54 protein-coding genes, 2 tRNA genes and 1 pseudogene (2 of these 57 cut by a window edge) are annotated in these 55,501 nt (G+C 66.8%); 35 read left to right on the top strand and 22 right to left on the bottom strand.

The genetic code is table 11. From position 1 onward, the window contains the following. Nucleotides 1–264: the end of an aminoacyl-tRNA hydrolase gene (gene pth, locus ACFFDA_RS13690; RefSeq protein ID WP_404481005.1), read on the top strand. It extends 312 nt beyond the left edge of the window; 264 of the gene's 576 nt are visible here — the last part of the coding sequence; its start codon lies beyond the left edge, outside the window; it ends in the stop codon at nt 262–264. A gap of 231 nt (nt 265–495) precedes the next feature. Beyond that, complete coding sequence (locus tag ACFFDA_RS13685) at nt 496–858, top strand: PEP-CTERM sorting domain-containing protein (protein WP_404481004.1); 363 nt, start codon at nt 496–498, stop codon at nt 856–858. A gap of 102 nt (nt 859–960) precedes the next feature. Here ACFFDA_RS13685 and ACFFDA_RS13680 read toward each other — a convergent pair whose 3' ends face one another. Then, complete coding sequence (locus ACFFDA_RS13680; RefSeq protein WP_404481003.1) at nt 961–2,484, bottom strand: tetratricopeptide repeat protein; 1,524 nt, start codon at nt 2,482–2,484, stop codon at nt 961–963. Between the two features lie 157 nt (nt 2,485–2,641). Here ACFFDA_RS13680 and ychF point away from each other — a divergent pair, with 157 nt between their 5' ends. Further along, nucleotides 2,642–3,742 (top strand): redox-regulated ATPase YchF, encoded by a 1,101-nt coding sequence (gene ychF / locus ACFFDA_RS13675; protein ID WP_404481002.1) that lies wholly within the window; start codon nt 2,642–2,644, stop codon nt 3,740–3,742. A 122-nt stretch (nt 3,743–3,864) separates the two neighbouring features. On the opposite strand, the gene ACFFDA_RS13670 is transcribed toward ychF, so the two are convergent. Continuing rightward, entirely contained in the window at nt 3,865–4,293 is a 429-nt protein-coding gene (locus ACFFDA_RS13670) for a MerR family transcriptional regulator (protein ID WP_404481001.1), read from the bottom strand. Between the two features lie 41 nt (nt 4,294–4,334). Between ACFFDA_RS13670 and ACFFDA_RS13665 the strand changes: the two genes are divergently transcribed. Then, nucleotides 4,335–5,090, top strand: coding sequence for a MauE/DoxX family redox-associated membrane protein (locus ACFFDA_RS13665; RefSeq protein ID WP_404481000.1), 756 nt, complete (start codon nt 4,335–4,337; stop codon nt 5,088–5,090). Between the two features lie 16 nt (nt 5,091–5,106). Here the strand turns inward: ACFFDA_RS13665 and ACFFDA_RS13660 are convergent, their stop codons facing one another. The 3 genes from ACFFDA_RS13660 to mutL all read right to left on the bottom strand — a co-directional run bounded on the left by ACFFDA_RS13660 (nt 5,107) and on the right by mutL (nt 8,703). Next, a complete protein-coding gene (locus ACFFDA_RS13660; protein WP_404480999.1) occupies nt 5,107–6,048 on the bottom strand; it encodes a DUF2167 domain-containing protein in 942 nt (313 codons plus the stop codon). Between the two features lie 65 nt (nt 6,049–6,113). Continuing rightward, nucleotides 6,114–6,608 (bottom strand): hypothetical protein, encoded by a 495-nt coding sequence (locus tag ACFFDA_RS13655; RefSeq protein ID WP_404480998.1) that lies wholly within the window; start codon nt 6,606–6,608, stop codon nt 6,114–6,116. Nucleotides 6,609–6,882: 274 nt separating this feature from the next. Further along, a complete protein-coding gene (gene mutL / locus ACFFDA_RS13650; RefSeq protein WP_404480997.1) occupies nt 6,883–8,703 on the bottom strand; it encodes a DNA mismatch repair endonuclease MutL in 1,821 nt (606 codons plus the stop codon). Between the two features lie 358 nt (nt 8,704–9,061). Between mutL and ACFFDA_RS13645 the strand changes: the two genes are divergently transcribed. The 7 genes from ACFFDA_RS13645 (at nt 9,062) to ACFFDA_RS13615 (ending at nt 15,163) form a co-directional block, all read left to right on the top strand. Continuing rightward, nucleotides 9,062–10,108 carry a rod shape-determining protein gene (locus ACFFDA_RS13645; protein ID WP_404480996.1) on the top strand — a complete coding sequence of 349 codons (1,047 nt, stop codon included), beginning with the start codon at nt 9,062–9,064 and terminating at the stop codon, nt 10,106–10,108. A 113-nt stretch (nt 10,109–10,221) separates the two neighbouring features. Continuing rightward, nucleotides 10,222–11,106 (top strand): rod shape-determining protein MreC, encoded by an 885-nt coding sequence (mreC, locus tag ACFFDA_RS13640; protein ID WP_404480995.1) that lies wholly within the window; start codon nt 10,222–10,224, stop codon nt 11,104–11,106. Then, nucleotides 11,055–11,657 (top strand): rod shape-determining protein MreD, encoded by a 603-nt coding sequence (mreD, locus tag ACFFDA_RS13635; RefSeq protein WP_404480994.1) that lies wholly within the window; start codon nt 11,055–11,057, stop codon nt 11,655–11,657. Before mreC ends, mreD begins: the two co-directional genes overlap by 52 nt. Then, entirely contained in the window at nt 11,654–13,750 is a 2,097-nt protein-coding gene (mrdA, locus tag ACFFDA_RS13630) for a penicillin-binding protein 2 (RefSeq protein WP_404480993.1), read from the top strand. The genes mreD and mrdA overlap by 4 nt, the downstream gene beginning before the upstream one ends. Beyond that, complete coding sequence (gene rodA / locus ACFFDA_RS13625; protein WP_404480992.1) at nt 13,747–14,859, top strand: rod shape-determining protein RodA; 1,113 nt, start codon at nt 13,747–13,749, stop codon at nt 14,857–14,859. Before mrdA ends, rodA begins: the two co-directional genes overlap by 4 nt. 100 nt (nt 14,860–14,959) lie before the next feature. Continuing rightward, a tRNA-Lys gene (locus ACFFDA_RS13620) sits at nt 14,960–15,035 on the top strand. Nucleotides 15,036–15,087: 52 nt separating this feature from the next. Next, a tRNA-Lys gene (locus tag ACFFDA_RS13615) sits at nt 15,088–15,163 on the top strand. A gap of 127 nt (nt 15,164–15,290) precedes the next feature. Here the strand turns inward: ACFFDA_RS13615 and ACFFDA_RS13610 are convergent. The 4 genes from ACFFDA_RS13610 to ACFFDA_RS13595 all read right to left on the bottom strand — a co-directional run bounded on the left by ACFFDA_RS13610 (nt 15,291) and on the right by ACFFDA_RS13595 (nt 22,528). Next, nucleotides 15,291–15,611, bottom strand: coding sequence for a PilZ domain-containing protein (locus tag ACFFDA_RS13610; RefSeq protein ID WP_404480991.1), 321 nt, complete (start codon nt 15,609–15,611; stop codon nt 15,291–15,293). Between the two features lie 61 nt (nt 15,612–15,672). After that, entirely contained in the window at nt 15,673–15,879 is a 207-nt protein-coding gene (locus ACFFDA_RS13605) for a hypothetical protein (RefSeq protein ID WP_404480990.1), read from the bottom strand. After that, on the bottom strand, nt 15,879–20,162 hold the full coding sequence (locus tag ACFFDA_RS13600) for a translocation/assembly module TamB domain-containing protein (protein WP_404480989.1): 4,284 nt from the start codon (nt 20,160–20,162) through the stop codon (nt 15,879–15,881). Before ACFFDA_RS13600 ends, ACFFDA_RS13605 begins: the two co-directional genes overlap by 1 nt. Continuing rightward, nucleotides 20,162–22,528 (bottom strand): autotransporter assembly complex family protein, encoded by a 2,367-nt coding sequence (locus tag ACFFDA_RS13595; protein WP_404480988.1) that lies wholly within the window; start codon nt 22,526–22,528, stop codon nt 20,162–20,164. The genes ACFFDA_RS13600 and ACFFDA_RS13595 overlap by 1 nt, the downstream gene beginning before the upstream one ends. 119 nt (nt 22,529–22,647) lie before the next feature. Between ACFFDA_RS13595 and ACFFDA_RS13590 the strand changes: the two genes are divergently transcribed. Beyond that, nucleotides 22,648–23,763, top strand: a complete 1,116-nt coding sequence (locus tag ACFFDA_RS13590; RefSeq protein ID WP_404480987.1) for a YihY/virulence factor BrkB family protein — start codon at nt 22,648–22,650, stop codon at nt 23,761–23,763. A gap of 11 nt (nt 23,764–23,774) precedes the next feature. Here ACFFDA_RS13590 and ACFFDA_RS13585 read toward each other — a convergent pair. Further along, nucleotides 23,775–24,536, bottom strand: a pseudogene (locus ACFFDA_RS13585) (kinase); the annotation flags it as partial. Nucleotides 24,537–24,879: 343 nt separating this feature from the next. On the opposite strand from ACFFDA_RS13585, the gene ACFFDA_RS13580 reads away from it, so the two are divergent. The 6 genes from ACFFDA_RS13580 (at nt 24,880) to ACFFDA_RS13555 (ending at nt 30,112) form a co-directional block, all read left to right on the top strand. Beyond that, the gene (locus ACFFDA_RS13580; protein ID WP_404480986.1) at nt 24,880–25,728 is read left to right on the top strand and encodes a coniferyl-alcohol dehydrogenase; all 849 of its coding nucleotides are present in this window, start codon (nt 24,880–24,882) and stop codon (nt 25,726–25,728) included. 379 nt (nt 25,729–26,107) lie between these two features. Continuing rightward, entirely contained in the window at nt 26,108–26,911 is an 804-nt protein-coding gene (locus ACFFDA_RS13575; protein WP_404480985.1) for a crotonase/enoyl-CoA hydratase family protein, read from the top strand. Between the two features lie 57 nt (nt 26,912–26,968). Continuing rightward, a complete protein-coding gene (ribB, locus tag ACFFDA_RS13570; RefSeq protein WP_404480984.1) occupies nt 26,969–28,279 on the top strand; it encodes a 3,4-dihydroxy-2-butanone-4-phosphate synthase in 1,311 nt (436 codons plus the stop codon). 1 nt (nt 28,280) lies between these two features. Then, nucleotides 28,281–28,703 (top strand): 6,7-dimethyl-8-ribityllumazine synthase, encoded by a 423-nt coding sequence (ribH, locus tag ACFFDA_RS13565; RefSeq protein ID WP_404480983.1) that lies wholly within the window; start codon nt 28,281–28,283, stop codon nt 28,701–28,703. A gap of 495 nt (nt 28,704–29,198) precedes the next feature. After that, on the top strand, nt 29,199–29,363 hold the full coding sequence (locus ACFFDA_RS13560; protein ID WP_404480982.1) for a hypothetical protein: 165 nt from the start codon (nt 29,199–29,201) through the stop codon (nt 29,361–29,363). 182 nt (nt 29,364–29,545) lie between these two features. Continuing rightward, nucleotides 29,546–30,112: a MarR family transcriptional regulator gene (locus ACFFDA_RS13555; protein WP_404482750.1), complete on the top strand. Its 567-nt coding sequence runs from the start codon at nt 29,546–29,548 to the stop codon at nt 30,110–30,112. Between the two features lie 196 nt (nt 30,113–30,308). On the opposite strand, the gene eno is transcribed toward ACFFDA_RS13555, so the two are convergent. Continuing rightward, nucleotides 30,309–31,595: a phosphopyruvate hydratase gene (gene eno / locus ACFFDA_RS13550; RefSeq protein ID WP_404480981.1), complete on the bottom strand. Its 1,287-nt coding sequence runs from the start codon at nt 31,593–31,595 to the stop codon at nt 30,309–30,311. A 176-nt stretch (nt 31,596–31,771) separates the two neighbouring features. Between eno and ACFFDA_RS13545 the strand changes: the two genes are divergently transcribed. The 5 genes from ACFFDA_RS13545 (at nt 31,772) to ACFFDA_RS13525 (ending at nt 33,959) form a co-directional block, all read left to right on the top strand. Beyond that, a complete protein-coding gene (locus ACFFDA_RS13545) occupies nt 31,772–32,284 on the top strand; it encodes a hypothetical protein (RefSeq protein WP_404480980.1) in 513 nt (170 codons plus the stop codon). Between the two features lie 29 nt (nt 32,285–32,313). Continuing rightward, on the top strand, nt 32,314–32,718 hold the full coding sequence (locus tag ACFFDA_RS13540; protein WP_404480979.1) for a phage holin family protein: 405 nt from the start codon (nt 32,314–32,316) through the stop codon (nt 32,716–32,718). 16 nt (nt 32,719–32,734) lie between these two features. Continuing rightward, nucleotides 32,735–33,028 carry a hypothetical protein gene (locus ACFFDA_RS13535; RefSeq protein ID WP_404480978.1) on the top strand — a complete coding sequence of 98 codons (294 nt, stop codon included), beginning with the start codon at nt 32,735–32,737 and terminating at the stop codon, nt 33,026–33,028. An 11-nt stretch (nt 33,029–33,039) separates the two neighbouring features. Beyond that, entirely contained in the window at nt 33,040–33,609 is a 570-nt protein-coding gene (locus tag ACFFDA_RS13530) for a hypothetical protein (protein ID WP_404480977.1), read from the top strand. Between the two features lie 128 nt (nt 33,610–33,737). Then, a complete protein-coding gene (locus tag ACFFDA_RS13525; protein ID WP_404480976.1) occupies nt 33,738–33,959 on the top strand; it encodes a DUF4170 domain-containing protein in 222 nt (73 codons plus the stop codon). Nucleotides 33,960–34,075: 116 nt separating this feature from the next. Here ACFFDA_RS13525 and greA read toward each other — a convergent pair whose 3' ends face one another. The 4 genes from greA to carA all read right to left on the bottom strand — a co-directional run bounded on the left by greA (nt 34,076) and on the right by carA (nt 39,749). After that, nucleotides 34,076–34,552, bottom strand: coding sequence for a transcription elongation factor GreA (gene greA / locus ACFFDA_RS13520; protein WP_404480975.1), 477 nt, complete (start codon nt 34,550–34,552; stop codon nt 34,076–34,078). Between the two features lie 132 nt (nt 34,553–34,684). Beyond that, nucleotides 34,685–38,008 (bottom strand): carbamoyl-phosphate synthase large subunit, encoded by a 3,324-nt coding sequence (gene carB, locus ACFFDA_RS13515; RefSeq protein WP_404480974.1) that lies wholly within the window; start codon nt 38,006–38,008, stop codon nt 34,685–34,687. Between the two features lie 47 nt (nt 38,009–38,055). Then, nucleotides 38,056–38,433, bottom strand: coding sequence for a hypothetical protein (locus tag ACFFDA_RS13510; RefSeq protein ID WP_404480973.1), 378 nt, complete (start codon nt 38,431–38,433; stop codon nt 38,056–38,058). A gap of 149 nt (nt 38,434–38,582) precedes the next feature. Beyond that, nucleotides 38,583–39,749 (bottom strand): glutamine-hydrolyzing carbamoyl-phosphate synthase small subunit, encoded by a 1,167-nt coding sequence (carA, locus tag ACFFDA_RS13505; RefSeq protein ID WP_404480972.1) that lies wholly within the window; start codon nt 39,747–39,749, stop codon nt 38,583–38,585. Between the two features lie 188 nt (nt 39,750–39,937). On the opposite strand from carA, the gene ACFFDA_RS13500 reads away from it, so the two are divergent. The 4 genes from ACFFDA_RS13500 to rpoD all read left to right on the top strand — a co-directional run bounded on the left by ACFFDA_RS13500 (nt 39,938) and on the right by rpoD (nt 44,680). Then, entirely contained in the window at nt 39,938–40,390 is a 453-nt protein-coding gene (locus ACFFDA_RS13500; protein ID WP_404480971.1) for a GatB/YqeY domain-containing protein, read from the top strand. A gap of 70 nt (nt 40,391–40,460) precedes the next feature. Continuing rightward, nucleotides 40,461–40,718 (top strand): DUF559 domain-containing protein, encoded by a 258-nt coding sequence (locus ACFFDA_RS13495; RefSeq protein ID WP_404480970.1) that lies wholly within the window; start codon nt 40,461–40,463, stop codon nt 40,716–40,718. Beyond that, nucleotides 40,718–42,601: a DNA primase gene (gene dnaG / locus ACFFDA_RS13490; RefSeq protein WP_404482749.1), complete on the top strand. Its 1,884-nt coding sequence runs from the start codon at nt 40,718–40,720 to the stop codon at nt 42,599–42,601. Before ACFFDA_RS13495 ends, dnaG begins: the two co-directional genes overlap by 1 nt. 42 nt (nt 42,602–42,643) lie before the next feature. Next, complete coding sequence (rpoD, locus tag ACFFDA_RS13485; RefSeq protein WP_404480969.1) at nt 42,644–44,680, top strand: RNA polymerase sigma factor RpoD; 2,037 nt, start codon at nt 42,644–42,646, stop codon at nt 44,678–44,680. 131 nt (nt 44,681–44,811) lie between these two features. Here rpoD and ACFFDA_RS13480 read toward each other — a convergent pair whose 3' ends face one another. Beyond that, a complete protein-coding gene (locus tag ACFFDA_RS13480; RefSeq protein WP_404480968.1) occupies nt 44,812–45,072 on the bottom strand; it encodes a hypothetical protein in 261 nt (86 codons plus the stop codon). Between the two features lie 246 nt (nt 45,073–45,318). Here ACFFDA_RS13480 and rpiB point away from each other — a divergent pair, with 246 nt between their 5' ends. The 8 genes from rpiB to ACFFDA_RS13440 all read left to right on the top strand — a co-directional run bounded on the left by rpiB (nt 45,319) and on the right by ACFFDA_RS13440 (nt 50,140). Next, a complete protein-coding gene (gene rpiB / locus ACFFDA_RS13475) occupies nt 45,319–45,756 on the top strand; it encodes a ribose 5-phosphate isomerase B (protein ID WP_404480967.1) in 438 nt (145 codons plus the stop codon). A gap of 14 nt (nt 45,757–45,770) precedes the next feature. Next, nucleotides 45,771–47,069, top strand: a complete 1,299-nt coding sequence (gene glyA, locus ACFFDA_RS13470; RefSeq protein ID WP_404480966.1) for a serine hydroxymethyltransferase — start codon at nt 45,771–45,773, stop codon at nt 47,067–47,069. Between the two features lie 5 nt (nt 47,070–47,074). Continuing rightward, nucleotides 47,075–47,302, top strand: coding sequence for a hypothetical protein (locus tag ACFFDA_RS13465; RefSeq protein WP_404480965.1), 228 nt, complete (start codon nt 47,075–47,077; stop codon nt 47,300–47,302). Between the two features lie 29 nt (nt 47,303–47,331). Next, nucleotides 47,332–47,808: a transcriptional regulator NrdR gene (nrdR, locus tag ACFFDA_RS13460; RefSeq protein WP_404480964.1), complete on the top strand. Its 477-nt coding sequence runs from the start codon at nt 47,332–47,334 to the stop codon at nt 47,806–47,808. After that, nucleotides 47,792–48,571, top strand: coding sequence for an RNA methyltransferase (locus tag ACFFDA_RS13455; RefSeq protein ID WP_404480963.1), 780 nt, complete (start codon nt 47,792–47,794; stop codon nt 48,569–48,571). The genes nrdR and ACFFDA_RS13455 overlap by 17 nt, the downstream gene beginning before the upstream one ends. Nucleotides 48,572–48,681: 110 nt before the next feature. Beyond that, on the top strand, nt 48,682–48,924 hold the full coding sequence (locus ACFFDA_RS13450; protein ID WP_404480962.1) for a hypothetical protein: 243 nt from the start codon (nt 48,682–48,684) through the stop codon (nt 48,922–48,924). A 264-nt stretch (nt 48,925–49,188) separates the two neighbouring features. After that, the gene (gene rpsD, locus ACFFDA_RS13445; protein WP_404480961.1) at nt 49,189–49,803 is read left to right on the top strand and encodes a 30S ribosomal protein S4; all 615 of its coding nucleotides are present in this window, start codon (nt 49,189–49,191) and stop codon (nt 49,801–49,803) included. Nucleotides 49,804–49,945: 142 nt separating this feature from the next. Continuing rightward, entirely contained in the window at nt 49,946–50,140 is a 195-nt protein-coding gene (locus ACFFDA_RS13440; RefSeq protein WP_404480960.1) for a hypothetical protein, read from the top strand. A 187-nt stretch (nt 50,141–50,327) separates the two neighbouring features. On the opposite strand, the gene tgt is transcribed toward ACFFDA_RS13440, so the two are convergent. From tgt to queA, 6 genes are all read right to left on the bottom strand, one after another. Then, nucleotides 50,328–51,458 (bottom strand): tRNA guanosine(34) transglycosylase Tgt, encoded by a 1,131-nt coding sequence (tgt, locus tag ACFFDA_RS13435; protein WP_404480959.1) that lies wholly within the window; start codon nt 51,456–51,458, stop codon nt 50,328–50,330. Between the two features lie 19 nt (nt 51,459–51,477). Further along, complete coding sequence (locus tag ACFFDA_RS13430; protein ID WP_404480958.1) at nt 51,478–52,509, bottom strand: YdiY family protein; 1,032 nt, start codon at nt 52,507–52,509, stop codon at nt 51,478–51,480. 17 nt (nt 52,510–52,526) lie between these two features. Beyond that, entirely contained in the window at nt 52,527–53,300 is a 774-nt protein-coding gene (locus tag ACFFDA_RS13425; protein WP_404480957.1) for an ABC transporter permease, read from the bottom strand. Beyond that, complete coding sequence (locus tag ACFFDA_RS13420; protein WP_404480956.1) at nt 53,297–54,259, bottom strand: ABC transporter ATP-binding protein; 963 nt, start codon at nt 54,257–54,259, stop codon at nt 53,297–53,299. Before ACFFDA_RS13420 ends, ACFFDA_RS13425 begins: the two co-directional genes overlap by 4 nt. Before the next feature lie 85 nt (nt 54,260–54,344). Then, a complete protein-coding gene (locus ACFFDA_RS13415) occupies nt 54,345–55,019 on the bottom strand; it encodes an excalibur calcium-binding domain-containing protein (protein ID WP_404480955.1) in 675 nt (224 codons plus the stop codon). A 96-nt stretch (nt 55,020–55,115) separates the two neighbouring features. Beyond that, on the bottom strand, nt 55,116–55,501 hold the 3' portion of the coding sequence (gene queA / locus ACFFDA_RS13410; protein ID WP_404480954.1) for a tRNA preQ1(34) S-adenosylmethionine ribosyltransferase-isomerase QueA. Its footprint extends 655 nt past the window's final position; only the last 386 of its 1,041 coding nucleotides appear in the window; its start codon lies off the right edge, out of view; it ends in the stop codon at nt 55,116–55,118.

Genomic DNA, 55,501 nt, shown 5'->3' with positions numbered 1-55,501 from the left:
AAGCAGGGCGGAGGCCATGCCGGGCACAACGGGCTGCGCTCGATCGACCAGCACCTCGGCGCCGAATTCCGCCGCGTGCGCCTGGGCATCGGCCATCCCGGCCACAAGGACCGCGTCAGCGGGTACGTGCTGGGCAACTATGCCAAGGCCGAAATGGACCCGCTCGCTGACATGCTGGGCGCCGTGGCCGCCGAAGCGGATCGCCTTGCCAGCGGCGACGACACCCGCTTCATGAACGACGTGGCGTTGCGCCAGCAGGGGTGAGAACCTGCCCGGAAAAATGCCGGAATGGTATTTTCGGCGCGGCACCGGCGCGCTAATCCTGCGATGGCCGGATTTCCAAACGATCTCCGAACGTACCGGCCCGATGTCGAGTTAGTTTACAAACTCCCGCACTATAAACTCGGTTGACCAGAAAAACTCCCTGAAATCCTCGTCTGGCATGGCGATTGCTTATACATCGTCAACCAACACGGGTAACAGGGGAATACTACGATGATCCGCAAGACTCTGCTCGCACTGACGCTCGCGACGACGGCCACCATCGCGGTGAGCGCGCCTGCACAGGCCGGCAGCCACAAGCACTACTGCAACTGCGGCCACTCGTCCGGTTCGAAGCAGTGCGGCGGCACCACCACGACCAGCACCAGCACTTCTGGCGGCACGACCACGACCTCGGGTGGCACGACCTCGGGTGGCACCACCACGTCGACCTCGGGTGGGACCACCACCTCGGGCGGCACGACGACCAGCACCTCTTCCGGCGGCACCGCCGTTCCCGAGCCCGGCATGCTCGGCATGCTCGGCCTCGGCCTCATCGGCCTGGCCTATGCCCGTCGCCGCAAGGCCCACGCCTGATCGCTTCCGCGCTGGCGGCTTGCCTGCCAAGGCACGCAAGCTGCGCAGCATCGACCGGCTATGCAGTCCCCGCGACAGCCGGTCGCAAGGCCGCTGCCGGCATCAGCCGACGGCGGCCTTAGCTTTCCTGAGCGCGCGTGCTATGGCGCGGTTGCGGGGATCGACCGTTGCCGCCGCCTCCAGCAGCCGCCGCGCCTCGGCCAGGTCCCGCCCCGCGTCGAGGCGCGCGAGGCCTGCCATGTAGAGATAGTCGGCATTGTCGCGATCGAGTGCGACCGCGCGATCGGCCAAGGCAATCGCGGTGGCCGCGTCGCCGAGCTGGCTTTTCGCCAGGGCCAGGCGCTTGAGCACTTCGGGGTCCTGGCCCCGACCCAGCAGTTCCTGATAGACCGCCGAAGCCGCTTTCCAGTCCTGACCGGCCAGCGCCGCCTCGCCGCGATCGACCAGCGCCATCGTCGCCTTGATCCTTGCCGGGTCGAGCCGCGCCTGCAGGTCCAGTGCCTCGGGGGCACCGAGCGCCCGCGCCGCCTGTGCCGCGCGCTCCAGCACTTCGGGCCGGGCGAGCGTGCCGGCGGCCAGTGGTGCCAGCGTCGCCCATGCCCCTTGCGCGTCGCCCGTAGCGAGTTGCGCCTCGCCCAGCATCATGCGGGAATAGGGGTTGCCCGGCAGCACCAGCACGGCGCGGCGGAAGATGACCCGGGCCTGCTCGGGATGGTTCAGGCGCAGCAGCGCCTCTCCATAGGTCATGCTGAGCGCGGAACCCGGCTCCAGGCTCGATTCGCGCCCCTGTAGGGCCAGCCTGATCTTTTCCCATTCGCCCTTCTCGGACAGGAACTGGAAGCGCAGCTCGTCGACTTCGGGGTCGTCGGGGGCGATCCGGCCGGCCCGTTCGACCAGTTCGGCCGCTTCGTCGACCTTGCCGGCCGCATCGTACTGGTTGGCGAGGGCGAGCATCGGCGCCACACGGTCGGGGAATGCATCCACCGCCTTGCGGTAGGCGGCCGTGGCGGCATCCTCGCGCCCTTGCGCGTCGGCAAGGTCGCCCGCCATCACCAAGGCTTCGTAAGACCGGGGAGCGAGGGCCTGCAGCCGCGCAAGTACGAAAGCGGCGCGCACGAGGTCGCCGTCCTGCAGCAGGTAACGCCCGTAAGAGGCGGCGATGCGAATCTCCCCTCCGGTCGCCATGCCCTGCTCGAACGCTGCCCGCGCGGCCTCGTCGTCTCCCAGCGCCAACTGACATTCGGCCCGCAGGCGCCAGCCATCGGGCGAGGTGTCGTCGCCCAGCAACGCCAACGCCGCTTTCGGGTCCTGCCGCAGCAGCGCAACTTCCGCCTTCATCCGCGCGATCCCGGCCCCCTTCCCGCCGGCCCGCTCGAGCCGCTCCAGCGCTCCTTCGGCGGCATCCGGATCGCCCAGCCGCAAGTGCGTCTCGGCCAGCAGCGCCAGCATTTCCCGATCCTCGGGCCGGTCCTTGAGCGCAGATGCCAGGTCCAGCCGGGCCTGCTGGTAGTTCTCGGCAGCGAATGCCTCGCGCGCGCTGGCCAGCAATTGCTCCGGGCTCTTCCCGCAGCCGGCCAGCGCAAGGAGGGCCGCAAGCGGCAGGGCGAGGCGGATCGAGGGGTTCATATCCGTCAGCCTACCGAGCAAGGCCTGAAATTTCCGTCAACCTCTCCCATCTTTGCCCACGAACTGGGCCGACGAACTGGTCAAGTCCCGGCAGTGCCGCTATGGGCGCGGCCACGAAGGTCGTTTTCGGCCGCATCTTTTGTTTTCGGAGTGTTCGATGGGTTTTCGTTGCGGGATCGTGGGCCTTCCCAATGTCGGCAAGTCGACCTTGTTCAATGCGCTGACCGAGACGCAGGCGGCGCAGGCGGCGAACTATCCGTTCTGCACCATCGAGCCTAACGTCGGCCAGGTCGGCGTGCCCGACCCGCGCCTCGACAAGCTGGCCGCGATCGCCGGCTCGGCCAAGATCATCCCGACGCAGCTTTCGTTCGTCGACATCGCCGGCCTGGTGCGCGGCGCCTCGAAGGGTGAAGGCCTGGGGAACCAGTTCCTCGGCAACATCCGCGAGGTCGACGCGGTGATCCACGTCCTGCGCTGCTTCGAGAACGACGACATTCAGCACGTCGACAACAAGATCGACCCGATCGCCGATGCCGAGACGGTCGAGACCGAACTGCTGCTCTCCGACCTCGAAAGCCTCGAAAAGCGCGTTCCCGCCGCCCAGAAGAAGGCGACGCAGGGCGACAAGGAAGCCAAGATCATCGCCTCCGTGCTCGGCCAAGCGCTCGAACTGCTGCGCGAGGGCAAGCCCGCCCGCCTCACCAGGCCCAAGGACGAGGACGAGGAGCGCGTCTTCGCACAGGCGCAGCTGCTGACCGCCAAGCCGGTACTCTACGTCTGCAACGTCGAGGAGGAAGCGGCGTCGGAAGGCAATGCCTTCTCCCAGCGCGTCTTCGAGAAGGCCGCCGCCGAAGGCGCCAGTGCCGTCATCGTCTCCGCCGCGATCGAGGCGGAGCTTACCGGCATGGAGATGGAAGACCGTCTCGTCTTCCTCGAGGAGATGGGGCTTCACGAAGCCGGCCTCGCCCGCATCATCCGCGCCGGCTATGCATTGCTCGAATTGCTGACCTTCTTCACCGTCGGCCCCAAGGAAGCGCGCGCCTGGACCGTCCACAAGGGCGCCAAGGCCCCCGACGCCGCCGGCACCATCCACTCCGACATGCAGCGCGGCTTCATCCGCGCCGAGACTATCGCCTACGACGACTTCGTGTCGCTGAACGGCGAGGCCGGTGCCAAGGAAGCGGGCAAGCTGCGCCAGGAAGGCAAGGAATACGTCGTGCACGACGGCGACGTGATGCACTTCAAGTTCAACGTGTGAGCTTTGCAGCGTCCCGGACCTGATCCGGGGCCGCGAGGTACTGCCGAAGCGATAGCTCGCCATGAGGCACTGCGAAGTTACGTCTGTACGCGAACCAGACCGCATCTGTCATGGTCCCGGGGTCAACCCCGGGACGACGCCGTCCTCGCGCAGGCCCGGTCTTCCTCGAATGCCGCGATGATCGGGCATGGCCCTGCCCTACCCCCGGCGCACTCCGCCGCCAGGCGCCTGAGCGCACCGCGTGCCCGTTCCAGTTGCGCGATCTCCCGGTCGAGGTGCTCCAGCCGTGCCTCGGCCATCTGCCGCGCCCGCGCGCGGTCGTCGCTGGCGTCCAGCCCCAGCAGTTCGGCGATTTCGTCGAGGATGAACCCCGCCGCCTTGGCCGAGCGGATGAAGCCGAGCCGCCGCACGTCCTCCTCGCCATAGTGACGGTGACCGCCGCCGGCCCCGCCGGGACGCGGATCGCGCAACAGTCCCTTGCGCTGGTAGAACCGCACTGTCTCGACGCCCACACCGCCCGACCGGGCCAATTCTGAAATCGTCAGGGCCACGCTTGACTCCGTACCATGGTACGGAGGTTATAACCTCCATCATGACCCAGCACCATACGCCCGAAAGAACCGCCGTGCTCCACCGCATGGTCTTCGACAAGCACGTCTGCCCCTGGGGCGTGAAGTCGAAATACCTGCTCGAACGGCAGGGCTACGCGGTCGAGGACCACTGGCTGACCAACCGGGAACAGGTCGATGCCTTCAAGGCCGAGCACGGCGTCGCAACCACGCCGCAGACCTTCATCGGGGGCGAACGCATCGGCGGCTACACCGACTTGCGCGCCCGTTTCGGGCTCAAGATCGCCGATCCCAATGCCAGGACCTACCGCCCGGTCCTCGCGGTGTTCGCCACTGGCGCCGGCCTCGCGCTGGCGGCGAGCTGGGCAGCGTTCGGCACGCCCTTGACGCCCCGCGCGGCGGAGTGGTTCGTGGCGATGTCGATGATGCTGCTCGCCATGCTCAAGCTGCAGGACGTCGAACAGTTCTCGACGATGTTCCTGGGCTACGACCTGCTGGCGAAACGCTGGGTTCCCTACGCCTATGCCTATCCGTTCCTCGAATGGACCACCGGAGCGCTGATGGCGGCGCATGTCCTGCCATGGCTGGCGATCCCGGTGGGCCTGTTGATCGGCACGATCGGCGCGGTCTCGGTGTTCTACGCGGTCTACGTGCAGAAGCGCGAGTTGAAGTGCGCCTGCGTCGGCGGATCGGGCAACGTGCCGCTGGGCTTCGTCTCGCTGACCGAGAACCTGTTCATGGTCGGCATGGCGCTGTGGATGCTCGCCGCGATGGCCTGAGCCATCGCCTGCGCCGTCACTCTCCCGATTCGGACTGCTCCCATTCCGCTTCCGGGGCGGGCTTTCGGCCGAACAGCGCCGCGATCTTTCCGCGCAGCACCGCAAAGCCCGCGACCACCGCGATCAGGATCGGCTTGAGGAACTTGAGCAGGATCGCGAACAGCCCCAGTTTCTTGACCGCCGCCACGCCGACGCCGGCAGCGATCAGCCCGCCGATGCCGAACTCGGCTTCCTTGTCGGTCGAGGCGTCGAAATCGGTGTAGCGCGATCCGGCGTCGAAGGCGGCGTGGGTGGTGAACGCCTGTGCCGCCTGCCGGATCGAGGGAAGCTGGCTCATCGCGGAGATGAAATTGATGCTCAGCACGCCTTTGCGCCCGAGCGTGCGCACGTCGTAGTTGAGCGTATGCACCGGGGTTTCCCTAAACGCGAGGTCCTGCGCCCAGACCACCGAATGCGTCGCCGCATCGTACCTGGGGGTTTCCGCCCAGCCGGCGAGATGGATCTCGGGATAGCCCTGCTTCTTGCGCTGCTCGTTGCGCTCCGCCTCGCCCTCCTGCATCTGCTTGAGCAGAGCGGCGTAGTCGACCTCCGCCGCATCGTCGTCGGACACGAAGCCGGTGTCCTCGTAGGTCACCACCGCGCCCCAACTGTCGGACAGCGGCGAGGCCCCGGCGGGCATGACAAGGCCCAGCACGTTCTTGGCCGCTTCAGGCGGATTGCCCCAGACGTCGACGAGGATCTTGCGCGCATCGTCCTTGTCGTAGAAGTCGTAGGTCTGGCCGAGGTCCAGCGTGGCATGAGCTTCGCCGATGGCGAACTTGCCCTGCTGCGGCTTGAGCGATTTTACCAGTTGCGCGACTTGCGCCGAGGGCTGCGCCCCGGCATCGGCACCCGCTGCGACCGGCATGGCCACGCTCGAAATCAGCGCCGCAACAGCGATCGAAGTCCACTTCTTCATGCAAATTCCCCCGTATGCCCGGCCGCACCTTGAGGAATTTCACAACTGCGTCAATCGCCTGCAGCTCATTCGCGGCAGGTCATCGTGCCGTCGGCCCGGTAAGCCACGCGTTCCTGCGAATCATGGACGATCAGGCGGGCCGGCCAGTTGAGGGCGTCGCTGCCGCTGCCTTCGTCGGGCAGGCGCACGAGGTCGACCCAACTCGACAAGCCGACGTAAGTGGTGCGCGCGCCGCCGGGCAGATCGGCGCTCACGTCCTTGGCGGCGAAGCGCTTGAGGTCGGCGCCCACGCGCATGAACCCTTCGTCCTTGCCGGCGATGAACAGCGGGTCGGTGGCGGCGCCCCGACGGAACGAGCAGCCTTGCTTGTCGAGACCATAGCGCTCGATGTCCATGCCGGTGATGCCGCCTGGCAGGATCGGCTTGAACGGCTCGCGGCTCATTTTCTCGACCATCGCCACGTCGTGCGCAGCCTCGGCCGGCGTGTCCGCCGAATTGCCGTCGCCGCAGCCTGCAAGCAGAGCGATGGTCGCCAGTGCCAGGATTGTCTTTCGCATCATTTTCGCCCGCACAATTTCTTCCATGTCCCGATGGGCAGGATCAACCAAGCTGACGGTTGAGCTTGCAAACGCGGATGCTTGGTTTCCGGTGTCCATCACGAGCACAACGCAGTCCGCAGAAGGAGGCTGCAATGCAGGTGGTGTGAGTGTTTAGACAGCCGGTAGGGGGTGGAACCGGGCGGCTCCGATCCTCTCTTTCCCCCTGCCCATCGCTTCGCGACAGGGAGGATCGATATCGGCCGCTGTGGGGCGATAGCGACCATCGGGCGTCGCTTCACTTTCGCCCGAACAGCTTCTCGATGTCGCCGTGCGCCAGTTTCACCCAGGTCGGGCGGCCATGGTTGCATTGGCCCGAGCGCGGGGTGCGTTCCATTTCGCGCAGCAGCGCGTTCATCTCGGCCACCGAGAGCGAACGGCCGGCGCGGACCGAGCCGTGGCAGGCCATCGTCGCCAATACGAGGTCGAGCTTTTCGCCCAGCAGCAGCGCGTCGCCATTACGGGCCAGATCGTCGGCAACGTCTCGGACGAGCGCGCCGACGTCGCTTTTCGACAGCACGGAGGGCACCGCGCGAACCAGCATCGCGGCCGGCCCGAAGCGTTCGAGCACGAGGCCGTGGCGGGCGAGGTCGGCTATCTTGTCCTCCAGAGCGTCGCACGCGGTCTCATCCAGTTCCACCACTTCGGGTAGCAGCAGCGCCTGCGAGCGGTTCATCGCCTCCTCGGCGCCGGCCGCCTTGAGCCGTTCCAGCACGAGCCGCTCGTGCGCGGCATGCTGGTCGACGATGACGAGGCCGTCCTCGGCCTCGGCGACGATGTAGGTCCCCGCCACCTGCCCGCGCGCAACGCCGAGCGGATGGCGCAAGTCCTCCTCGCTGGCCTCGGCGGCCGGTTCGGCGCGAGCCGAGGGCTGGGCCATGACGTCCGCCTCGTAGGCGCGCCAGGCCGCGCCGGTCTCCGAGAGGCGCGACGGCTGGTAGCCGGACGGTGAGCCTCCGTATTCGCGGGCGAACAGCGAGCCGAGCGACGGGGCCGGCGGCGTGGCCGGTGCCACGGGCTCGATCCGCCACATGTTCATCGCTGCGGCGGCCGCGGGCTGCGCGCTCCTCTGTCCCGCACCTTCCAGCGCATGACGCAGCGCCCCGACGAGGAAGCCGCGGATGAAGGCCGGATCGCGGAAGCGCACTTCGGTCTTGGCCGGGTGGACGTTGACGTCCACGTCCTCCGGCGGGATTTCGAGGAACAGCGCCAGCACCGCGTGGCGATCCCGCGCCAGCATGTCGGAATAGGCGCCGCGCACCGCACCCACCAGCAGCCGGTCCTTCACCGGCCGGCCGTTGACGAAGAGGTACTGGTGGTCGGCCACGCCCCGGTTGTAGGTCGGCAGGCCGGCGACGCCGGTGAGCCGCGAGGCACCGCGCTCCGCCTCGATCAGGACGCCCTCCTCGGCCAGTTCGCGCGCGACGAGGCGGGCCACGCGCGCCGCCAGTTCCTCGCGCGGCTGGACGGCCAGCACGCGGCGCCCGTCGTGCTCCATGACGAAGCCGATATCCGGGCGCGCCATCGCCAGGCGGCGCACGACGTCGAGGCAGGCGGCATATTCGGAACGGGCCGAGCGCAGGAACTTGCGCCGCACCGGGACTTTGCCGAAGAGGTCCTCGACGCGGATGCGGGTGCCGGGCGGCAGCGCGGCGGGCCCGTCGGTGGCGACGGCACCGTGGTCGACGACCCTCTTCCAGCCTTCCGCGGCATCGTGCGGCCGGCTTTCGATCGTCAGGCGCGCCACCGATCCGATCGAGGGAAGTGCCTCTCCCCGGAAGCCCAGCGTCGCGACCAGTTCGATCGCCTCGTCGGGCAGCTTGGAGGTGGCGTGGCGTTCGAGCGCGAGGGCGATCTCTTCGGGCCGCATGCCGCAGCCGTCGTCGGTGACTTCGATCATGTCGAGCCCGCCTGAGGCGAGGCGCACCGTGATCTGCGTCGAACCGGCATCGATCGCGTTTTCAACGAGTTCCTTGAGCGCGGAGGCCGGCCGCTCGACCACTTCGCCGGCGGCGATCCGGTTGACGAGGTGTTCGGGCAGGCGGCGGATCGTGGGCATCAATTTCCTCGTTTCGTCGTTCCGGACCTGCTCCGGGACCTTGCGCGGGGTCGCGCGATCTGCCGGCAGGACGCCGCCTCGCCGCGAAGTGGGGGCGACCCCGCACACGGTCCCGGATCAAGTGCGGGCCCGGATCAAGTGCGGGAGGACGCATCACCATCCCGGCTTACCTCTTTGAAACAAGTAGCGACGAAGCGCAGCGAATTCGAGACGGGCCCCACGCGTTTCCCCCCGGAAAAAGACACAAAATTTTGGCCTTTCCCGAATCGATGGGCTAAGGGGTGCCCTCCCTCCAAAAAACCCCTGTCGCCGGTTCCGAAGCCCATTCGGCAAGCGATTGGAAAGAAACGGATTTTAGATGGCCGGCGTCTTCTCGCGATTCTTCAAACTCGGCTCCCAGAACATGGCGATCGACCTGGGTACCGCCAATACCCTCGTCTACGTACAAGACCGCGGAATCGTGCTCAACGAACCCTCGGTCGTCGCTATCGAGACGTTGAACGGCGTGAAGAAGGTCAAGGCCGTCGGCGACGACGCCAAGATGATGATGGGCAAGACCCCGGACAACATCGAGGCGATCCGCCCCCTGCGTGACGGCGTGATCGCCGACATCGAGATCGCGGAAGAGATGATCAAGCACTTCATCCGCAAGGTGCACGGCAAGAAGAACCTGTTTCGCTACCCCGAGATCGTGATCTGCGTTCCGTCGGGCTCCACCTCGGTCGAACGCCGCGCCATTCGCGACGCTGCCAGCAACGCCGGCGCCAGCCAGGTCTACCTGATCCTCGAGCCGATGGCTGCGGCGATCGGCGCCGACATGCCCGTCACCGAGCCGGTCGGCTCGATGGTGGTCGACATCGGCGGCGGCACCACGGAAGTCGCGGTGCTGTCGCTGCGCGGCCTGGCCTACACCACCTCGGTGCGCGTGGGCGGCGACAAGATGGACGAATCGATCGTCTCCTACGTCCGCCGTCACCACAACCTGCTGATCGGCGACGCCACGGCGGAGCGCATCAAGAAGGACTACGGCATCGCCATCATGCCGGCGGACGGCATCGGCGAGACGATCCACATCAAGGGTCGCGACCTCGTCAACGGCGTCCCCAAGGAAATCACCATCACCCAGGCCAATGTCGCCGAGGCGCTGGCCGAACCGATCGGACAGATCATCGAAGGCGTACGCATCGCGCTGGAGAACACCGCCCCCGAACTGGCAGCCGACATCGTCGACCAGGGCATCGTGCTCACGGGCGGCGGCGCGCTGATCCAGGGCCTGGACCAGTACTTGCGCGAGGAGACCGGCCTTCCGGTCTGCGTCGCCGAGGACCCGCTGTCCTGCGTGGCGCTGGGCACCGGCCGCGCGATGGAGGACCCGGTCTATCGCGGCGTCCTGATGTCCGCCTGACCGATTGCGGGATCGGCGGCCCGTCCCTCGCGGACCGGCTGCCTTCCCGATGACGAACGCGGCGAATCCTTCCTGCTCGGTAACGCCGCGAAGATGACAGGAGTGCATGGCGCATGGCACCGCCAGCAAATCGGCGCTCCGGCTTTTCGCGCAGGGCGCAGTACACGACGTTCTTCAGCTATACCGCCGGCGTCATCGGCGCGGTGGTGGGCCTTGTCCTGCTGGTCGTCGCGATCGTCAATCCCGGGGCGTTCTCGGGCCTGCGCGGTGTCGCGGCCGACGTGACCGAACCTGCCGCCCAGGCCGCGGCAGGCGGACGCGAAACCGGAAAGGACTTCCTCGCCGAGGTCTCCGGCTTCTTCAAGACCGGGCGCGAACGCGCGCGACTCGAACGCGAACTCGCCGAAGCCAAGGTCCGCCTCGTCGAGGCCCAGGCGACCCGGGACGAGAACCGCCGCCTCAAGCAGCTCCTCGGCCTGCGCGAGGGCAACGACGCCCAGCCCGTCGCCTTCGCACGCCTGGTCGCCTCAACCGGCGGCAGCTCGCGCCGTTTCGCCACGCTCGGCGCCGGTGCCGACCGCGGCGTCGCCAAGGGAATGCCGATCCGCTCGCCGATGGGCCTGGTCGGACGCGTGCTCGAAGTCGGCTCGTCCAGTTCGCGCGTGCTGCTGGTCACCGATACCGAGAGCCTTGTCCCGGTGCGCCGCGCCCGCGATGGCGTCGCCGCCTTTGCACAGGGCCAGGGCGACGGCACGATCCGCATCCGCCTCGTCAACCTCGGTCTCAACCCGCTGCGGCCGGGCGACGTGCTGGTGACCACCGGCTCGGGCGGGCTCTACCGGCCCGGCACGCCGATGGCCGTCGTTACCAAGCTGATGCGCGACGGCGCCATCGCCCGCGTGCTGAGCAATCCTTCGGACACCGACTACGTGATCGTCGAAAGGTCATGGGCGCCGCCACCGCCGCCGCCCGCCGAACCCCAGCCCGGGAGCGAATAGGCGTGCCGCTGCTATCCCGCACGGAGAGCGTGGCCAGGCCCAGGATCAACCGCAAGCCCTCGCCACTGCTGGCGCGCTCACTGCCCTGGCTGACGATCATGCTGGGATCGGTCGTCCCTGGCTGGCTGCTGATCGCTTCGGCGCCGGTGCTGCCCCCGCTCGGGTTCCTGGTGTTCCTCGCGTGGCGCCAACTTCGTCCCGGTTTGCTGCCGATCTGGGCCGGCCTGCCGCTCGGCATCTTTGACGACCTGTTCTCCGGCCAGCCGTTCGGGACCGCCGTACTGCTCTGGTCGATTGCCGCCATCGTCCTCGAGGTGATCGAGGCGCGGCTGCCCTGGCGCAACTTCGTTACCGAGTGGCTGGTGGCGATCGGGCTCATCATCGCCTATATCGCGTTGTGCCTCGGCATATCGAATATCGCCGGAGCCGCAGCCCCCTTACGCGTCGTTGGTCCGCAGATCGTGATTTCGGTGTTTTCCTATCCCCTCGTCGGCCGCTTCGTGGCCCTGATCGACCGCCTCCGCCTGACCCCCTTCGTGGTCCTGCGATGAAGATCGATTTCCGGCGCCTGCTGCGCCAGCCGCACGTCACCAACGGAACCCTGCGCAACAGCTTCGACCGGCGCACCGTGGTGCTGGGCGGCATCCAGGGTGGTATCGGCCTGCTGCTGGCCACGCGCATGACCTATCTCTCGGTCTTCGAGAACGAGAAGTACAAGCTCGAGGCAGAGAGCAACCGCGTCAACCTCTCGCTGATCCCGCCACGCCGCGGCTGGCTGCTCGACCGCAACGGCACCCCCCTCGCCTCGAACCGTGCCGATTTCCGCGTCGACGTCATTCCCGAGCAGATGAGGGACGCCCAGAGCACCATCGCCGAACTGGGCAAGCTGCTCTCGCTTTCGCCGATCGACCTCCAGGACCTGCAGGACAAGATCGACAAGTCCCACGGCTTTGCGCCGGTCGAAGTCGCCTCGGGCCTCGACCTCGAGCGCTTCTCCGCCGTCAGCGTGCGCCTGCCCGACATGCCGGGCGTCGTCACCCAGCGCGGCTTCTCGCGCTTCTATCCGACCGGACCGGCGGTGGGCCACCTCATCGGCTACGTCGGCGCCGCCTCGGCCGAGGAGTACGAGAAGGACCACGATCCCGTCCTCATCACGCCCGGCTACAAGGTCGGCAAGGACGCGCTGGAGAAGATCTTCGAGAAGGAACTGCGCGGAAAGCCCGGTGCCCGCCGCGTGGAAGTAACCGCTTCGGGCCGCATCGTACGCAACCTCGACACGCGCGAGGACGTGCCCGGCGAAACCATCAAGCTGACCATCGACGCCGGCATCCAGGACTACGCCGCGCGCCGCATCGGTCCCGAATCGGCCGCCGTCGTGGTGATGGACTGCAACACTGGCGACCTGCTGGCGATGGCCTCGATGCCGAGCTACGATCCCAACAGCTTCTCCGACGGGATCGGCCGCCTGGAATGGAAAATGCTGTCCGACGACGACCATGTTCCCTTGCGCAACAAGGTCTTGCGCGGGCTTTATCCGCCCGGTTCGACCGTCAAGCCGATGGTCGCGCTGTCGTTCATGGAAGCCGGCCTCGACCCGAACGAATCGGTATTCTGCGGCGGCGGCCTGCGCGTGGGCAACCGGGTGTTCCACTGCTGGAACCACCGTGGCCATGGCCAGGTCAACATGGCCAAAGGCATCTACCAGAGCTGCGACGTCTACTTCTACCACTTCGCCCAGCGCATCGGCATGGACCCGATCGCGGCGATGGCCGGGCGCCTGGGCCTGGGCCATGAATTTCCGCTGCCCGTCGTCGGCCAGTCCTACGGGACGGTGCCCAACCCTGCGTGGAAGCTGAAGAAGTACGGCAAGGAATGGCAGACCTTCGATACGGTCAACGCCACCATCGGACAGGGCTATTTCCTCGTGAATCCGTTGCAGCAGGCCGTCCAGGCCTCGCGCCTGGCGAGCGGGAAGATCATCATGCCGCGCATGATCCATGGCCAGGAGAACGCACCCACGGCCTCGCTCGGCATCCCCCCGGAACATCTGGCCTACATCCATCAGGCAATGTCCGACGTGGCGAACGGTCCCGGCTCGGCGCGCCATGCCGCCCTGCCGTTTCCCGACATCAAGCTCGCCGGCAAGACGGGCACCGCCCAGGTCGTCGGCCTCCACATCGGCAACGGCAAGGGCGGCCTGTGGAAGCACCGCGACCACGGCCACTTCATCTGCTTCGCGCCGGTCGAAAAGCCGCGCTACGCCTGCGCCGTAGTGTGCGAGCACGGCGGCGGGTCGGGATCGGCCTACCCGATCGCGCGGGACGTCATGACCTACATCTTCGACAAGCAGAAGGGCATGGACATCCTGCTCGAACTGGAAAAGAAATGGGGCGGGACTCCCAAGGAGCGCCTCGACGCGAGATACCGCGCCTACTCGGCGCAGTACGGCGTCGGCGCGCCTGCGGTTACGCCCGAGCAAGTGCGGCAGGCTGAAACCGTGCCAGAACCACGCCAGCCGATCGTCAGCGACGCGCAGTCGCCCGCGCCCGAGCCGGACGCCGCGGCAGCGCCCGCCGCCGGCGCATCGCCGGTTCCCGCGCCGGGCACCGGTCTCACCAAACCGCCCGGAGGAACCACGCCATGAGCCGCTCGATCGTTCCCGAAGCGATCTCGCGCCAGCCCTGGCAGATGCTCATTCCGCTGTGCGCCCTGGTGTCGTTGGGCGCGGCCGTGCTCTATTCGGCGGCCGGAGGCGGCCTGCAACCTTACGCCTTGAGCCATGTGGTGCGCTTCTGTGTGTTCCTGGTCATGGCGATCATCATTTCGCACACGAACCGCAATCTGTTCCGCATGGCCGCCTACCCGGTCTTCGGCGGCATCCTTTTGCTGCTGGTGCTGGTCGAGCTGATCGGCGCCGTCGGGGGCGGCAGCCAGCGCTGGCTGAACCTCGGCTTCATGTCGCTGCAGCCCTCGGAGCTGATGAAACCGGCGATCGTCCTCGTCCTCGCCCGATTCTACGAGACACTGCCCCACGCCATGACCGCCAGCTGGCGCGGCCTCGTGCCCGCTGGCGTCCTCATCGGCCTCCCGGCCCTGTTCGTCATGACCCAGCCCGACCTCGGGACCGCGCTGGCGATCTGCTTCGGCGGCGCGGTGACGATGTTCCTCGCCGGCCTGCCGCTGTGGTGGTTCATGAGCGCAGGCGGCGCGCTGATGGTGGTCGCCCCGGTCGCCTTCTTCACCCTTTTGCACGACTACCAGCGCAACCGCGTGCTGGTCTTCCTCGATCCCGAGAGCGACCCCCTGGGCACTGGCTACCACATCACCCAGTCGAAAATCGCGATCGGCTCTGGAGGGATTTTCGGCAAGGGCTTCGGCAACGGCACCCAGAGCCACCTGCAATACCTTCCCGAACCCCACACCGACTTCGTCTTCGCGACGATGGCGGAGGAGTGGGGGCTGGTCGGCGGACTGTTCGTGCTGGCCGTCTTCGCGATCGTGCTGGGCTGGGGCATGGGCGTCGCCCGCCGCGCACCCGACCGCTTCTCCTGCCTCCTCGCAGCCGGGATGACCGCGACGATGTTCTTCTACGTCATGATCAATCTGATGATGGTCATGGGCCTCGCCCCGGTGGTGGGCATCCCGCTGCCGTTCATGAGCCACGGCGGCACGTCGATGCTGACCAACATGATCTGCCTGGGTACGATCATGGCGGTAAACCGCTGGAATCAGGGCAGGGGTTCGCTCGGGTAAAACTTTTTCAAATTCCCTCTTCCCATCCGCGAAACAGCCTTTATAGGGGCCTCTCCGCCGCCGAGCGGTGGGTCGAAAGGCCCTTCGAGGCTGGTAGTGTGGACGCATAGCTCAGTTGGTAGAGCAGCTGACTCTTAATCAGCGGGTCCTTGGTTCGAGCCCAAGTGCGTCCACCATACCACTCTCATCCCGCCCTTCACCAAGGGGATTACCGGGAACCCTTCGTGGGGACGCATAGCTCAGTTGGTAGAGCAGCTGACTCTTAATCAGCGGGTCCTTGGTTCGAGCCCAAGTGCGTCCACCACCCCCCTCTTCTGACATTGCCGAGCCTGGCTGGTCTTGGTCCGTGCGGCTCACCATGCCGGATGACACACGGTGACCTCGCATTTATGATGCCAAGGGTTGTGGTGCTGGCATGCGGCCCGGCGCGTCTACGCCGTCGCAATGGTGATCCCGTAAAGCTCCGCCAGTTCCTCGATTACGCGCCCCTTGAGTGCGACGCGGAACTCGACGCCCACGCGGTCCCCTTGCAGCCAGCGGACGTGCGCATCGATCGGCCTGAGACTGGCGATTCGCAACTGCAACTGTTCGCCCGGAACGAAGCTCTCCGCGCTGCCGACGATGCTGCAGCCACCTTGCGAGATGTCGCCCAGCTCGACCGGGACCACATGCCACCTCGACTTGCGGCAGCGGGCCTGGAGAAGCACCGTGCGGCGCTTGTTCAGGCGATCGCCGGTGTCATTGTGCAGCACTTAGGTTCCCCGGGAAGATCTTGTCCGGATGGGACTAGCAGCGAGAAGTAAACCCGGCGTTTCAGCGCTCCGCCGGATCGCTTTCGCCGTCTGCACCTGCCGGAGGCGCGCCGGTGCCGGCGACTTGCGCGTCGATCGCCTTCGCCTTGTCGACGATCGACTTGCTGGCGGCGTCGTAGCGCTCGTCGAAGTCCGGCTCGCGCTTGCAGGCGGCCAGCAGCGCCGCCAGCGCAAGCACGGGCAACACGATCCCGTGACCCTTGCGCATCAGTAGTCCTTCTTGATGCGAACGTTGAGGCTGTTGACCCCCGAACCCCCGGCCTGGCTCAGCACCGAGAGCCACTTGGTGACGCTCACTTCAAGCTGCGTGGCGGTGAAGCCGCGCGCGTCGGTGATGAGTTCGACGTAGATGTCGTCGGTCAGGTACTGGCCTGCAGCAACGGCAGTGCCGCGTCCGCTGGCCTCGTCGGGACCGAGGATGCGCAACCGGTCGATCCCCGCAGCCGAGCGCAGCTTGCCGAGCGGGTTGAGCCCGCCGCCGGTGCTGTTCAGCGAGTTGAGCGAGGAGGCCAGCTGCACCGCCTGGAGCGCAGAGAGGTTGGCGATCGAGCTACCGAACAGGATGCGCGACAGCACTTCGTCGTCGGGCAGGCTGGGATCGGACGAGAAGTCGATCTGCGGGTTCTGCGCCCGGCCGGTCACGTTCACGTTGACGGTGACGTCCTCGATGTCGTCGGTGGCAGTGATCGCCACGGTCGGGTCGAAGGCCGCCTGGCCGTCGTTGAACGAGATCAGCCCTTCGGTCAGCTCGAACGAGCGGCCGGCGAAGCCGAGCGTGCCGCGCACGAGCTGGACCTGGCCGGTGATCGTCGGTGCGGCGCTGGTGCCGCCCACGTTGAAGCGCGCGCTCCACTCCGACTCGAGGCCCATGCCCGAGACGTAGAGCTTTTCGGGGGCCCGCAGGTTGAGGTCCAGGCGAATCAGCGAGAAGGCGCTGGTCGCGCTCGGCGCCGGCTCGTCGCCGGTTATGCGCTTGGGGCCGACGGGCGGCTTGAAGCGCACCCCGGTCAGGCGGGGCACTTGCGCAGAGCCTTCGCGCACGATCTGGTAGCGGGTCTCGGGAAGGCGGATGTCGCCCGAGAGCAGCGCCACCTCGCCCGCCGCCTTGGTGAGGCGCACGGTGCCCGTGGCCGTCGCCGAAAGCGCATCGCTGCGGGCCAGGCGCGCCCGGTCGAGCTTGACGGTCACGTCCATCGGATAGCCCGCGTCCGCGGCGAGGCTGACGTTGCCGCTCGCGCTGACGGTGCCGTCGCCGGCCTTCGCGGTGAGCGAAGTCAGCTCCAGCGTGCTGCCGGTGAACTTGCCCGAAAGCGCCATCGAACTGAGCCGGGTGCCGTAGGCCTGGTTCTCGTAGACCATGTCTCGACCTTGGACGATGCCGTTGATGCACGGTTCCGAGAGGTGGCACGAGAAGTCGGCGGCGAGGCCGATCGGGCCGGACAGCGTCTGCCCGGGCAGACCCGCGAAGGAGAACAGCGTGTCGGCCGGGCCGTTGTAGCGGATGCCGCCGCCCAGCTGCGCCTGCATCAGGCGCGTGCTCCACGAACCGTCCCCGGGCGGCAGCGGGCGTAGGCTGGCGGCCATGCGACCGATGACGGTGCCGCGGCGGCGGAACACCGCGCGCGCCTCGCCGCCATCGCTGAGCAGCTTGCCGACGAAATTGATGTCGACGGGCTGGCTGACCGTGCTGGAGCTGGTTCGGGTGAAGTTGCTCAGCGTCAGGCGCGCGTCGGCCCGGGGGAAGGCGGTTGCGCTCGCCTGCTCGAAGTCGAGGCTGCCGCTGGCCTTGCCGCCGATGCCGTAGCCGGGGACGAAGGCGTTGACGAGGGCCATGTCGATGCCTTCGAGACGGCTCTGGAGCTTGATCCCGTCACCATAAGTGCCGGCGACCTTGGCGCTGCCACCGCCGAAGGCGATGTTGGTCGGAAGCAGTTCGTAGCCGCCGGCCCTGGGTACGATCCGCGCCGGCGTGGTGGTCTTGAGGTCGAGGCCGCGCACCCTCCCCTGCAACGCCACGCGCCATAGTTCGGGTTGCAGGTCGGCGTTGAGGCCCACGCGGAACGGGACGCCGCTGACGCCTTCGATCAGCGCCTTGGCCGTGCCGCGACCGTCGCGATAGTCGACGATCACGCGCGCCGCCGCGAGGTCGAGCGCGCCGACGCTGGTGCCGGCGATCTGCGCATCGGCGACCACGTAGGGCTTGTCGTAGAGTACCGCGCGCCCGTCGACGATGGCCGAACCGATGGACAGCTTGGCGGGCCCCGGGAAAATCGCGTTCTTCGCACGCAGGTTGAAGTCGGCGGCCTGATACTTGCCTTCCGCCTCGAGGCGCACGATGCCGCCGATGCCGTTGCCGTTGGCGGTGAGCTGGCCGGCGAAGGGCCCGCTCTTCGTCTGGACGATGCGCCCGGCGAAATCGACGCCCGAGAGGTTCGCCTTGTTGATCTGCACCGAGGTGGCGGCGCCGAGGCCCAGGTTCACGTCGGCGGTGAGCGGCCCGTAGTCGGTGTCCGCCTTCGCATCGAGGTGATAGCCGCCCGGCGCGCCAGTGATGCGCGCGTCGAGCTTCGCGAGGCCGATGCCCAGGCCGGGCTTTTCAGCCGTGACGTGGGCATCTGGGTTCCTGATGGTTCCCGTCACCCTGACGCCGAGCGCGCCGTATTGCGTCGAGGTGCCGTTCGCAGCGAGCGCGATGCGCCCGTTCGGCGACCAGCTCCCCTGCCCGCTCGTGACGCGCAGCAGCGGTGCGGTCAGGCGCAGGGCAGAGAAGCGCACGACGCCGTCCGAGCCGTAGCGCACGTTCGACGAGGCCGAAAAATTACCGCCTAGGTAAGTCTGCAGGCTCTCGTTCAGCAGTCGCGTGGAGCGGGCTCGCACGGTTCCCTGTAGCGCGAAGCCCTGGGCTTCGGTCTTGAGGTCCATGTTAGTGCGGATGTTGAAGATGCCGACGCTGTCGACGCGGTAGTTGTCGATCTTGCCGTCGATCGCGCCGGTGTAGAGACCCTTGCTCATGTCGGCGACGAGAATCAGCCCGGCATCGATACGGTCGGAGCGCAGGCGCATGTTGTCCGAGAGGATGCGCGGCCCCTCGATTGCAAGGTCGCCGTTGAGCGTGACGTTGGCAAGGCTCCCGCTCGCCACGGTATCGAGACCGGTGACGCGGCGCACGCGCGCGGCGACCGGGATCAGGATGTGGTCGGAATCGACCGTGGCCGCGCCGCTGGCAGTGAGGTTTTCCAGCCCCATGTCGTTCATGACGACGCGGTCGGCGACGATCTGGTAGTTCACCTTGGGGGTCGCGAAGGCCCCGTCGAGCGCCAGGTCGGCGCGCAGCCCGGCCCCGCTCAGGTTTTCCGCGAGGGCCGAGGGCTTGAGCAGCACGAAGGCGAGCTTGAGGTCCTCGAAGGTGTTGGCCGAAAGATCCACGACGCCCCTGGGCGTGAGATTGAAGGCGTCGCTCGATATCATGCCCGAGACGGTGGCCCGGCGCTTCTGGAACGCGGCGGTGACGTCGAGGTTCATGACCGGGCCGAGCAGGTTCGCGGTCGGGCCGGTGAACAGGCGGGCGATGCGGGTCGGGCCCTTGATCGCGAAAGTGCCGTTGCGGGCTGTCAGGGCAAGGCGGGCAAGGTCGCCATCACCCAGGTTTGCGGCGAGATTGCCGTTCCACGCTGCCCAGTCGCCCTTGCCGGCGAGCTTGAGAGTGATCGGCTCGGCGAAACCGCCCAGGGTGGCGATAAGGCCGCCCTTGGGCGCATCCATGTCGAGGTCGAGGTCGAGGCGATTGCGCTCGGGCACGGCGTCGAGGTGCACGGTGAAACGGTCACCGCCGCCCCTACCCTTGTTCTCGCCCGGGATCGCGATCGTCCCGCCCTTGGCCTCGACCTGGGCGCGGCCGTCGGCGATGTGCGCGCGGCCGGAGACGGTCATGATGCGGCGTTGGCCCGACACGGGCGGCTCGGCGACGAAGCGGTCGATGCGCAGGGTGCCGATGTCGATGTCGAGGTCGGGCAGCAGCGGCGCGTCGCTCGGCGGAGTGGCACGGAACTGCGGCGAGCGGCGCAGGACGACGCGCTGCGCGGTGGCGCTGCGCACGTCGACGTGGTTCTCGAGATAGGCGAAGGGGCGCCAGTCCACCTGGATCTCGGGCGAATAGAGGAATTCGCCGCGCAAGTCCTTCACGGACAGGCCGCGCAGGATCATCTTGCCGTAGAGCGAGCCGTCTATGCGCGCGACCGAGATGCGCATCCCGTTCTCGAACTCGAGCCCGGCGATCTGGTCGGCGACGAAACGGCGGCCCGGCTGTGTATTGATGCCCAGCACCACCGCGACCACGAAAGCGACCACTCCGAGCACCGCGAAGGCGATCGTCTTGAGCGCGCGCACCCGTACCTTGTGCCAGCGCGAGCGACCGGCTGGGACGGTTTCGACTTCGGTCTGGACGATGTCCGCCTGCGGTTCGGAGCCCTGAATGTTGTCTTCCCCGGCCATCAGAAGGCCTGCCCGATGGAAACGTAGAGATTGAAGCGCGATTCACCGGGTTTGCGGCCGATCGGCGTAGCGATGTCGAGGCGCATCGGTCCGAAATTGGTGTAGAAGCGCCCGCCGATGCCGACGCCGTAGCGCAAGTCGTTGAACTGCGGCGTCGTCTCGCGATAGGCCTGCCCCGCATCCACGAAGGCGACCACGCCGTAGTTGCCGAAGCGGTAGCGTGCCTCGAACGAGCCTTCGTTGAGGCTTCGCCCGCCCACCGGGTTCTTGTCGGGCGCCTGTTCGCCCAGCGCCTGGTAGGCATAGCCGCGCACCGAGCCACCGCCGCCCGCATAGAGGCGCCGTGACGGGGCGATGTCGAACAGCCCGGCGCCCTGGATCGTGCCGAAGCGCACACGGGCGGCCAGCACGAAGCTGTCGCTGATGGGGTAGTAGGTGGACGCGTCGATGCGGGCACGCACGTAGGGATCGAAGCCGTTGCGCACCGTCGCCTCGGGCTGGATCAGCGCAGTCACGCGATAGCCCTTGGTGGGGTTGAGCAGGTCGTCCGAGGTGTCGAAGCCGACCTGGCCGTTGACGCCCGCGACGTAGTAGGTGTTGCGCTTGCGGCCGCCGGTGTCGGCATCGTAGTCCGTCTCGGCGGTGCCCAGAAGCTCGACGCCGAAGGCATAGGTGTACCGCTTCTGCCAGATCGGTGTGGAATCGCGGGCGATACGCGCGGCCAGGCGGCCGGTGTAGGCGCTGTAGGCATCGTAGTCGTTGTGGAACGCCTCGGCGACGATCTCCAGGGTGCGGTCGCGCTTGCCGGCATTGGAGCGGCGGAAGGTGACGCCCGCACCCTGCTGCCGGGTGCCGGCGATGGCATGGGCGATCAGCGCGCCTTCGGGCGGGAACATGTTGCGGTGGGTCCAGGTCGCCTGGGTGGTGATGCCCTCGCCCGCCGCGTAGCCCAGCGAGCCCGCGATCGTGCGCGGCTTGCCGGCATCCTGCTTGACGTGGAGCGTCACGTATTCCGTGCCGTCGCCCGCCGCCTCGCCGGTCTTCTGCGGTTCAACCGCGACAGTGGCGAACAGGTTGGTGGCGACGAGCGCCTTGCGCAAGTCGTCGACCTTGCGGCTGTCGTAGAGTTCGCCCCGCTTGAAGCGGGCGAGCACCGGGATGTGGTCGGCGTCGAAGGCGAGGTCGCCGTCGGTGGTGATCGAACCGAAGCGGCCACGCGGGCCGACGGTGACCGGCAGCGTGTAGACGCCGTTGCCGGCATCCTGGTCGAGCAGGATGTCGCGCTGGCCCACTTCGGCGAAGGGATAGCCGTTCTCCGGCAGCGCGACGGCGATTTGCGCCTCGGCCCCCTGCACCCGTTCGGCGACGATCGGCTCACCGACCTTGAGCGCGAAATTGTCCGCGACCAGGTTGGGCGGCACGGTCGGATCGGCCTTGAGGACGATATCCGAGAACACGTAGCGCTTGCCCGGGGTCACCGCGATCACGGCGCTGAGCGACGGGGTGGCCGCATCGGGCCCGGGATCGAGGCGGGTGCGCACGATCGGGCTGTACCAGCCTTCGGACGCCAGCACCGTTTCCATCAGCTGGCTGTCCTCGGTCAGCCGTGCCGAAACCATCGCCGTATTGGCCGCCTTGCCGTCGCCCTTCTTGAGCGCCGACAACCCGTTGAACTCGCCCTTGAGATCGGTGTCGGTTTCCTTGTCGGCGAGGTCGAGGCCCTGGAGGTCGACATTGTACCGGACTTCGACATCCTTGCGGTCGTCAGGAGCATCGTCCGCGAACCGGACCGGGGCCACTTCGAACTGGTCGAGCGGCGGGAGGGGGGTGGTCAGTTCGGCGTCGCGCACCGGGGCATCGCCGATTTCCTCGGTGGTGTCGCCATCGGCAAGCGCGGGATCGCCGAGCGGCGGGACCTGTTCCGTCTGGCCCCCTCCAGTCTGGCTCCCTCTAGTCTGGCTGGCGCCCGCATCGGGCTTGGCGCCGGTCTGCTGCCGGGCGAGGCGGCTCTCGAAGGCGTCGATCGATTCGAGGGGTTTATCAAGCTCCGGGTCGTCGGAGGTATCGAGCGCGGGAACCGCGGCGTTGAACTCGGCGTCCGGGATGATGGGATCGACCTGCGGCAACGGCGGCTCCGCCGGTGGCGACGGGACCGGCACCTTGCCCGCCTCGAGATCGGCGGCATCGCCCGCGGCCCCGGCGGGAGGCGCAGCATCTTGGCTCGCCTGCGCGGCCGACTTGTCCTTCGCTTCCTGCGCCGCGACCGGAGCGTTAACCGAAATCGCCGCGACGGCGAGCGTGAATGCGACTGCCCCGCACGCGCATCCGTTGCGCAGATTCAGGGAACAACCGGCCCTATGGTCCATTAGCCTAGACATGAGCAACGCGACGAATCACCCCTTTAGCGGACCGGTATGCCCGGGCCCTCCTGAAAATGCCTATCGCATTGCAACTGCGAAAGTTCCCTCGTTCACACGGGCCGGCGATGAATAACCCAAACGTCGGCCCGGATGAACCTGCAACGACAATTTCCTCGGGGCAGGCCAATGCCTCGGTGCCGGCGAAGGCGACGCCGGGGTCGGATGCGGACAGCCCCTGGACGATGCCCCGCGCCGCCTGGGCGCGAGTGCTCAAGCGCGTCTGGGTGATGATCGGCTTTCACGAACTCGGCCTGCTTTCGGCGGGCCTGGCGTTCTACGTCTTCCTCGCCCTCACCCCGCTCATTGCTGCCACGGTCATGGTCTATGGCCTCGTCGGTGACGTGACGATGGTGCGCGAGCAGATGGACAGCATCGTCGAGGTCGTCCCGCCCGACGTCGCCACCGTGCTCGAGGAACAGCTCATTAACATCGTCTCGACCAATTCGGGCGTGACCGGACTGGCGCTCGTCATCGCGCTGTTCTTCGCGGTCTACGGCGGCATGCGCGCCGCAGGCGGGATGATGAGCGCGCTCAACATCATCAACGAGGAGCGCGAGACGCGCGGCATCGTCGCCACCACGCTGCGCACCGGCGGGCTCACCCTGGCCGCGATCCTGCTGGCCCTGACCGGCGTCCTGTCGGGCGGGGTCTTCGCCTGGCTGCAGACCCAGACCAGCCTCTACCTCGGCGGGGCGACCGAAACGCTGTTCAAGGTCCTGACCTGGGTCTTCGCCATCGCGCTGGGCAGTGCCGGCTTCGCGCTCATCATGCGATACGGGCCCGACAGGCGCCCGGCCAAGTGGCGCTGGCTGGCACCGGGCTCGCTGCTGGCGACGCTGTTATGGCTGGTAGTCTCGTTCGGCTTCTCGCTCTACGTCGCCTACATCTCCGACTACAACGCCACGTACGGCTCGCTGTCCGCCATCGTAGTGTTCCTGATGTGGCTGTTCCTCTCGGCCTACGGCGTGCTGCTGGGCGCGCTGCTCAATGCCGAGATCGAGCGCCAGACCTTCTGCGACACCACCGTCGGACCGGCGCGTCCGGCAGGCGAGCGGGGCGCCGTGCTGGCCGATCTCATCGACGACCGCGTGCCGTCCGCCGAACAGTTGGAGAAGCGCAAGCGCCGCAGGGCCGATGCGGAGCGGCGCCGCGCCGACGGGGCACTCAGCGCCGAGAGATGATCGCCTCGAACTCGGCGGCGCGGGTCGAGGTGCACGACGAGGTCGGCACGGCCTGGCATCTCGGCAAGGATGTGACGGGTCAACCTCTCGTAGTGGCTCACGAAACGGGCGATGGCGCCTGCGTCCATAACCTGCCCGCCCGGGCCGACCCGCGCGCGAAGCTCGTCCTCCTGCTGCAGCCGCCAGGCTCTCACCACCGAGAAATCGGGGGCGGCCAGCAGTATCAGGCGGTCGAGCCGCGCAAAGAGCCGCGCATAGTCCCCCGCCAACGCCGCGTTGGCATGGGATCGCCAGGTCCCGTCCGCATCCTCCTCGCGTTCGAGCGCATTGATCGGCTCCGCCAACGCCGCGGCGCTCTCGGCGACAGCGCCGACGCACCATCCTTCCAGCAGCAGCACCTCGCACCCCGCCGGCGCATGGGGCCAGCGCTCGCGCGGCGCGCGATCGTCGCAGGCCTTGTCGAAGTGGGGCAGCCCACTCGCCTCGCCGCGTTCGAGCGCGGCGATCACCGCGAGCCCCAGCGCCACGTCGTGCGTCCCCGGAACCCCGCGCGTCGCCAGAAGCGGGTGCACCTCCCGCGCGAGATCCTGCCGCTCGGCCCGGGTCAGGTAGAGATCGTCGAGCGACAGCGTCGCACAGCGCAGTCCCCGCTGCCCGCAGGCTTCGACCACCGCCGCCGCCAGCGTGGTCTTGCCCGAGCCTTGCGACCCGCACAGCCCGATCACCACCGGCCGCCGGGCCCTGCCGCCCAGTGCCGCCGCGACCTGCCCCATCATCACCTCGAGCACTTGCGGATCGGCCCTGTTCACGATGTCCCCGCGATCCCGCCCCGATCGCCGGTGCCCTTCGCGATCGCCCGGTCCTGCGCTGTCGCTGTAGCTGCCACTTTCGGTTCCCTTTCCCGCCGCATCGCGTCCGCCCGCAGCGCGATCCTGGCCGATTGAAACCCCGTTCGATACGATCCGGGACGATCACGCCTTATCAAGGCCGCTCGCGCGTGGCGAGCAGCGCGGCCTCATCGTGCCCGCGATGACCCGGCGCGGCGGTTGCTGCATGGGCCTCCGACGGCCTAGCTAGCGCGCAACGAATGCAGGGATCGAGAGGAAGGACGACACTATGAGCGATGTTCTCGGCTACAAAGGCAAGCGCGTCATCGTCAGCGGCTGCTTCTCGGGCATGGGCGAGGCTACCGCCAGGCTGCTGGTCTCGCTCGGCGCCGAAGTCCACGGCTTCGACTTCCGGGAGAGCAGCGTGCCGATGGCCTCGTTCACGCAGATCGACTTGCGCGATCCGGCAACCATCGAAGCCGCGGTAGCGGGTGTCGCAAAGGCAGGCGACGGCAAGGTCGACGCGCTGTTCAACTGCGCGGGCCTTCCCGGCGGCGGCGGCTTCCCCGCGATGGATACGATGAAGGTCAACTTCCTGGGCACCCGCCACCTGACCGAGCAGGTCGTCCCGCTGATGGGCGACAAGGGCGCGATCGTCTCGATCGCCTCGACCGGGGGCCTGGGCTGGAGCCGCCGCATTCCCGTGCACATGCAGCTTCTCGCCACGCAAGGCTTCCAGGCCGGGCTCGAATGGGCCGAGGCGAACGCCGAACAGGTCGCCGAGGGCTATGCCTTCTCCAAGGAAGCGGTAATCGTGTGGACCCAATTCATGGGGGCACAGCTCATCAAGAAGGGCATCCGCATCAACTGTTCGCTCCCCTCGCCCACCCAGACCCCCATGATGGCGACCTTCCACGCCACCTCGGGCAAGGACGTCGTCGACGCCGCCGCCGAACCGCTCGGCCGCTACACCACCGCCGAGGAGCAGGCCGGCCCGCTGGTACTGATAAATTCCGACCTCGCCGGCGTCGTCAACGGCGTGGTGCTGCCCGTGGACGGCGGCTTCATGGGCGGCCTCGCCACCGGCCAGGTCGACATCACCAGGATGATGAGCGCGGCCAGGAAGCAGGACGCCTGACGACCGCCGGCAAGCTGACGCCAAGTTTACACGGTTTACACTGTCCAGAGGGCAAGTGTCACCTTGGGTCCGGCGCCGGGTATCGGCTGGACGAAAACCGGCGCTGGCAGGGCGTTTCGGGCGCGGAGACGACATCCCGGGAACCTAACCCGAGCCCGCGCCTGTAGGAAAATGGATTGCCCCGAACGCGCCGATCCTCCCTGTCGCACGGCGACCGGGAGGCGAACCGTCCGAAGGGTGGTGGAGGGGAAGGAGGACCCGTCGGCCCCGTCGGGCTGCCCCTCCCCATGACACGAAATTCCGCCTCCGCGCTCGACACCGGCGCCCGGATCGTTTCAACAAAGGGCCGGTGGACACTGAAAGACCCGGAGTTGGGACGATGAGCGAGGCGGTACTCTACGAGATCGACGACGAGGGCATCGTCGTGCTTACGCTCAACCGCCCCGAAATGCGCAATCCGATCTCCGATCCCGAGATGGTCGAGGCGCTGGTCGCCACGCTCGCCCGCCTCGATTCGGACCCGGCCGCGCGCGTCGCGATCCTCACCGGCGCCGGCAAGGGCTTCTCTTCGGGCGGCAACATCAACCAGATGAAGCCCGGCGGCAATCTCAACGCGGGCTCACCGGCCGCGACGCGGCGCAACTACCAGCGCGGTATCCAGCGCCTGCCGCTCGCCTTCGCGGCGCTCGAAGTGCCGGTGATCGCCGCCGTCAACGGCGCCGCCATGGGTGCCGGCTGCGACCTCACCTGCATGTGCGACTTGCGCATCGCCGGGGAGAGCGCGAAATTCGCCGAGAGCTTCGTCAAGCTCGGCCTGATCGCCGGCGACGGCGGCTCCTGGCTGCTGCCGCGCGTGATCGGCTGGTCGAAGGCCGCCGAAATGGCGCTCACCGGCGATGCGATCGACGCTGCCGAAGCCCTCGCCTGCGGCCTCGTCAGCCGGGTGGTCCCCGATGCCGAACTGCTCGGCGAGGCCCGCAAGCTGGCCCGGCGCATCGCCGCGAATCCGCCTCAGGCGGTGCGCATGACCAAGCGCCTGCTGTGGGAAGGGCGCCGCGCCGACCTGCCGACGCTGCTGGAGATGGCCTCGGCCATGCAGGCGGCCGCCCATGCGACGGCCGATCACGAGGAAGCGGTCGCCGCGTTTCTCGAAAAACGCCCGCCCCGGTTCAAGGGCTCTTGATTTCAATGTGAGCCAACCTTATCCGCATCACATCAAAATGTGAGATTGGACATTCCAATGGCTACCGATGTGATCGACAAGGTTCGCAAGCTCGTTTCCGACGGCGGCATGAGCAAGGCCGGCCTCGCCCGCGCCGCCGGCCTCCATGCCAATACGCTGCGCGACTGCACCGAGCCGGACTGGAACCCCACGGCCGAAACCCTCGGCAAGCTGGAGCGGGTCCTCTTCGCCAACGACGACCGCGAAGTGCTCGTGCCGATCGAGGAGATCATCGACGAGGCACGCAACGGGCGCATGTTCATTCTCGTCGACGACGAGGACCGCGAGAACGAGGGCGACCTCGTGATCCCGGCACAGATGGCGACGCCGGCGGCGGTCAACTTCATGGCGACGCACGGCCGCGGGCTGATCTGCCTCACCCTCACCAGCCAGCGCGTCGACGAACTCGGCCTCAACCTGATGAGCCGCAACAACGGCACCCGCCACGAAACCGCGTTCACCGTCTCCATCGAGGCGCGCGAGGGCGTCACCACCGGGATCTCTGCCGGGGACCGCGCGCGCACCATCTCGGTCGCCATCGACGGCACCAAGACCCGCGACGACATCGTCACGCCCGGCCACGTCTTCCCCTTGCGCGCCCGCGACGGCGGCGTCCTCGTGCGCGCCGGGCACACCGAGGCGGCGGTGGACATCTCGCGCCTCGCCGGGCTCAATCCCTCGGGCGTGATCTGCGAGATCATGCGCGACGACGGCACCATGGCGCGCATGGACGACCTCGTCGGCTTCGCACGCATGCACGACCTCAAGATCGGCACGATCCGCGACCTGATCGCCTATCGCCGCCGCCACGACCGCATGATCGAGAAGCGCAACGAGATCGCCTTCCACTCGCGCCACGGCGGCGAATGGGTGGCGCGCTCCTACTTCAACCGCGCGACCGGGGACGAGACGGTGGCGCTGGTCAAGGGCCGCATCGATCCCTCCAAGCCCACCCTGGTGCGCATGCACACGCTCTCGTTCTTCGCCGACATCTTCGGCGAGGACACCGGCGACCGCGGCGACCTGCTCCAGCGCTCGATGAACATGATTGCGCAGGAAGGCACCGGCGTCATCGTCGTCATCAACCGGCCGATGAGCAAGCTCATGTCGCGCGTGATGGAAATCAAGCAGCTGGCTCGCAACGGCGGCACTCCGGATTTCGAGGAACTGCGCGACTACGGCGTCGGCGCGCAGATCCTCGCCGAGCTGGGAATCCACGACATGGTGCTCCTGACCAACACGCACCATTCCCTTGTCGCGCTGGAAGGCTATGGGCTCAATATCGTCGGCGAACGTCCCATCGTCGACTGTAGCGAAGGATCGAACTGACATGGCCCGTTTCCTCATCGTCGAAGCGCGCTTCTACGAGCACCTCAACGACCTGCTGATCGCGGGCGCCAAGGCGGCCCTCAAGGCGGCCGGGCACAAGGCCGAGGTGATAACCGTCCCCGGCGCGCTGGAGATACCGGCAGCCATCTCGCTGGCCGACGCGACCGGAGACTACGACGGCTACATCGCCATCGGCGTGGTCATCCGCGGCGAGACCTACCACTTCGAGATCGTGGCGGGCGAATCGGCGCGCGGGATCATGGCACTGACGATGGACGGCATCGCCATCGGCAACGGCATCCTGACCGTCGAGAACGAGGAACAGGCGCTCGAACGCGCCGACCCGGCCCGCAAGGACAAGGGCGGGGAAGCCGCCAAGGCGGCCATCGCCCTGCACGCGCTGAAGGAAAAGTTCGGCGCCTGACATCGGCGCCTGACATCGGCGCCTGACAGGCGACCTCGCCGATCGTTGTTGCAAGCGGACAAGGCGACCCAGGGGCGGATCGAACGCCTCTGGGTCGCTTTGCCGTGGGCGTTGCGCATGGGGCGCCCATCCCGGCGCAGCAGTATGGGCAGCGCCCATTCTCAAACGGTCTCCGACCGCTCTCTCTGAAATTAAGTAAAAACACCTAAATCGATGATTCGAGATGAACGAATTCGTCGACTTCGTTCATCTTTCCGAAATTCAATCGCGCGTAACGGCCCCTTACAAAATGTTCACAAGTAGGACAGCCCGGAAATCGCGGTTTCCAATTGTCCACCTTCGTGTAGTCGCACTTCAGGTGTTTCCGATTTTGCTCTGAAACGGAGATATCTCTTTCGATATTCAACGCCATGCCAAATGGCGGGGTCGCTAACCAAGGTCCGGGGTCCGGGCCCGGGTTCGGGGTCACTCCCTTACCCGATGGAGAACACGCGGGTGAACAAGGACGTAACTGCACGATCGCTGGTAGCGGAACTCGAAGCGCGCCTGCTCGACATGGAAACCCTGGGAGCGCTCGTCGCTACCGCCCATCTCGAAGCCGCCATCGAAGCCCTGTGCCGACAGTTCGATTTGCAACGCGAAGCATCCGATACGGATTAGCCTGCGCAAGACTGCCATGCGGATGACTGCTTATGGTTCAATCCGTGGCGGACGAAGCGATGCGCGAACTCATTCGGGATATCACCGATGATCGCGACCTTTCTCGCAACATTGGAAATAATCGCCGCGCGGATGACTTCCGCTGTCGAAGTCGTGCGGCCTACGACTGGTGACCCTATTTGATGGAGAACACGGACCAGTTGATGCGAAATCGGTCGAAGGCCATCCGCTTGATCGGCATTGCCAACGAACTTCTGGCGATGGCGCGCGAACTGGAAATCGGGGAAAGCCCCTCGGCGATCCTCGAATCGCTTGCGGGCGGCGCCGAGGTTCGGGAGGGCGGCAAGACCACGGCGAGCCAGGACCACCCCATCTGGGTGGAACTCGCCCGCCAGACGTACGAGGACCGGCGCCGGCGGACGAAGATCTTCCGGTCCGAGGAACTGTTCGGGGAACCGGCCTGGGACATCCTGCTGGACTTGTTCATCGCCGCCAAGGAACGCCGCCGCGTCTCGGTGACGAGCGCGTGCATCGGCTCCGCCGTCCCTTCGACGACGGCGCTGCGCTGGATTGCGATCCTGGAAAAACAGGGCCTCCTGGTGCGGGAGGCCGATCCGGGCGATGCGCGCCGGGTCTACGTCAAGCTGAGCGCGCGTGGCTATGCCGCCATGCTCGAATACTTCGCCTCCGCATCCCGTTCGGTCGTGCGCCTGGACGATGGCCCCAGGCACGTCGCGGCCGCACGCTGACGACGGCGGGCTCCGCCGAGCCTCTTCGCCCCAAGGGAGGATTGGCCTGCCGGAACGATGCGGAGGTGAGCGGGTGGCCGGAGCCTTTCCCCGGCGCCGGTCACCCGCGACGGGACATGCCGTATGCCGGTCGCAAGGCGGGGCAATCCGGGGGCGGACAGGGCCGCCCCCGGTTCATTGTCCTCTGCCGTCGCGATCAGCCGCCGAGGCGGCCGAATGCGCCGAGGCCGGCATAGCGCGCGGCCTTGCCCAGTTCCTCCTCGATGCGGATGAGCTGGTTGTACTTGGCGAGCCGGTCCGACCGCGCGAGCGAGCCGGTCTTGATCTGGCCGCAGTTGGTGGCGACCGCGAGGTCGGCGATCGTCGCGTCCTCGGTCTCGCCCGAACGGTGCGACATCACCGCGGTATAGCCGGCGCGGTTGGCGATCGAGACCGCTTCCAGCGTCTCGGTCAGCGTGCCGATCTGGTTGACCTTGACCAGCAGCGAGTTGGCGAGGCCCTTCTCGATGCCCATGGTCAGGCGCTTGGGGTTGGTGACGAACAGGTCGTCGCCCACGAGCTGGACCTTGTGGCCGATCTTGTCGGTCAGCGCCTTCCAGCCCTCGAAGTCGTCCTCGCTCATGCCGTCCTCGATCGAGATGATCGGGTAGGCTTCGGTGAGGTCGGCGAGGTAGTCGGCAAAAGCGACGGGCGAGAGGCTGAGGCCTTCGCCGCTGATCTCGTACTTGCCGTTCTTGAAGAACTCGGTCGAGGCGCAGTCGAGCGCGAGCTTGATGTCGGTGCCCGGCTTGAACCCGGCCTTCTCGATCGAGGCCATGATGAAGTCGAGCGCGTCGCGGGTGCTGGCAAGGTTCGGCGCGAAGCCGCCCTCGTCGCCCACGGCAGTCGCCAGGCCTTTGTCGTGCAGGCCCTTCTTGAGGGTGTGGAAGATCTCCGCACCCCAGCGCACCGCTTCGGCCAGCGAATCGGCGCCGACCGGCATGACCATGAATTCCTGGAAGTCGATCGGGTTGTCGGCATGCTCGCCGCCGTTGATGATGTTCATCATCGGCACCGGCAGGACATGCGCCGATACGCCGCCGACGTAGGAATAGAGCGGCAGTCCGCGCGCATTGGCGGCGGCCTTGGCGGCGGCGAGGCTGACGCCGAGGATCGCGTTGGCGCCCAGGCGCGCCTTGTTGGGGGTGCCGTCCAGCTCGATCATGGCGAGGTCGAGGTCGCGCTGGTCTTCGGCATCGAGGCCGACGAGCGCTTCGGCGATGTCGTCGTTCACGGCGTCGACCGCCTTGAGCACGCCCTTGCCGAGGTAGCGGCCCTTGTCGCCATCGCGCAGCTCGACGGCTTCGTGCGCACCCGTCGAGGCGCCCGAGGGCACTGCGGCACGGCCGAAGCTGCCGTCTTCGAGCAGCACGTCCACTTCGACGGTCGGGTTGCCACGGCTGTCCAGAATTTCGCGGGCGTGGATGTCGATGATCGCGGTCATTTTGGCGGGTCTCCTCCTGCCGGCGCGCCGGCCGCGCCGTTTGCGGCGGTCTTAGCAGGGGAACTTCGCGTGGCAAGTTGCGTTGCAGCGGTAAGGTTCAAGTTGTGTTACTCTGTCCGCATATGGACTATGCGGGGGCAAACCCGCGCAAGGGCAGAAAAAGGAAGGATACCACCATGGTCGACCCCACCGTTGCCGCCGGAAACGGCACCGAAAGCGCCAAGAATCACTTCAGCAAGGCCGTGGAAGAGGCCAAGGCGGGCGCACAGGCACTGGCAGGCGAGTACAAGGAGAAGTTCACCCAGACCACGGGCGAATGGACCAGCGAAGCCAAGGTCAAGTCCGAGGAAGCCAAGGAGAAGGCAGGAACCTTCGCCGCGGACGCCAAGGTCAAGGCCGCCGAATATGCGGTCGAGGGCAAGGCCAAGGCCACCCAGGCGATCGTCGGCGTCTCCAAGCTGATCGACGATAACGCCGCCCTGATCGACGAAAAGGTCGGCGCCAAGTACGGCGACTATGCCCGCACGGCATCCAAGTCGTTGAGCGATGCAGCGGCCAAGCTCGACGAGAAGTCGCTGGAAGACCTGGGCGAGGATGCCCGCGAATTCGTCCGCAAGAGCCCGGGACTTGCCGTGGGCCTCGCGGTGGCGACGGGCTTCGTGCTGTCCCGCCTGTTCAAGGGCAAGTGAGGGCCGCTGGCCCGCAGGTGACGGCTGAAATGCAGGAAACGCAGACCGACCTCGCCCCCTCGCCCGGCGATGGAGGCGAGGTTCATGCCGACCTTTCGCTGGCCCAGGACCTGCGCCGGCTGGCCGACGAGGCCAAGGTACTGGCGCAGGCCGAATTCGCCTTCCAGAAGTCTCGCGCCGCCTATGTCGGTGCCGAGGCCAGGACAATTGCGCTGCTGCTCGTCGCGGCGGCGGTCGTGGTGTTCTTCGCGGCGATGGCCCTGGTGGTCGGCACCGTGATCGCGCTCGGGCCCCTCCTTGGCCCCTGGGGCGCGATGGCGGCGGTTACGCTGGTATTGCTCGCACTCGCGGCATTCTGCGCGTTCGGCGCCAGGGCGCGGGTGAAGCGCATGACGGCGATTGCAGGCAACACGGTCGGCGGCGACGGCAAATGATGGGAGACCGGGGGCGATGAGCAGACTTGCCGCGCAAGTCATGGCGGACAGGCTCGCGCGCGACGCCGCGCGGGCGCGATTCGAGGGGCATTACCAGGCGTTCAAGGCCGACGTCGCCGAACGTGGCATCGGCGGGCGGATCGCGGACGAGGCGATCGAGCAGGCCAAGCTGGTGTTCGACGAGGCGGTCGCCGTGGTGGAGGAACACCCCGGCGCGATCGGTGGAACCTTGGCCGCGCTGGTGCTTTGGTTGCTACGAAATCCCATCATCGCCTGGGTCACGCAAACCTTCGATCCAGGCTCGAACTAAGGAGCCGTCCGGTGACCAAATCCGATCCCTCCACGACCACCGATACCAAGAGCGGCGGGTCCAAAGGCACCAACGTCGTCGCCCTGCCCGCCAAGGCAGCGGACCAGAGGCCTTCGGACAAGGTCATCGCCTTCGTCAAGCGCCACCCGGTCGTCACCGTCGCGGGCGGCATCGCCATCGGCGTCGCGGTCAGTGCGCTGATCCCCCGCCGTGCGAGCCGCAAGCTGCTGGCGAAGGCCGTGGACCTCGCCGAAGTGGCGGGTGCGGCCAGCGTCGTGCTCGGCAAGCAGGCCGGTGAGAAAGCCCACGACGTCGGCATCGGTGCGCGCAAGCAGGCCTCGGTGCTGGCCGACAAGGCCGAGAAGGTCGGCGACCTGGCAGTCCTGAACCTTGAAAAGTACGGTCTCGCCGCCGTGGCCGCCGCGAGTGCGCTGGGTCGCGCCACCGCGAAGAAGGCAAGCCGACTCGGCGATGCGGCGGCCGATACCGCCTTGCGCCTCGGGGACGTCGCCGCGGAACGCTCCGCCAAAGTCGTCGACCTCGCCCACGACATCAAAGAGCGCTCGAAATCGCGACATTGAGTGTCTGCAGCGATAATGATTTGCAACATCAGATAAAGTCTGGCTGTCAGGGGCGATCGGGCCTTGCTCCGTAACCTCGCAAAAATTATAGGGGCCGCTTCTCCCCTACAGGAAAGCGGCCCTCTCCCATGCAGAAGCTTCACCTCGTCATGGGCGGCCGGGTCAAGGACCCGCGCAGCCTGGAATTCGTCGATCTCAAGGATCTCGACCTCGTGGGCGTCTACCCCGACTTCGCTTCCGCTCAGGAAGCCTGGAAGTCCAGCGCACAGCGCACGGTCGACGACGCGGAAATGAAGTACGTCATCGTCCATCTGCATCGCCTGCTCCAGCCCGACCTGACGGCCGAGTGAACGATCGCAAGTCCGGCAGCGGTTCGACCCGACTGCTGTGATGGCAACAAAAAAGGCCGGCAGCGATGCCGGCCTTTTTTGTTGCCCGAACGGAGCGCGTCCAAAACGGAGCGCGTTCAGATGAACTCGATCTTCTGGATGAAGTAGAACTTGTCGCCCGAAGGGACGGTCACTTCGACTTCTTCCTCGTTCTTGCGACCGATCAGCGCCTTGCCCAGCGGCGAGTTGTAGCTGATGCGGCCGATCTTGGCGTCCGCCTCGTAAGGGCCGACGATCTGGTACTTCACCGGCTTGTCATCTTCGTCGAGCAGGGTCACGGTGGCGCCGAAGATGATCTTGTCGCTCGACAGGGTCGCCGGATCGACGATCTGCGCGCGGGTGATCTTGTCTTCGAGGTCGGCGACCATCGCTTCGACCTGGCCCTGGCGTTCCTTGGCCGCGTGATACTCGGCATTTTCGGAAAGGTCGCCGTGAGCGCGCGCTTCCTCGATGGCGTCCACGATCAGCGGACGCTCTTCGCGAAGCGCCTTGAGTTCCGCGGTCAGCCTCTCGTAGCCTTCCGCGAGCATCGGCAGCTTTTCGATACTTGCCATTTTCAACTCTATTCCTTCTGCTGCCTCCCGCTCCGATCGACCTGCAGGAGACTAGTCTCCTGTCCCGCCCCCTCGGCATGTGCCGTTGGGGTCAGGGCCGATCTGCAACGATGTGGGGAGGCACGATCGATTTCAGCTATAGTAGTCTTGCAACGAACGCACTTCAAGTTGGCTGCCACGAATCGTCGCAATCGCCTCGCTCGCGGCGACGCTGGCAGCGGCCGTGGTAAAGATCGAAACCTTGCCCGTGAGCGCCGAAGCGCGGATCGAGGTCGAGTCCTTGAGGCTCTGCCAGCCTTCGGTGGTGTTGAAGATCAGCGCGATCTCGCCGTCGACGATCTTGTCGACGATGTGCGGACGCCCTTCGGCCACCTTGTTCACCAGCTCGACCGGCAGGCCGGCCTCGGCGAGGTACTTCTGCGTGCCCGACGTTGCGATCACCCGGAAGCCCTGATCGATCAGGGTGCGGATCGCGGGCAGGATCATCGGCTTGTCGCTGTTCTTCACCGAGACGAAGACGGTGCCTTCGGTCGGCAGCTTCATGCCGGCGCCGAGCTGCGCCTTGGCGAAGGCGGTCGGGAAATCTGCATCGATCCCCATGACTTCGCCGGTGGACTTCATCTCGGGGCTGAGCACCGGATCGACGCCCGGGAAGCGCGCGAAGGGGAACACCGCTTCCTTGACCGCCATGTACGGCAGGTCGCGCTTGAACGGCGGGAAGGTCGACAGCATCTCGCCCGCCATGACCCGGCTGGCGATCTTGGCGACCGGCTGGCCGAGCGCCTTGGCGACGAAGGGCACCGTGCGCGAGGCGCGCGGGTTGACCTCGATGAGGTACACCTCGCCGTCCTTCACCGCGAACTGGATGTTCATCAGCCCGCGCACGCTGAGGCCGAACGCGAGAGCTTCCGCCTGGCGTTCCATCTCGGCGATGATCTCGGGCGGTAGGCTGTAGGGCGGCAGGGTGCAGGCGCTGTCCCCCGAGTGGATGCCCGCTTCCTCGATGTGCTGCATGACGCCGGCGACGACGACCTGCTCGCCGTCGCACAGGGCGTCGACGTCGCACTCGATCGCGTCGCGCAGATACTGGTCGATCAGCACCGGACTGTCGCCCGAGACCTGCACGGCGGTGGTGATGTAGTCGTCGAGCTGCTGTTCGCTATCGACGATCTCCATCGCGCGGCCGCCCAGCACGTAGCTGGGCCGCATCAGCACCGGATAGCCGATTCGGTTGGCGACGTTCACCGCCTCGTCGCGGCTGCGGGCGATGCCGTTGGCGGGCTGCTTGAGGCCCAGCTTGTCGACCAGCGCGGAGAACCGCTCGCGGTCCTCGGCCAGGTCGATCGCGTCGGGCGAGGTGCCCAGGATCGGGATGCCCTCGTCTTCCAGCGCCTGCGCCAGCTTGAGCGGAGTTTGCCCGCCGAACTGGACGATGACGCCGACGAGTTCGCCCTTCGACTGCTCGACGCGCAGGATTTCCAGCACGTCCTCGGCGGTCAGCGGTTCGAAGTAGAGACGGTCCGAAGTGTCGTAGTCGGTCGAGACGGTCTCGGGATTGCAGTTGACCATGATCGTCTCGTAGCCGGCCTCGGACAGCGCGAAGCAGGCGTGGACGCAGCAGTAGTCGAACTCGATGCCCTGGCCGATGCGGTTGGGACCACCGCCCAGGATCACGACCTTGCGGCGATCGGAAGGCGCTGCCTCGTCCTCGGGCTCGCCGAAGAACGGGGCCTCGTAAGTCGAGTACATGTAGGGCGTGATCGCCTCGAACTCGGCGGCGCAGCTATCGATGCGCTTGAACACGGGGACGACGCCCAGCTTGCGGCGAAGCTGGCGCACTTCCTTCTCGCTGGTGGCGCCGGCCATGGCGCGCAGGGCGTCGTGCAGCAGGCCGGAGCGCTTGGCCTGGGTTTCGCCCAGGCCGCCCGCGACGCCGACCGAACGGACCGCGAGGGTGGCGAGGCGCTTGTCGGAGAAGCCCATGGCCTTGAGGCGGCGCAGGCCGGCCGCGTCGATCGGCAAGCCGTCCTTCATGATCTTCGCTTCCTCGGCGATGATCTCCTCGATGTGGCGCAGGAACCACCTGTCGTAGTGGGTGATCGCGTGGATTTCCTCCACGGTGAAGCCTTCGCGGAAGGCCTGCGCCGCGTTGAGGATGCGCTCCGGGGTCGCCTTGGAGAGCGCCGCGGTGATGACGTCGCGCCCTGCCCCTTCGAGCGCCACGACGCGATTGAAGCCGTCGAGCCCGGTCTCCAGACCGCGCAGCGCCTTCTGCATCGATTCCTTGAAGTTGCGGCCGATCGCCATGACTTCGCCGACCGACTTCATCGCGGTGGTCAGGTCGTTCTTGGCGCCCTTGAACTTCTCGAAGGCGAAGCGCGGGATCTTGGTGACGACGTAGTCGATGGTCGGTTCGAACGCCGCCGGGGTGGCCCCGGTGATCTCGTTCATGATCTCGTCGAGCGTGTAGCCCACCGCCAGCTTGGCGGCGACGCGCGCGATCGGGAAGCCGGTGGCCTTGGACGCCAGCGCCGACGAGCGCGAGACGCGCGGGTTCATCTCGATGACGATCAGGCGGCCGTCCTTGGGGTTCACCGCGAACTGGACGTTCGAACCGCCGGTCTCGACGCCGATCTCGCGCAGCACCTCGATCGAGGCGGTACGCATGATCTGGTATTCCTTGTCGGTCAGCGTCAGCGCCGGGGCGACGGTGATCGAATTGCCCGTATGGACGCCCATCGGGTCGACGTTCTCGATCGAGCAGATGATGATGCAGTTGTCGTGGCGATCGCGCACGACTTCCATCTCGTACTCTTTCCAGCCGAGCAGCGATTCCTCGATGAGGACCTCGGTGGTGGGCGAGGCGTCGAGGCCCGAGCGCACGATCGCCTCGAATTCGGCCTTGTTGTAGGCGATGCCGCCGCCCGTGCCGCCCATGGTGAAGCTGGGTCGGATGATCGAGGGCAGGCCGGTAGTCTCCAGCACCTTGAACGCCTCGTCGAGCGTATGGGCGACGCCCGAGCGCGCCGAGGACAGGCCGATCTTGTCCATCGCCTCGCGGAAGCGCTGGCGGTCCTCGGCCTTGTCGATGGCATCGGCGTCGGCACCGATCATCTGCACGCCGTACTTCTCCAGCGTGCCGTCGTTGAACAGCGCCAGCGCGCAGTTCAGCGCCGTCTGCCCGCCCATCGTCGGGAGCACCGCGTCGGGGCGCTCCTTCTCGATGATGCGGGCGACGATCTCGGGCGTGATCGGCTCGACATACGTCGCGTCGGCCATGTCCGGGTCGGTCATGATCGTCGCCGGATTGGAATTGACCAGGACGACGCGGTAGCCTTCCTCCTTCAGCGCCTTGATCGCCTGGGTCCCCGAATAGTCGAATTCGCAGGCCTGGCCGATGATGATCGGGCCGGCGCCGATGACGAGGATGGAGGAGATGTCGGTACGCTTGGGCATGGGCTGTCCTGGGGTATCCTGTGTGTCTTTGTCAGTCGTCCGGTGGCTTACGCCACCAGTTCGCCGAACGCCTTGTCCCAATACGCTGGTCCTTCGGCTTTGGCTTGTGCGATTATCGGGTTGGCCTTCTGCTCCTCGCGGATCACCTCGCGGAAGCGGTCGGCCTGGAACTGGTGCATCGAACCGCCGTACTCGCCCTCGTTGGTCGACCAGGCGCCGGTTTCGATCATCCGGTCGATGAAGGCCTTGCCCGCCTCCTTCGCGTGCTTGCGCACTTTCGGGCCGAACTTGCGCACCGCGACGGAAATCTTGTCCTCGAAGATGAGCTGCAGCTCGCCATACGGGTAGAAGCGCGGCGCCACCGTGAGGTCGCTGGCCGGGCCGGCGACGTAGTAGGCGATCATGTGGTCGATGAGGTCGGTCATTGTTCAGGCACCTTTGCGGTTTGTCAGGTGCCCGGATGCATAGGCAATCCGCGAGGCCGGGTCGAAAGCTCCATGGGCCGCACCGGCGATGATCGCCGGTGCGGGAGGCGGCGCGAAAGCCGCTCCGGAAGTTTCGACCCGTGCGACGATCAACCCAGCATCCCCACGAACTTGTCGAACAGGTAGAAGCTGTCCTGCGGGCCGGGGCTCGCCTCGGGGTGGTACTGGACGCCGAAGGCGCGCTTGCCCTTGATCGAGATGCCGCAGTTCGAGCCGTCGAACAGCGAGACGTGGGTTTCCTCGACGGTGTCGGGGAGCGTCTTGTTGTCGACCGCGAAGCCGTGGTTCATCGAGGTGATCTCGACGACGCCGTCGGCGTGGCGCTTGACCGGGTGGTTGGCGCCGCGGTGGCCCTGGTGCATCTTGCTGGTCTGCGCACCGGCCGCCAGGCCGAGCATCTGGTGGCCGAGGCAGATGCCGAAGACCGGCACGTCGCGCTCGATCAGCGCCTGGATGACGGGCACCGCGTAGACGCCGGTGGCGGCCGGGTCGCCGGGACCGTTCGACAGGAACACGCCGGCGGGTTCGAGCGCGAGGATCGCCTCGAGGCTCGTCTCCGCCGGGACCACGGTGACCCGCGCGCCCGCCTTCACGAGGTTGCGGAAGATGTTGTCCTTGGCGCCGTAGTCGATCGCGACGACGTGCGGGCGGCTCTCGCCCTCGCCCTCGGCGTAGCCCTCGCCCAGCGTCCAGACCGAACCGTCCCAGCCCTGCTGGATCTCGCGGCTGACGATCTTGGCGAGGTCCATGCCTTCGAGACCCGGCCAGTCCCGGGCGCGCTGGATCAGCGCGGGGATGTCGAACCGGCCTTGCGGATCATGCGCGATCACCGCGTTCGGGGCGCCTGCCATGCGGATGCGGCGGGTCAGGGCGCGGGTGTCGATGCCCGAAAGGCCGATCTTGCCCTTGCTCGCCAGCCAGGGGCCGAACTCGCCGGCAGCGCGGAAACTGGAGGAAGGGGTCACGTCCTCGCGCACGACGCAGCCTACGGCGCCGTCGACGAGCGACTCGAGATCCTCCTCGTTGACGCCGACGTTGCCGATGTGCGGGAAGGTGAAGGTGACGATCTGGCCCGCGTAGGACGGGTCGGTCATGACTTCCTGGTAGCCGGTCATCGAGGTGTTGAAGCAGACTTCACCTACGGATTCACCGACGTGGCCGAAGCCACGGCCCCAGACTACGTGCCCGTCGCTGAGGACGAGTACGCCGGTCGCCCCTTCAGGTTTGGGCGCAAGCGAAGATGCGGCGTCGGCCATGGTGGGTCGCTCCGTTGCAGGCGTTTTCTGACGTTGTGTGCTAAGAAGCTGCCGCTAGAGACGGTTGTGCACCGCGTCAAGGCGGCAAGGGTGCAAAATGCCGTGGGGCCTGCTAGTTTTGCGCTGGCAGCTCGAGTGCTTTTGCTCCAGCGGGCGACCTCATACCACTCAGGATACCGGAAAAAACAATGCTTCGTGATTCGATCAAGGCCGCGCAGATCTCCGCCATGAAGGCCGGGGAAAAGCAGCGGCTGGCCGCCGTCCGCCTCATCTTCGCCAAGATCAAGGATCGCGACATCGAACTGCGCACCGCCACCGCCGCGCCCGACGACGACGCGCTGGTGATCGACGTGCTGCAGAAGATGGTGAAGCAGCGCCGCGAATCGATCCAGCTTTTCGAACAGGGCGGCCGCCCCGAGAAGGCCGCCGAGGAACAGGCCGAACTCGAAGTGATCGAAGCCTTCCTCCCCGCCCAGCTCTCCGAGGCCGACACCAAGGCCGCGATCGAGGCGATCAAGGCCGAGACCGGCGCGGCGGGCATGAAGGACATGGGCAAGGTCATGGCGGAGCTGAAGGCGCGCCATGGCTCCGAGCTGGACATGGGCAAGGCCAGCGGCTGGGTGAAGGCGGCGCTCACCTGACCATGCCGCCCGCCAGGTTCGGCATCGGGCAAACGCCCCTCCCGCCGTGTCGCGCGAACGGTGCCCGGGCATGGAATTGGACGGCGTCGTCGAACGGGAGGGAGGGCACGATGCGCAGGCCTGCGATTACGACACGCGAGGCACCCGTTTCCTCAATGAGCAAGGCTATGCAGTGATCCGCTTCTGGAATGCCGAGGTGCTCGATTCTACCGAAAGCATCCTTGCGCGTATTCAAGCCGTGCTGGCGGACATGCCCTCCCCCGGCCCCTCCCGCCGGTGGAAGGGGAGCCCGTGGAACCCGGCGACGTCTCGCGGGCGGGACGTCTGATGCTCACCCCCCAGTGGCTCGACCAGCTCCGCTCCCGCGTCAGCCTCTCCTCGCTGATCGGCCGCACCACGCGCCTCCAGAAGGCAGGCCGCGAGTACAAGGCCTGCTGCCCGTTCCACAACGAGAAGTCCCCCAGCTTCACCGTCAACGACGAGAAGGGCTTCTACCACTGCTTCGGCTGCGGCGCCCATGGCGACGCGATCCGCTGGATGACCGACCACCAGGGCCTGGCCTTCATGGATGCGGTCAAGGAGCTGGCGGTCGAGGCCGGTATGGACGTGCCCCAGCCCGATCCGCAAATGGCGAAGGCAGCGGAAAAACGCGATTCGCTCCATGACGTGATGGCCGCCGCGCAGGAGTGGTTCAAGGCCAGCCTGGGCGGTCCCGAAGGCGAGATGGCGCGCGGCTATCTCGCCACGCGCGGCTTCGATGCGCATACCGTGCAGCGCTTCGGCTTCGGCTTCGCGCCGGAGGGACGCCAGGCGCTCAAGGGCGCCCTCTCCCGCTTTCCCGAGGACATGCTGATCGAGGCTGGCCTGCGCATCGCTGTCGAGGAGCGCGATCCCTACGACCGCTTCCGGGGCCGCCTGATGCTCCCCATCGAGGATGCGCGCGGCCGGGTCATCGCCTTTGGCGGGCGCATTCTCGCCAAGACCAAGACCGATGCGCCCAAGTACCTCAATTCCCCCGATACCCCCCTCTTCGACAAGGGCCGCACGCTCTACAACCTGCACCGCGCCACGCCTGCCGCGCGCCAGTCTGGGCGGATGGTGGTGGTCGAGGGGTACATGGACGTCGTGGCGATGGCCGCCGCCGGGATCGCCGAGTGCGTGGCGCCGCTGGGCACCGCACTGACCGAGCAGCAGATCGAGATGCTCTGGCGCCAGGTGGAAACGCCGATCCTGTGCTTCGACGGCGACACCGCCGGCCAGCGCGCGGCGATGCGCGCGATCACCCGCGCCCTGCCCCTGCTGCGCCCGGCGCACTCCTTGCGCATCGTGCGCCTGCCCGAGGGGCTCGACCCCGACGACCTCATCAAGGCCAGGGGCCCCAAGGCGATGGAAGCCCTGCTGGGCGAGGCGCGCAGCCTCGTGGAAGTGCTGTGGGAGGCCGAGCGCGACGCCGTGCCGCTTGCCACCCCGGAGGACAAGGCCGGGCTCAAGGCGCGGCTCATGGCCCATGTCGAGACCATCCAGAACCCCGACATCGCCAGCCTCTACCGCCGCGAGCTGCAGGACCGCTATTCCGCCTTCGCCTTCCCCAAGCGCGAGAGCAAGTGGCAGCCCGGCCAGCCCGGCGGCGGCTTCCAGAACCGGGGCGGCGGCGGCCAGGGACGCGGCAAGTGGAACGGCAAGCCGGCGCCTGCGCCCTCCTCGCCCGAATCGATCAGCCGCCTCAACACCCGCTACGGCAGCGGCGGCACTCGCGACGGCCTCTCGGCCGCCGTCATCGCCGGGCTGATCCGCTGGCCAGCCCTGCTGGTGCGCCACGCCGAGGCGCTCGCCCGCACCCCGGACCTCGATCCCCGGTTCGAACTGCTGATCGAGGCATGCCATGCAGGCGGCCCGCTTGAAAGCGCCCGACTTGAGACCATATTACGGGAAAACGGTGCACAGCCTCCTCGATCCGCCGACTATTCCGGCTTTCGCTTCGGTTTCCTCGGAGCGGATGGCGAGCCGGAGAAATCGGCCGAGGAACTGACGCAGGCCATCCAGCTTCTGATAGAACGCCCCGCGCTCGAAGCGGCCCTGCAAGTGGCCACCGAAAGACACGAACGGGAGTTCACCGACGAATCTTTTGCGGAGCAACAGCGGCTGCGCGAGAGAAAGCTGGAATTTGACAGTCGCCTCAGGCAAATGGCGACCAGACATGCGTCCTCGTGATTGTATAATTATACGCGGGCGACACGGGATAACGGCGGAAGAATGAGCAAAAACGACAACAACGGCGCAGACAACGACGGCATCGACGCACCGCTGATCGACCTCAACGAGGGCTCGATCAAGAAGCTGATCGCGCGCGCCAAGCGCCGTGGCGTCATCACCGTCGACGAGCTGAACGAAGCCCTTCCCCAGGATCAGATGTCCACCGACCAGATCGAGGACATCATGGCCGCGATCTCGGAAATGGGCGTCAACATCGTCGAGAGCGACGAGGACGCCGACGCCCAGGCCGACGACGATCGCGACCGTGACGCGGACGACGCCGAGGCCGAATCCGAGGACGGCGAAGTCTCCCAGCGCCTGGTGGTCGACACCAAGAAGAAGGAAACCGTTGAGCGCACCGACGATCCGGTGCGGATGTACCTGCGCGAGATGGGCGCGGTCGAGCTGCTCAGCCGCGAGGGCGAGATCGCCATCGCCAAGCGCATCGAAGCGGGCCGGGACATGATGATCCTGGGCCTGTGCGAAAGCCCGATCACCTTCCACGCCATCATCCAGTGGTCCGAAGCGCTCAACGCCGGCGAGATGCAGCTTCGCGAGATTCTCGATCTCGATGCCATGCTCTCGAAGGAACCCGCCCCCGAAGCCCTCAACGAGGACGGCGAAGGCGACGACGACGGCGAGATCAGCGAGAAGACCGCCGGCCCTTCCTTCAAGGAAGAGGACGACGTCGAGGAGGATGCCGGCGACGAGGTCGACGAGGACGGCAACCCGATCTCCAAGCGCGAAGCCGAGGAAGAGGAGGAGGACAACACCCTCAGCCTTGCCCAGATGGAAGCCGCGCTCAAGCCCGAAGCGCTCGAGAAGTTCATGCTCATCACCGAGCTGTTCCAGACTTTCGAACGCCTCCAGTCGGAGCGCCTCGACGCGCTGGCGCTGGGCATCGATTTCCCGGTCGCCAAGGAAGACCAGTACCAGCAGTTGCGCGAGGACCTCACCGCGCAAGTCGAATCGGTCAAGTTCCACGCGACCAAGATCGAATACCTGGTCGACAACCTCTACGCCTTCAACCGTCGCCTCACCACGCTGGGCGGCCAGATGCTGCGCCTTGCCGAGCGGCACAAGGTCAAGCGCGCCGACTTCCTCGAGACTTACGTCGGCCGCGAACTGGACGATACCTGGCTGGCCGAGATGTCCAAGAAGGACAAGAAGTGGGCCGCCTTCGCCGAGAACGAGGCCGACCCGGTCGAGCGCATCCGCGTGGAAGTCTCGGACATCGCCGCCGCCACCGGCATGGCGCTGCCCGAGTTCCGCCGCATCGTGAACATGGTCCAGAAGGCGGAGCGCGAGGCGCGCATCGCCAAGAAGGAAATGGTCGAGGCCAACCTGCGCCTGGTGATCTCGATCGCCAAGAAGTACACCAACCGTGGCCTGCAGTTCCTGGATCTCATCCAGGAAGGCAACATCGGCCTGATGAAGGCGGTCGACAAGTTCGAGTACCGCCGCGGCTACAAATTCTCGACCTACGCCACCTGGTGGATCAGGCAGGCGATCACGCGTTCGATTGCCGACCAGGCCCGCACGATCCGCATCCCGGTCCACATGATCGAGACGATCAACAAGCTGGTCCGCACCAGCCGCCAGTTCCTCCACGAGCAGGGCCGCGAGCCCACGCCCGAGGAAATGGCCGAGCGCCTGTCGATGCCGCTCGAAAAGGTCCGCAAGGTGATGAAGATCGCCAAGGAGCCGATCTCCCTCGAAACGCCGATCGGCGACGAGGAGGATTCGCACCTCGGAGACTTCATCGAGGACAAGAACGCGATCATCCCGGTCGACGCGGCGATCCAGGCGAACCTCAAGGAAACGGTCACCCGCGTCCTTGCCTCGCTTACCCCGCGCGAGGAGCGTGTCCTTCGCATGCGCTTCGGCATCGGCATGAACACCGATCATACGCTAGAGGAAGTCGGCCAGCAGTTCTCGGTTACCCGCGAACGTATCCGCCAGATCGAGGCGAAGGCGCTGCGAAAGCTCAAGCACCCGAGCCGCAGCCGCAAAATGCGCTCGTTCCTGGACCAGTAAGAGAAAAGCCCCGCTCCGGCGGGGCTTTTTTTTCTTGTGCGCAGTCCCTGTCGGACTGGCGCACAAGGCACGATCATCGTCGAAGTGCCGATGATCCGGCTTATGCCGTGGGAACTACGGCCATCGTCAAATTACTGCCCACCGGCCCGGCACTCTCCCGGGCGGATCACGTCGAAGCCCTTGGCCCGCGCCATGCAGGCGTTGCCGAAGGTCTGGCGCTTCCTGTCTCGCTCGGCGCAGACCGGCGCATATTCGCGCGTACACATCGCCGGCTTTTCAGGACGGGGAGGGCGCGGCCGGTGCGGGCGATCGGGGCCGGGCATGGTTTCCAGGCACCCCGCCAGCACGAGTACGGTGGCAAGGCTCAACCCGCGCGTGATAAAAGGCTTCATTGCCGCTCCCTGACCTGTCCGGTTTTCCGATCCGCCCATTCTGCGCCGACAAATCTGCGGTTGCAAGACGCCCGAAAAACCTGCGATCCTCCCGGGATCGCAGGCCATACTTGAGGTGACGCCTCGCGATAAGCCGCCGCACCGCCGGCGCCGGGACGACGATCGACCTACAAGACTCGCAATATGGCGATCCCGAGACTAAGGGACCGGCAAACGAATCCCACGCGAGAAGGAAGTCCCTCTCCCATGCGCATTGCGATCGCATCCGACCACGCCGCCGTCGACCTCAAGGCGGCCTTGCGCGAATATCTCATCGAGAGCGGCCACGAAGTCGCCGACCTCGGCCCCGAGACCGCCGACCGCGTCGACTATCCCGACTACGGCTACAAGCTGGCCTCGGTCGTCGCCGACGGTACCGTCGAATTCGGCGTCGCGCTGTGCGGTTCGGGCATCGGCATCTCGATCGCCGTCAACCGCGACCCCGCCTGCCGCTGCGCGCTCGTCTCCGAGCCTTTGTCGGCCGCGCTGGCCCGCGAGCACAACGACGCCAACGTCATCGCGATGGGCGCGCGCCTGACCGGCGAGGACATGGCCAAAGCCTGCCTCGACGCTTTCCTTACCACCCAGTTCGGCGGTGGCCGCCATGCCGGCCGCGTCGAAAAGCTCTCCAATCCGTCGTTCTGAAGGAGCCCAGAACCATGACCGTAGAAACCGCCATCCGTTCACCCGGCTTCTTCACCGACACGATCGCGCAGAGCGATCCCGACGTCGCCAAGGCAATCGGCCATGAGCTGAAGCGCGAGCGCAAGCAGATCGAACTGATCGCTTCGGAAAACATCGTCTCCAAGGCGGTGCTCGAGGCGCAGGGCTCGGTGCTGACCAACAAGTACGCCGAAGGCTATCCCGGCAAGCGCTACTACCAGGGCTGCGAGCCTTCGGACGCGGTCGAAACCCTCGCCATCGAGCGCGCCAAGAAGCTGTTCGGCTGCGGCTTCGCCAACGTCCAGCCCCACTCGGGTGCCCAGGCCAACGGCGCGGTCCTTCTCGCGACCGTCAAGCCCGGCGACACCGTCATGGGCATGAGCCTGGATGCCGGCGGCCACCTCACCCACGGCGCCAAGGCCGCGCTTTCGGGCAAGTGGTTCAACGCCGTGCAGTACGGCGTCACCCGCGACACCCACCTGATCGACTACGACCAGGTCGAGGCGCTCGCACGCGAGCACAACCCCAAGCTCATCATCGCCGGCGGCTCCGCCTATCCGCGCATCATCGACTTCAAGCGCATGCGCGAGATCGCCGATGCGGTGGGCGCGATCTTCCAGGTCGACATGGCGCACTTCGCCGGCCTCGTCGCGGCGGGCGAACACCCCTCGCCCTTCCCGCACGCGCACATCGCCACCACCACCACGCACAAGACGCTGCGCGGCCCCCGTGGCGGCATGATCCTGACCAACGACGAGGCGCTGGCCAAGAAGATCAACTCGGCGGTCTTCCCTGGTCTCCAGGGCGGCCCGCTGATGCACGTCGTCGCCGCCAAGGCGGTGGCCTTCGGCGAAGCGCTGCGGCCCGAGTTCAAGGACTACTCCAAGCGCGTCATCGAGAACGCCAAGGTCCTCGCCGACACGCTGGCCGCGCGCGGCGCCGCGATCGTCTCGGGCGGCACCGACACGCACCTGGCGCTCGTCGACCTCTCGCCGCTGGGCGTCACCGGCAAGGACGCCGACGAGGCGCTCGAGCGCGCCGGCATCACCTGCAACAAGAACGGCATCCCGTTCGACCCGCTGCCGCCGATGAAGACCAGCGGCATCCGCGTCGGCTCGCCCGCCGGCACCACCCGCGGTTTCGGCCCGGAAGAGTTCCGCGAGATCGGCAACATGGTCGCCGACGTCCTCGACGGTCTTGCCAAGTGCGGTGAAGCAGGCGACGCTCAGGTGGAGCAGAACGTGCGCACGCGCGTTGAAGCGCTGTGTGATCGTTTCCCCATCTACGAGGACTGACCAAGATGACCGACCCCCAGCGCCCCCAGAACTCCGGCGACTTCGTGACCGATGCCCGCCAGGAACTCGCCGGAATGCTGAGCGATGGCCTGAGCCATCCCTCGACCAAGCCGGTACTGATCTGGGGCGCTGCGGGCGCGATCGCAGGTGCGTTCCTGCCGTTCGTCTCGATCGGCCTCGGGCTGGCGGCAGGCGCGGGCTACAAGTTCTACAAGCGCGTCCGACCGGAATGATCGCTTCGTTTCCGAAAGCACCTGCCTGAATGCGCTGTCCTTTTTGCGCCCACGACGATTCCCAGGTCAAGGACAGCCGCCCGACCGAGGATGCCACCGCGATCCGCCGGCGGCGCCAGTGCTCGAGCTGCGGCGCCCGCTTCACCACGTTCGAGCGCGTCCAGCTCCGCGAGATCGTCGTGGTCAAGAGCACCGACGCCCATGGCGAACCGCGCCGCGAACCGTTCGACCGCGCCAAGATCGAGCAGTCGGTCACGCTCGCCTGTCGCAAGCGCGGCATCGGGCGCGAGCAGATCGATCGCCTCGTATCGGGCGTGCAGCGCCAGGTCGAGACCTCGGGCGAGACCGAAGTGCCCTCGCGTGTCATCGGCGAACTGGTGATGGAAGGGCTGCGCCAGCTCGATTCGGTGGCCTACATCCGCTTCGCCAGCGTCTACCGCGCCTTCAACGAGGCGAAGGATTTCGAAGATTTTGCAGGAACGGTGCGCGATGTCGGCGTCAATTGAAGTGAAGCGGCCCGTGATCGTGCTCGTCCGGCCGCAACTGGGCGAGAACATCGGCAAGGCCGCGCGCGCGATGCTCAATTTCGGATTGACCGAGCTGCGCCTCGTCACTCCGCGCGACGGCTGGCCCAACCCCTCGGCCGGTCCGGCCGCTGCGGGCGCGGACGAAGTGCTGGAACATGCCGAAGTGTTCGAGACGCTGGCCGAGGCCGTGTCCGACTGCGCCAACGTCTACGCCACCACCGTGCGCAAGCGCGGCGTCACCAAGCCGGTGGTCACGCCCGAGCAGGCGGCTCGCGAGGTCCACACCGCGCCGGGCCGCTCGGCCTACGTGTTCGGTCCCGAGCGTTCGGGCCTGGAGACCGAGGACGTGGCGCTGGCCCGCGCGATCCTGACGGTGCCGATCAATCCGCAGTTCGCCTCGCTCAACCTCGCCCAGGCGGTGATCCTGTGCGCGTACGAATGGTCGAAGGGCGTGGGCCTGGCCCAGCCCACGATCGAGGACCTGCTCCCCCCTGCCCCGCAGGAGGAACTGGAAGGCATGATCGGGCAGTTCGAGCGCCTGCTGGAGCCGACCAGCTATTTCTATCCCGAAAGCCGCGCGGGCGCGACGAAGCGCACGCTTCGCAACATGCTGACCAAGCCGGCCTGGAACAGCCTGGAAGTACGCACCATGCGCGGCGTCCTCAGCGCCCTGGGCGGCAATCGCAAGCCGCGCAAGCCGGTGCCGATCGAGCCCGGGCACGGCGATCCGGTGCAGGACTGAAGCGCGCGACAGGTCGATAGCGGCGCAAGTGCCGCTGGCAAACGAACCTGCCGGATTCCATACTGCCACGTATCGATAACGGGGCGGTATTTCCGATCATTCGATATGCATTGCCGACCCTTCTGGCCTTGTCCGTCGGCGCGCCGGCCCTTGCCGATGATCGGGCCAAGGACGCCGCCAAGCCGGAAATCGAAAAGAAGGTGTGCCGCTTCGAAGCGCGCACCGGATCGGCCCTGCGCAAGCGCACCTGCCTGACCGCCGCACAATGGCAGCAGCTCGAGACGGCAAAGTCCGACGACAACCATTCCCAGATCGACAACATCCAGAGCGCGCGGGCCCTCAAGTACAATTGATGCGCAAGGCAGGCGCGCGGCAACCGATGATCCCGGCGCGGTTTGCGCCCCAATCGGGTGTCATTTGCTTGACATTGGCCCGTGAACCCGTATGGGCCACCCCTCACATGGCGCCCACCCCTTCCGGGGCAGGCTCGTCCAATCGGCCCCGCACTCCGGTGAAGCGGCGGCCGCATCCAGCGCATTAGGCTGGATGGTGCACCCCGGAAAACTACGGATCGCGCAGCCACGGTGGCCGCGCGGCAGCAGAATGGAAGTAGACACATGTCGAAGCGTAAAGCCTCGAAGTACAAACTCGACCGTCGCATGGGCGAGAACATCTGGGGCCGTCCCAAGAGCTCGGTCAACCGCCGCAGCTACGGCCCGGGCCAGCACGGCCAGCGCCGCAAGAGCAAGGTTTCGGACTACGGTCTGCAGCTGCGCGCCAAGCAGAAGCTCAAGGGCTACTACGGCGACGTCACCGAGAAGCAGTTCAAGCGCACCTACCAGGAAGCGTCGAGCATGAAGGGTGACACCGGCCAGAACCTGATCGGCCTGCTCGAGCAGCGCCTGGACATGGTCGTATACCGCGCCAAGTTCGCGCCGACCATCTTCTCGGCCCGCCAGATCGTCTCGCACGGCCACATCCGCGTCAACGGCGTGAAGTGCAACATCGCCTCGCGTCGCGTTCGCGTCGGTGACGTCATCACCCTCGGCAACAAGGCCAAGGAAATGGCGCTCATCATCGAAGCCCAGAACCTGCCCGAGCGCGAAGTTCCCGACTACGTCGCCCAGGACGGCACCGACAAGATCACTTTCGTGCGCGTCCCGACGCTCGACGAAGTGCCTTACCCGGTGAAGATGGAACCGAACCTGGTCGTCGAGTTCTACTCGCGCTGATCCGGCTCCTTCGGGATACCGAACAAGCAAAGGGCGGTCCTTCGGGGCCGCCCTTTTCGCATGCCCATTCGACACGAAAAATTACACGATTCGCGGCACTTGTCTGGGAACTGCAACAAGCTCACGGCATTAACCCGATACCATGACACGCTATCGTTTCATCACCCCGCACCGCACCGGAAAATGGTACGCCGACCTCAAGACCGCCCAGCGCCACGCCTGCGAGATCGGTGCCGGCTTCCTCGACGAGATGACCGGCAGGTTCGTCGCCTACGTGGAGACGATGCTGGAAATAGCCCACGCAGGCGAGGATGCCCACAAGCCGGCTGCGGCCTGACGGCTCCCTACTTTTCGGATCTACACGTCATCCGTTCCGCTTCCCTGACGCGGGGCGGACGAGGGCGACGGGATAAAGGATCGGGGTTTCCCCCGATCGGCCTGCAATTGCCGCGCCCGGTTGCCTTGGAAGGCGTTCGGCCTTGCCCGCAGTCCCGGATCAGGTCCGGACGGCGGCATTCCCGGCGTCATTCCCGATTGAAATAGTCCCGCCGGAAATCGTCCGCGAAAGCTGCGAAGCGATGCTCCGCGATCGCATCGCGCATGCCTTGCATGAGTTGCTGGTAGAACGAGATGTTGTGCTCGGTCAGCAGGATCGCGCCGAGCATTTCGCCGGCCTTGATGAGGTGGTGCAGGTAAGCCCGGCTGTAGGTTCCGCAAGTGGGGCACGAGCAGCGCGGGTCGACCGGGCCGGTATCCTCGGCATGGCGGGCGTTACGCATGTTGAGCGGGCCGCCCCAGGTGAAGGCCTGCCCGTTGCGGCCCGACCGGGTGGGCAGCACGCAGTCGAACATGTCGACCCCGCGCTCCACCGCGCCGACGAGGTCGTCGGGCTTTCCCACGCCCATCAGGTAGCGCGGGCGGTCGGCGGGAAGCTGGCCCGGCGCGAAGTCGAGCGTGGCGAACATCGCCTCCTGCCCCTCGCCCACGGCAAGGCCGCCGATCGCGTAGCCGTCGAAGCCGATCTCGGCCAGCGCATCGGCGCTGGTCTTGCGCAGACTTTCGTCGAGCGCGCCCTGCTGGATGCCGAACAGCGCCGAAGCCTCGGCATGATCGCCACCCGCATCGAAGGCGTCGCGGCTGCGCCTGGCCCAGCGCATCGACATTTCCATCGACCTGGCGATCACGTCGCGGGGCTGGTCGATCTTGGGGCACTCGTCGAAGCACATGACGATGTCGGACCCCAGCAGGCGCTGGATCTCCATCGAGCGTTCCGGGCTGAGCATGTGGCGCGAGCCGTCGATGTGGCTGGCGAACGTCACGCCCTCCTCGGTGATCTTGCGCAAGTCAGACAGGCTCATCACCTGGTAGCCGCCGCTGTCGGTGAGGATCGGGCGGTCCCAGTTCATGAACTTGTGCAGCCCCCCCAGCCGTGCGACGCGCTCGGCGCCGGGGCGCAGCATGAGGTGGTAGGTGTTGCCCAGGATGATGTCGGCGCCGGTGGCGCGCACGTCCTGCGGCTTCATCGCCTTCACGGTGGCGGCGGTGCCGACCGGCATGAAGGCGGGCGTGCGGATCTCGCCGCGACGCATCTGGATGGCGCCGGTGCGGGCCTTGCCGTCGGTGGCGGCGATGGTGAACTGGAAACGGGGCTTCATGCCCCGCCCGTTACTCAAATCAGAACCCGTAGACCAGCGAGAAGCGCGAGATCGTGTCGGTCTTGAGCGATCCGTCCGGCGGCGAGGTCTCGTGCTCGATCGAATAGGACAGCTTGGCCTTGAGCCCCTTCACCAGCCCCGACTCGAGCGCGGTGAGCGAGGTGAAGGTATTGTTGTCCGAGCCCACGTAGCTGGTCGCGTCCTGGGTGAGCTTGAGCTGCGGGTTGATCTTCCAGTCGAAATCGACCGAGGTGAGCACCGACCATGTCGTCTCGTTCGGCTCGTCCACGTAGTTCACCCGGCGAACGGCCGGACCCGCTTCCAACGACAAGGTCATCGTGCGCCCGTTGAGCACGCGATAACCCAGGCCGCCCGAGAGCGTGTAGCGATCCTCGAAGCCCTGGATGCGGTCACGCTCGTATTGCGTGCGGGCATATGTGAAGAAGCCGTCGTTCAGCGTGTAGCGCGGCTGGTAGCTGGCCGAATACTGCTCGCGCGTGACGACCTTGCGGTCTTCCTGGTAGTCGGCATTGGCCTGGATGATGTGCTCCCACTCCAGCCCCTTGCGATCGAGCTTGAGAGCGGCGGTGAAGCCGAAGTTGTCGGTGTTGCCGGTCGCCCTGAAGGCGCCCAGCTCGACCTGGCCTTTCCACAGCTCCAGCGGGCCGGAGCGGCGGATGCGTTCGCGCTCGGCCTCGGTCTTGGCGGCGAGTTCCCTGGCGCGGCGATCGAGGTAGGCGCGGTGCAACTCCTTGATCTCGTCCTTGTCGTAAGGCTGGGTCGCCTGCGCGAACTTGACCACGGCGGCGACGGCGGCGCTGTCGTCGGTCTCCATCGCCGCGTCGAGCATGGCGCGCACCTGCCGGGCAAGGCGCGGCTTATCGGCCTTGATGAGGGGCACGAACGCCGGATAGTCGGGCAAGTCCAGCACCAGCGGCGGCGGAGGCACCTCCGGCAGGATGATGAGTGGCGTCGCCGGTTCCTGCGCATGGGCGGGAACGGCGAGCATCAGGAAGGGAAGCGTGGCGAGAACCCTGCGGTGCATCGTCATGGGTGCAAACTAACCGATCACGTCCGCAAGCGCCACCCGGTCTGGAAGACCCAGGTGATGAACCCGACGCAAATCGCGAGGAAAAGCAACGTCAAGGCGACCGACAGTCCGATCGGCACGTCGGAGGTGCCATAGAACGTCCAGCGCAGTCCGTTGACGAGGTAGACGATCGGATTGGCCATCGCCACCTGCCGCCACGGGTCGGGAAGCGTGTCGATCGAATAGAACGTGCCGCCCAGGAACGTCAGCGGGGTGAGGATCAGCATCGGCACGATCGTCAGCTTCTCGAAGCTGTCGGCCCAGATGCCCAGGATGAACCCGAAGAGCGAGAAACTGGCCGAGACCAGCAGGATATAGCAGAACGCGTAGAACGGATGGGCGATCGTGTAGTCGACGCAGAAGCTGGCGGTGACCAGGATGATAGCGGCGAGGATCAGCGACTTGGTCGCCGCCGCGCCGACGAAGCCGACCAGCGTCTCGCCCACGCCCACGGGCGCCGACAGCAGCTCGTAGATCGCCCCGGTGAAGCGCGGCATGTAGATGCCGAAGCTGGCGTTGGACGTGCTCTCGCCCAGGATCGTCAGCAGCAGCAGGCCCGGCACGATGAACGCGCCGTAGTTCACGCCCCCGACCCCGCCGCTCATCTGGCTGCCGATGGCGGCACCGAAGACGACGAAATAGAGCGTGGTGGTGAGCACAGGCGCCAGGATCGACTGCATCGCCGTGCGGAAGGCGCGCATCAGTTCCTGCTTGTAGATGGTCCAGGCGGAACGGGCGTTGAACAGGCTCATGCGGCGGCTCCCTGCGCAGGTGCTTCGGGGCCTTCGAGCAGGTTCACGAAGATGTCCTCCAGGCTCGATTCGTGGATATCGATCGCGGTGTAGTCGATCCCGGCGCGGGTGAGCGCCTTGGTCAGTTCGGCGACTTCGGCCGTGCCCGCGCCGGCCCCCTCGCCGCCGCCGCCGCGATAGCAGAGCACTGTGCCGTCCTGGATCAGCGACACCGGATAGGCGGACAGCCCCTCGGGCACTTCGGCCAGCGGCACCGCGAGCGTGATGAGCGCCTCGGTGCGGCCGAGGCGCTCCATCATCGCCGCCTTCTCGTCGACCATCAGGATTTCGCCGCCCCGGATGATACCGACGCGGTCGGCCATCTCCTCGGCTTCCTCGATGTAGTGGGTGGTGAGGATCACGGTCGTCCCGCGTTCGCGCAGGAGAGCGATCTGCTTCCACATGTCGCGGCGCAGTTCGACGTCGACGCCGGCGGTCGGCTCGTCGAGGAACAGCAGTTCCGGCTCGTGCGCCAGCGCCTTGGCGATCAGGACGCGGCGCTTCATGCCGCCCGAGAGCGTGCGGATCTGCGCGTCGCGCTTCTCCCACAGGCTGAGCGCGCGCAGGATCTCCTCGATCAGCGCCGGGTTGGGCGCGAGACCGAACAGCCCGCGCGAATGGTTCACCGAGCGCAGGACCGGCTCGAACATGTCGGTCGCCAGTTCCTGCGGCACGAGACCGATGCGCGCGCGCAAGGTGCGCCAGTGCTTGCCCATGTCCTCCCCGAACGTATGGATGGTGCCGGAAGTCGGCCGGACCATGCCGCAGACCGCGCCGATCAGCGTCGTCTTGCCGGCGCCGTTGGGCCCGAGCAGCGCGAAGATCTCGCCCTTGTTGATGCTGAGGTCGACGCCCTTGAGCGCGGTGAAGCCGCCCTTGTACGTCTTGGTAAGGCCACGAATTTCGAGAATGGATTGCATGGCGTCTGAATGGGGCGGAATCGGCTCGGTTCCAAGTCCCTTCCGCAGCTATCTTTTGCAGTGCAGCGGATTTCTACGATACCCGTCACCGCCCCCGGTAGGGCTCGCAGCCGATGCCGTCGCCATCGCCGTCGAGGTGCGGGCCGTAGCCCGGCTGGCCCGCGCGGACGGGAGCCGCACCGGCGGCACGGGCCTCGGCGCAATTGCGAAATGCCGGGCGGGCAACCCGCGTCGTCGAGACGAACCGGGCGGGAGCGCGATTCGACACCAGCGGGACCGGCTCGGCAGAGGTGCGCGGATTGGCCGCCCGGTAGGTCGCCGGGGTATCGAACTGCGATGCCCAGATTCCGGTGTTGCCGGACTTGCTCCGTGCTTGCCGCGAGAAGTAGGCCTCGGGCGCGTTGTCCAGGACGATGGCGAGACCCTTGTCGATCATCGCCGCTGCCAGGTCGATGCCCTCGACCCGGCAATTGGCGACCGTTCGCCCGTAGACGTCGTGGTCGACGCTGGCGCAGTCGAGTTGCCGGCCGTCGATCATCGAGCGCATCGCCGCCGCTGCATCGGAACCGCAGGCCCAGTTGCTCCAGCCGACGCGGCAGGTCTGTCGATATTCCGGCGCGTCGATGCCGAACAGGCGGACCCTCCGGCCGTCGACGGTCAGGGAATCTCCGTCCACCGCGCGCGCGACGCCGCTGAAATCCTCGGCCCGGGCCGCGGGCACGGCCACGCAGGACAATGCAATGAAGACCACAAGTTTCACGCCGCATCCCTCGCCCCGATCGAAGGGCAAAGGGTGTGACTGAAAGCCTTACAAAAATTTAATGACAAACCCGGAACGGGGGTATCGACCGGCCCGTCACGGCAGCAGCAGCGACGAATCCCCGTAGCTGTAGAAGCGATAGCCGCCCGCGATGGCATGGGCGTAGACCGCCTGCATCCGCTCCAGCCCCATCAGTGCCGAGACCAGCATGAACAGCGTCGACTTGGGCAGGTGGAAGTTGGTCATCAGCCCGTCGATCGCCTTGAAGCGGTAGCCCGGCGTAATGAAGATCGCGGTGTCGCCCTCGAACGGACGGATCACGCCGTCGTCCCCGGTCGCACTCTCGAGGAGGCGCAGCGACGTGGTGCCGACCGCGATCAGCCGGCCGCCGGCAGCGCGCACGGCGTTGAGGCGATCGGCGGTGGCGGCATCGATGCGGCCCCATTCGGCGTGCATGCGGTGCTCGGTGGTGTCGTCCGCCT

The sequence above is a fragment of the Novosphingobium sp. BL-52-GroH genome (assembly GCF_044813085.1).
GTDB lineage: Bacteria > Pseudomonadota > Alphaproteobacteria > Sphingomonadales > Sphingomonadaceae > Novosphingobium.
The sequence above is the reverse complement of the archived record's forward strand: the minus strand, read 5'-3'. Positions and strand labels throughout refer to the sequence as shown.

Coding starts and splice junctions, on each gene's coding strand:
- ACFFDA_RS13685 (WP_404481004.1), top strand. CDS start 496: ATGATCCGCAAGACTCTGCTCGCACTGACGCTCGCGACGACGGCCACC.
- ACFFDA_RS13680 (WP_404481003.1), bottom strand. CDS start 2,484: ATGAACCCCTCGATCCGCCTCGCCCTGCCGCTTGCGGCCCTCCTTGCG.
- ychF (WP_404481002.1), top strand. CDS start 2,642: ATGGGTTTTCGTTGCGGGATCGTGGGCCTTCCCAATGTCGGCAAGTCG.
- ACFFDA_RS13665 (WP_404481000.1), top strand. CDS start 4,335: ATGACCCAGCACCATACGCCCGAAAGAACCGCCGTGCTCCACCGCATG.
- ACFFDA_RS13660 (WP_404480999.1), bottom strand. CDS start 6,048: ATGAAGAAGTGGACTTCGATCGCTGTTGCGGCGCTGATTTCGAGCGTG.
- ACFFDA_RS13655 (WP_404480998.1), bottom strand. CDS start 6,608: ATGATGCGAAAGACAATCCTGGCACTGGCGACCATCGCTCTGCTTGCA.
- mutL (WP_404480997.1), bottom strand. CDS start 8,703: ATGCCCACGATCCGCCGCCTGCCCGAACACCTCGTCAACCGGATCGCC.
- ACFFDA_RS13645 (WP_404480996.1), top strand. CDS start 9,062: ATGGCCGGCGTCTTCTCGCGATTCTTCAAACTCGGCTCCCAGAACATG.
- mreC (WP_404480995.1), top strand. CDS start 10,222: ATGGCACCGCCAGCAAATCGGCGCTCCGGCTTTTCGCGCAGGGCGCAG.
- mreD (WP_404480994.1), top strand. CDS start 11,055: ATGGGCGCCGCCACCGCCGCCGCCCGCCGAACCCCAGCCCGGGAGCGA.
- mrdA (WP_404480993.1), top strand. CDS start 11,654: ATGAAGATCGATTTCCGGCGCCTGCTGCGCCAGCCGCACGTCACCAAC.
- rodA (WP_404480992.1), top strand. CDS start 13,747: ATGAGCCGCTCGATCGTTCCCGAAGCGATCTCGCGCCAGCCCTGGCAG.
- ACFFDA_RS13605 (WP_404480990.1), bottom strand. CDS start 15,879: ATGCGCAAGGGTCACGGGATCGTGTTGCCCGTGCTTGCGCTGGCGGCG.
- ACFFDA_RS13600 (WP_404480989.1), bottom strand. CDS start 20,162: ATGGCCGGGGAAGACAACATTCAGGGCTCCGAACCGCAGGCGGACATC.
- ACFFDA_RS13595 (WP_404480988.1), bottom strand. CDS start 22,528: ATGGACCATAGGGCCGGTTGTTCCCTGAATCTGCGCAACGGATGCGCG.
- ACFFDA_RS13590 (WP_404480987.1), top strand. CDS start 22,648: ATGAATAACCCAAACGTCGGCCCGGATGAACCTGCAACGACAATTTCC.
- ACFFDA_RS13580 (WP_404480986.1), top strand. CDS start 24,880: ATGAGCGATGTTCTCGGCTACAAAGGCAAGCGCGTCATCGTCAGCGGC.
- ACFFDA_RS13575 (WP_404480985.1), top strand. CDS start 26,108: ATGAGCGAGGCGGTACTCTACGAGATCGACGACGAGGGCATCGTCGTG.
- ribB (WP_404480984.1), top strand. CDS start 26,969: ATGGCTACCGATGTGATCGACAAGGTTCGCAAGCTCGTTTCCGACGGC.
- ribH (WP_404480983.1), top strand. CDS start 28,281: ATGGCCCGTTTCCTCATCGTCGAAGCGCGCTTCTACGAGCACCTCAAC.
- ACFFDA_RS13555 (WP_404482750.1), top strand. CDS start 29,546: ATGGAGAACACGGACCAGTTGATGCGAAATCGGTCGAAGGCCATCCGC.
- eno (WP_404480981.1), bottom strand. CDS start 31,595: ATGACCGCGATCATCGACATCCACGCCCGCGAAATTCTGGACAGCCGT.
- ACFFDA_RS13545 (WP_404480980.1), top strand. CDS start 31,772: ATGGTCGACCCCACCGTTGCCGCCGGAAACGGCACCGAAAGCGCCAAG.
- ACFFDA_RS13540 (WP_404480979.1), top strand. CDS start 32,314: ATGCAGGAAACGCAGACCGACCTCGCCCCCTCGCCCGGCGATGGAGGC.
- ACFFDA_RS13535 (WP_404480978.1), top strand. CDS start 32,735: ATGAGCAGACTTGCCGCGCAAGTCATGGCGGACAGGCTCGCGCGCGAC.
- ACFFDA_RS13525 (WP_404480976.1), top strand. CDS start 33,738: ATGCAGAAGCTTCACCTCGTCATGGGCGGCCGGGTCAAGGACCCGCGC.
- greA (WP_404480975.1), bottom strand. CDS start 34,552: ATGGCAAGTATCGAAAAGCTGCCGATGCTCGCGGAAGGCTACGAGAGG.
- carB (WP_404480974.1), bottom strand. CDS start 38,008: ATGCCCAAGCGTACCGACATCTCCTCCATCCTCGTCATCGGCGCCGGC.
- ACFFDA_RS13510 (WP_404480973.1), bottom strand. CDS start 38,433: ATGACCGACCTCATCGACCACATGATCGCCTACTACGTCGCCGGCCCG.
- carA (WP_404480972.1), bottom strand. CDS start 39,749: ATGGCCGACGCCGCATCTTCGCTTGCGCCCAAACCTGAAGGGGCGACC.
- ACFFDA_RS13500 (WP_404480971.1), top strand. CDS start 39,938: ATGCTTCGTGATTCGATCAAGGCCGCGCAGATCTCCGCCATGAAGGCC.
- ACFFDA_RS13495 (WP_404480970.1), top strand. CDS start 40,461: ATGGAATTGGACGGCGTCGTCGAACGGGAGGGAGGGCACGATGCGCAG.
- dnaG (WP_404482749.1), top strand. CDS start 40,718: ATGCTCACCCCCCAGTGGCTCGACCAGCTCCGCTCCCGCGTCAGCCTC.
- rpoD (WP_404480969.1), top strand. CDS start 42,644: ATGAGCAAAAACGACAACAACGGCGCAGACAACGACGGCATCGACGCA.
- ACFFDA_RS13480 (WP_404480968.1), bottom strand. CDS start 45,072: ATGAAGCCTTTTATCACGCGCGGGTTGAGCCTTGCCACCGTACTCGTG.
- rpiB (WP_404480967.1), top strand. CDS start 45,319: ATGCGCATTGCGATCGCATCCGACCACGCCGCCGTCGACCTCAAGGCG.
- glyA (WP_404480966.1), top strand. CDS start 45,771: ATGACCGTAGAAACCGCCATCCGTTCACCCGGCTTCTTCACCGACACG.
- ACFFDA_RS13465 (WP_404480965.1), top strand. CDS start 47,075: ATGACCGACCCCCAGCGCCCCCAGAACTCCGGCGACTTCGTGACCGAT.
- nrdR (WP_404480964.1), top strand. CDS start 47,332: ATGCGCTGTCCTTTTTGCGCCCACGACGATTCCCAGGTCAAGGACAGC.
- ACFFDA_RS13455 (WP_404480963.1), top strand. CDS start 47,792: ATGTCGGCGTCAATTGAAGTGAAGCGGCCCGTGATCGTGCTCGTCCGG.
- rpsD (WP_404480961.1), top strand. CDS start 49,189: ATGTCGAAGCGTAAAGCCTCGAAGTACAAACTCGACCGTCGCATGGGC.
- ACFFDA_RS13440 (WP_404480960.1), top strand. CDS start 49,946: ATGACACGCTATCGTTTCATCACCCCGCACCGCACCGGAAAATGGTAC.
- tgt (WP_404480959.1), bottom strand. CDS start 51,458: ATGAAGCCCCGTTTCCAGTTCACCATCGCCGCCACCGACGGCAAGGCC.
- ACFFDA_RS13430 (WP_404480958.1), bottom strand. CDS start 52,509: ATGACGATGCACCGCAGGGTTCTCGCCACGCTTCCCTTCCTGATGCTC.
- ACFFDA_RS13425 (WP_404480957.1), bottom strand. CDS start 53,300: ATGAGCCTGTTCAACGCCCGTTCCGCCTGGACCATCTACAAGCAGGAA.
- ACFFDA_RS13420 (WP_404480956.1), bottom strand. CDS start 54,259: ATGCAATCCATTCTCGAAATTCGTGGCCTTACCAAGACGTACAAGGGC.